Consider the following 56,839-nt stretch of genomic DNA (forward strand, 5'->3'; position numbering starts at 1 on the left):
CCGACACCTCCAGGCCACTGAGCTCGCGCATGTAGTCGTTGACCATGGCCGGCGTCAGCCGTTGCCAGCGCCGGCCCTGGCGGTAGGCGAGGAGCTCCTCGAAGCCGGCGCGGCGGCGGCGCAGCTGCGCGATCGCCTCCACCGAGAGCGGGTCGTCGATGCTGATGGAGTGGTGGACGCCGGACTTCCCGGTGAAGTCGAAGACGTACGCGTCGCCCCGCTTGTGTACGTGGCGACGCTCCAGCGTCGTCAGGCCGAAGCCACCGTTCTCGTCGGCGTAGGCGTCGCTGCCGATCCGGAAGCACCCCAGGTCCAGCATCCGCACCGCGAGTGCTGATGCTCGGGCATCGCTCATCCCGGTGGTGGTGAGATCCCGCTCCGTCCGCTCGCGTACGCGGGGCAGGACGGCCCCGAGCTCCAGCACCCGCTCGAACTTCTCCTGGTCGCGCTTCGCCCGCCAGTCGGGGTGGTAGAGGTACTGGCGGCGGCCGGCCGCATCGGTCCCGACGGCCTGAAGATGCCCGTTCTCGCGAGGGCAGATCCAGACGTCCTCCCAGGCGGGAGGGATGGCCAGGGCACGGATCCGCTCGATCGCGTCGTCCGGCAACCTGTCACCGGAGTCGTCGAGGTACACGAAGCCGCGGCCGGCGCGACGGCGGGTCCACCCCGGCTCCTCCGTCGAGACCCGACGAAGTCGAACCACCAGGGGCTCCTCTCACCGGCTGGGTTCGTCGCTGTCGCGCGCCTTCGCGGCCAGCAGCCGATGCGTACCGTCGCACCAGGGTTTGATCGCGGACCCGCCGCACATGCACACCGCGCTGACCGGGCGCACCGTGTGGTGGACCTCCCCGTCGGCGTCCTGGATCTCGTGCTTTCCGCGCAGCAGCATCGGCCCGGCCGGACACAGCACGATCGAGGGGTGCTCGAAGTCGGTCATGAGGCACCCCACTGGTCGAGCATCGTCCGGGCGTAACGAGCCTCCAGGTCGAGGCAGGTGAACGCACCGAGGAAGACCTGGTCACGCTCGCTCGGGTTCTCCTCCACGAACGAGCCGCACACGTCGCGTACGGCCACCTGCTCGTGCACGGAGTCGGCCTCGACGTGCTCGTCGTAGTAGGCCGCCATCTCGTCGGGGAAATCCAGACGGCGTAGCCCCTGGGCGAGCTGCCGCGAAGGCACCGAGCTGGTCGACTCGAACGCCGCGAAATGGCCGAGCGCCGCTCCGCGGAGCCGACGGTGGAGCCCGAACAGCGACAGTGCGTTGTTCATCTCGAGGATCTCGACCGGCGCCTCGTCGACGTAGCAGGCGTGGTCGGTACGCAGGCCGGCCGCTTCGATGCCGCGGCGGAACAGGTGGTGATGGAGCCGGTTCGGGTCGCCGTCGCCGTACTCGTCGAAGAGGATCTCCATCATCGCGGCCTTGGGCCGGGTGTCGAGCCGGGGGAGGACCCAGCTGGTCGGGTCGGCCTCCTTGAGGTGGTAGAGCGAGCGGTGCTTCAGGATCTCGAGCACCTGCTCCCGGTCGGCCCGGCGCTGCACGAACCGCGCCAGCGACGGTCCGTCGTGCCGGGCAACGAGCCCCGGCAGGTCCAGCTCGCGATCGTCCTGGAAGCCGCTGTGCTCCCAGCGCTCACGCAGCTCGGACTCGAACGACCTCTCCAGACCGCGGCGCAGATGCAGCAGGTCCGCGTCCCACTCGAGGTCCGGATCGACCTCGTCGAAGCCCCGGTAGTGGAGCTCGTAGAGCGCCCATAGAGCGATCTGGGCGTCCTCCGCTGACTCCGGAGTCGGCTCCAGATCAGCGGTGGCGCCGCTCTGGAGCGCGGTGAACACAGCGGCACTCAGGGTGCCACGCGACTTCGGCAGCATCTAGGCCCACCTTTCCCTCACGCCGTCCGGTACCCGACAGCCGGATCCGACATGCTCGGCCGCGGTGCCCGGGCGATGTGCACGAGCACTCCTTCGCCCGGCGAGTCGCGGACCTCCTCGATCGTCAGGTCGCTGCCCTCGACGAGCTCCAGCACGCGATCGGACTGCTCGGTCGTGCCGAGCTGGAGGACGGCCGCGCCGCCGGGGGAGAGGTGCCGGGCGGTCGTCGCCAGGCACCTCTCGGCGACCAGCATCCCGTCGGCGCCGCCGTCGATGGCCATCAGCGGGTCCTCGGGATACCGCTCGACCTGGGCCGTGGGCACCCACGGCGGGTCCGCGATCACCAGCCAGTAACGCTCGTCCGGGTCCAGCGCGTGATCCATGCTGCCCTCGCGTACCTCGACCAGGTGCGCCAGCCCGGCGCGCTCGGCGTTGGCACGGGCGAACTCACATGCGACCGGATCGGCGTCGACGCAGACCAGGCGGCGGCCGGTCAGAGCGGCCGCGAGCAGGCCGATCTGGCCGGCGCCGGAGCACAGCTCGAGCATCGGCCCGTCCGGCAGCTCCGCCGCCAGCTTGGCCGCCCACTCGGACTGACGCACGGTCCAGGTACGCGGGGTGAGCACGCGATCGTCGAAGTCGATGTCGAGATGACCGAAGCGGATCATGACAGCAGGTGCCTCCTGTTCAGGGGTGGGAAAACTCAGGTGAGCTCGGCCAGCCGGACCACTGCTCGGTCGAGGCGACCCTCCTCATCGCGGATCCGTCGCTGGGTCGAGGAGCCGGTGCCGCTGGTGAAGATCCGGCCGATGCCCTTCTCGACGCGCACCAGGTCTCCGCTGTCACGCAACGCCGGGCCGATGTGCTCGAGCAGGCTCTCCACCACCTCACGCGCCGGCCTCGGGCGGTGGGTCCTCGGGTCGAGGAGATCGCCGGTGATCCCGTGCCGGCCGGCCTGCCACATGGCGAGCCGGAGCACGGCCACCGAAACAGGATCGGGCGGCCGGCCCTCGGCCCACTCTCTGGCGCCGGTCTCGACCAGCGCCCGCGCCAGCGCGGCGACGAGCACGGCGTCGCGAGAGTCGAGGCAGACGTCGGCGACCCGTACCTCGAGTGTCGGATAGTGGCGCGACGGCCGGGCATCGAAGTACGCCATGCCCTCGTCGAGCGGCACCCCTGTCTCGAGGAGCCGGCGCAGATGATCGGCGTACGCCTGCGCGCTGCCGTAGATCTCGGTCGGACCGTTCGTCGGCCACCGGGTCATCGCCTGCGACCGGTAGCTCGCGTAGCCGGAGTCGCCGCCCTGCCAGAAGGGCGAGTTGGCGCTCACCGCGAGCAGCACCGGCAGCCAGGTGCGGATCCGGTCGAGCGCCCCGACTGCCTCGTCGTCGGAGTCGACCGAGACGTGCACGTGGCAGCCGCAGGTGAGCTGCTCGGTGGCCGTGAGCCCGAACTGCTCGGTCATCGCCGCATAGCGCTCGTCGGCGAAGGTCCGGGGATGCACCGGCAACGGGGTCGTGCCGCTGGCCAGGATCAGCGCGCCCGCCTCGGCTGCGGCCGCACGCGCCTTGTCGCGCCACCGCCTCAGATCCTGCTCGAGGAGCCCGAGGTACTCCTCCGCCGGAGTATCGGTCTCGACCTGCTGCTCCTGCATCTCCGGCCCCACCGAGCCACCGGCCTCACCGGCTTCGACCTCGGTGTCGCCGTGCTGCCGCGCCACCCGTAGCACCTCGCTGGCCACGGATCGCGGTGCACCGGTCTCGGCGTCGACGAGGAGGAGCTCCTCCTCGACGCCGACTGTCCTGAGCTGGTGATGGGTACTGCTCGAATAGTGGCTCTTCACTGCTCACACCTGCCTCTGGAAGGAGCAACTCGACGATGTGTCGCCTGTTCGGATATGTGACCGAGTCCCCGTGTGCCGTAGCCGACCTTCTCGGGGAGGAGGGCTTGGCCGCGTTCACCTCGCTCACCTCCGTTCACTCCGACGGCTGGGGGATGTCTTGGCACACGCCCGAGGGCACCTGCACGACGAGCTCGCCGCGTTCGGCGGACATCGACGACACCTATCGCAGGCTCGTCGAGGCCCCGCTCTCCCACGCCGGCTTCGTGCACCTTCGCTGGGCGACGGGTGGGCTCGACGTACGTCCGGAGAACACGCACCCGTTCCTGACCGACGGCGCGGCGTTCGCGCACAACGGCCACATCTCGCCGATCGCCGATCTCGAGGCGCTGCTGACCCCGGAGTCCCGGATGCGGCTGCGCGGCGACACCGACAGCGAGCGCTACTTCCACTTCGTGCACCAGAACGTCGAGAAGTACGGCGACGAGGCCGAGGGGGTCACCCGAGCGCTGGCCACGCTGGTCCAGAAGTTCCCGCGATGCAGCTTGAACGCGCTGATGCTCACCCGGACGCACATGTTCGCGATCCACATCAACTCGCGTGCCGACTCGCCCCTGCGCGCGCTGCGCGAGCTCTTCGACGACGAGGGCGACATCCCGCCGCGGCACACCACGGAGTACTTCGCGATGGACTACCGCCGGACCGAATACGGTCTCGAGATCGTCTCCAGCGGTCTGGGGCAGCCGGGCTGGACCACGGTTCCCGCCGACACCGCGGTGATGGTCGACCTGGAGACCCGGGAGGTCACCAGGCTGGATCCGATCGCTCAGCTCGGCGCCGACGCGTTGCGGGCCCGCGACTGATGACGGGATACCGCCGATCTGCTGTGGGGTGCGTTCGGGCATGCCCAGAGGTACCCCATCCGGCACAGCTTCATTCCGAGCGGCGCTGACATTCCCAGCCAGTCCGTGCCTTCCTCACAGGAAGCCCACAGCGGGCGGGCGGAATCTTGAGGCATCAACCGCCTCAAGGAGGACCCGATGTCCCGCTCCCGCCGCATTCGTCGCTCTCTCGTCGCCGCCCTGGCGATCCCGCTCGTCGCGATCCCGCTCGCCACCCCGGCCCTCGCGGTGGCCGCGGTCGGCGCCACCAGGACGTACGCAGCCGAGTCCGGTCCCGGGTACGGCTACGGATACGGCTACGACGGCGCCTACGGCGGCGGGCTCGTGGCCCCCTACCGGCAGAGCCTCGGCACCCCGACGGTCGACTCCGAGCCTGCGACCGAGGCAGAGTCGACCGGGGTCGTGCTGATCAACACCGCGGTCGGCTACGGCAGCGGGCAGGGCGCGGGCACGGGACTCACGCTCACCGGCGACGGGATCGTGGTGACCAACCACCACGTCGTCGAGGGCGCCACCTCGATCACCGTGACGGACCCGAGCACGGGGGAGACGTACGCCGCGACGGTCCTCGGCTACGACGACGTCCATGACGTCGCGGTGCTGCAGCTCGAGGACGCCTCGGGGCTCTCGACGGTCGCGACCGACCGGGACGCCGCCACCCAGGGTGAGGAGGTCACCGCGGTCGGCAACGCCGAGGGCCAGGGCTCGCTCTCGGCCGCCGACGGCACGGTCACCGACCCGAGCACCGCGATCACCGTCAACAACGAGGACGGCACCGCCTCCGACCTCAGCGCCCTGATTCAGACCGACGCCGATGTCGTCTCCGGCGACTCCGGCGGCGCGCTGCTCGACGAGGACGGGGAGGTCATCGGGATGAACGTCGCCGCGACCTCAGGGTCAGCGGAGATCTCGGGCTACGCCATCCCGATCGACACGGTGCTCGACATCGCCGCCCAGATCCTCGCCGGTGAGGAGTCGGGCGACGTCGAGATCGGTGGCTCCGCCGCCGCGCTCGGGGTGCAGGTCGACACGACCAGGTCGACGCTGGTCGTCGGTGTCGTCGAGGACGGTGCCGCCGAGGCTGCCGGCATCGCCGAGGGCAGCACGATCACCTCGGTCGACGGGACCGCCGTCGCGAGCATCGACGACATCACCGCTGTCCTCGGCGGACACGAGCCCGGCGACGAGATCTCTGTCAGCTGGGCCGATGCCGCCGGCGAGGCCCACACCGCCACCGTGACGCTCGGCGAGGGTCCGGTCGCCTGACCAGGATCAGCTGCTCGGTCCGTCCTCGTCGGAGCGCGGACGCTCCGCCCTGATCGGGATCGCGCCGGTGTAGCCCTCGCGTTCGAGGGCGATCTGCTGGACACGGTCGCGGACGAACCGCCAGCCGATCATCAGCGCCGGGATGATGATCACCAGGGTGGCGAGAGTCCAGGTCCCGATCGGGTAGTCGAAGCCCATAAGGACGAGCACGGTCGCGAGGAACACGAGGGTGGCGTAGCCGGTCCACGGAGATCCCCACAGCCGGAACTCGGGCCGGTACATCAGGCCCTTCTTCCACCGCCGGTAGAGCTGGATCTGGCAGATCACGATGGTCGCCCAGGACGCGATGATGCCAAGCGCCGACATGTTCAGCACGATCTCGAACGCCTGGCCGGGCACGATCGCGTTGAGGCCGACGCCGAGGAGCGTGATGCTGCCGGTGAGCAGGATCCCGCCGAACGGCACCCCGTTCTTCGACATCCGCGCGGTGAAGGTCGGGGCGCTCCCGCTCATGGCCATGGACCGCAGGATGCGCCCGGTCGAGTAGAGACCGGCGTTGAGCGAGGAGAGCGCCGCGGTCAGGACCACGAGGTTCATGATCGTGCCGGAGTTCGCGATCCCGAGCTGGTCGAAGAACGTCACGAACGGGCTCTCGTCGGCCCGGTAGGACGTGTAGGGCAGCAGCAGCGCGAGCAGCACCAGCGAGCCCACGTAGAAGACCGCGATCCGGGCGATCACGGAGTTGATCGCCCGGGGCATGATCTTCGCCGGCTCGGCGGTCTCGCCGGCGGCGGTGCCGACGAGCTCGACCGCTGCGTACGCGAAGACGACGCCGGAGATGACGATGACGAGGGGAAGCGCGCCGACCGGGAACAGCCCGCCGTTGTCGATGACCATGCCGATCCCGGTCTCCTGGCCGTTGAGCTCCTCACCGCTGGCGAGCACGATCATCCCGAGCACCAGGAACCCCAGCAGCGCCACCACCTTGATGAGCGCTGCCCAGAACTCCAGCTCGCCGAAGAGCTTGACCGAGATCAGGTTCATCGAGAGCACGACCGCGAGCGCGACGAGCGCGATCACCCATTGCGGGACGACCTCGAAGGTGCCCCAGAAGTGCATGTACGTCGCGATCGCCGTGACGTCGACGATCGAGGTCATCGCCCAGTTCAGGAAGTACATCCAGCCGGCGGCGAACGCGGCCGGCTCGCCCAGGAACTCCCGGGCGTAGGAGACGAACGATCCCGACGACGGCCGGTGCAGCACGAGCTCGCCGAGCGCGCGCAGGATGAGGAAGACGAACACTCCGCAGAGGGCGTAGACGAGGAACAGGCCCGGTCCGGCCTCATGGAGGCGGCCGCCCGCTCCCAGGAACAGTCCGGTGCCGATGGCGCCGCCGATCGCGATCATCTGCAGCTGCCGCGGGCTGAGGCTCTTGTGGTAACCCTCGTCCTCGTCGGTCAGGCCGCTGACCTGATTGTTGGCCGGTCCGCTGGTCTGGTCTTCGGTGTCGGTCATCGGCTCGCTCCCGTTCCGGAGTGAGGTGGCTCGGGCACGTCCTTGAACAGCAGCCAGCCGCCCACAATGGCGACGACCGCCGCCGCGGCGTAGCCGATCAGCGACCACCAGCCCAGATGCAGGTACGCCGTCACCCCGACGATCGCCAACGCGAAGAACACCATCGTCATGCCGATGATCGGCGTCCGTGGCCTGTATGGATCCCGTGCCAATGCGATCACCTCACCCGCAGGGCCCCCGATGGCCCCGCTCCGGGCACCAATTAGAGCGCATCGAGCGGGTTCTCGCGGTGACCGGACGTCGCCCGGCGTTTCCGTTCCGCAGGACGGCAAATAACAGTAAGGTCGCCTTACAGTTAACCCCCATGAAGGAGCGTTTCGATGCGTAGCTCGAGGATCCGCACCATCCGCACCACACTCACGGCGACCGCCGCTCTGGCTCTCGTCCTGGTCGCCCCGCTGGCCGCGCCGGCCGCCGTGCCCGGCCCCGACGCCGCCGGCGCAACCCGCACCGGAGACGTCGAGGCAGCCGCCCTGACCTGGTCCGACGAGTTCGACGGACCCGCCGGCAGCGCCCCGAACGGCGCCAACTGGAACTTCGAGACCGGAGGCGGAGGCTGGGGCAACAACGAGCTGCAGACCTACACCGACTCCCGCGACAACTCCGCCCTCGACGGCAACGGCAACCTGGTCATCACCGCCCGCCAGAGCGGCAGCGGCTACACCTCGGCCCGGCTCACCACCAAGGGCAAGGTCCAGCCGAAGTTCGGCCGCCTCGAGGCGCGGATCCAGATCCCGCGCGGCCAGGGGATCTGGCCGGCCTTCTGGATGCTGGGCGGCCAGTTCCCGAACACGCCGTGGCCGAACGCCGGCGAGATCGACATCATGGAGAACGTCGGCTACGAGCCCCACCTGGTCCACGGCACCCTGCACGGTCCGGGATACTCCGGCGGCAACGGCATCACCGGGCAGTACATGCACCCGCAGGGCTGGTCCTTCGCCGACACCTTCCACACCTTCGCCATCGACTGGCGGCCCGGCTCGATCACCTGGTCCGTCGACGGGGTCGCCTACCAGACCTTCACCACGGCCAACACCGGCGCCAACCCCTGGGTCTTCGACCAGCCGTTCTTCTTCATCCTCAACGTCGCCGTCGGCGGCAACTGGCCCGGCAACCCCGACGGCACGACCCAGTTCCCGCAGAGCATGGTCGTCGACTACGTACGCGTCTACGACTCCCAGCTCTGAGGAGGCTCAGCCCTCGCGGTGGGCGTTCAGCCCGTCCATCCCGGGCGCGACGGAGTCGTGGAGCCTGATCGTGTGGTCGTAGTGTTCCTCGGCCATCGGTCGGTAGTCGATCCGCGGCTCCGTCATCACGCCCTGCAGACGTACGCTCAGATCGGCCTCGATCCGAGCCATGAGCTCGGCGTCGATGGTGTCGGTGTCGGTGATCAGGTGCGGGCGTAGCGGGTCCATCCCGGTGTACCAGAACGTGCCGTGCAGCAGGGGCCACAGGACGTCCTCGATGTCGCCGCTGATCCCGCGCGGACCGAGGGTGGCGGCCCGGTCGCCGGCGGTGACGATGGTCAGCGCGCGCTTGCCGACCAGGCCGCCCTTGCCGTACTTGAGCGGCTTGCCGGTCTCCGGGTCCGGTACGTCGAAGGCGAAGCCCGACTCGAAGACCCGGTCGATCCAGCCCTTGAGGATGGCCGGCACCGAATACCACCACAGCGGGAACTGCACGACCAGCAGATCGGCCTCCCGCAGCCGGTCCTGGTGGCGGCGTACGTCGGCCTCGCCCCGCTCCACCAGAAGTGGATTGAAACCTTCTCGATAGAGGTCGATCTCGTCGACGCTCCAGCCGGCCGCGCCGAGCGCGTTCACGCCGACCTCGCGCAGCCGTCCGTTGAGTGATGACGCGTGCGGATGTGCCCATACCCAGAGTGCGTGCATAGGGCCCTGAACGCCGTCTGACGCGGAGGGATTCCCGCCCGGATGCGGGCCGGCGTCGGCGCGGCCTGATGACAAAGTCTGGATCTCGCTCAAATTAGCGGCCTCAGAGTGTTGACGTATGTGATTGCCATCACTAGCGTAAACCAGGCTTGAAACCTTTCAATTCGAGGAGCTGCCCATGCCGGACACACCCGCCGCACTGGAGCTGCGGGACGTGGCCAAGTCCTTCGGCCCCGTACGCGCCCTCCGGTCCGGAAGCCTCCGGGTCGAGGCCGGATCCATCCACGCGCTCGTGGGGGAGAACGGAGCCGGGAAGTCGACCCTGGTCAAGATCGTCGCCGGCCTCTACCGCCGCGACGCCGGCGACTACCTGCTCTCCGGGGAGCAGGTCGACTTCCGCAACACCGCCGACGCCAAGCAGGCCGGGGTCGCGGTCATCTACCAGGAGCCGACCCTCTTCCCCGACCTCTCGGTCACCGAGAACATCTTCATGGGACGCCAGCCGACCAACCGCTGGGGCAAGATCGACCGCGCCGCGATGCGCACCGAGGTCGTCGAGCTCTTCGCCAGGCTCGGTGTCCCGATCGAGCCCGACCGCCCGACCGAGGGCCTCTCGATCGCCGACCAGCAGCTGATCGAGATCGCCAAGGCGCTCTCGCTCGACGCCAAGGTCCTGATCATGGACGAGCCGACCGCGGCCCTGTCGGGCAACGAGGTCGAGCGACTGATGAGCGTGGCGCGCACGCTGCGCGACCAGGGCTGTGCTGTCGTCTTCATCTCGCATCGCTTCGACGAGGTGTTCGCGCTCTGCGACACGATCACGGTGATGCGCGACGGCGCCTACATCTCGACCGACCCCATCTCGGCGGTCACCGAGGACGAGATCGTCCAGCGGCTCGTCGGGCGCGAGGTCTCCGACCTCTACCCGAAGCTCGAGGCCACCGTCGGCAAGGCCCTCCTCGAGGTCAAGGGCCTCACCCGCACCGGCCTGTTCCAGGACATCAGCCTCACCGTCCGCGAGGGCGAGATCGTCGGCCTGGCCGGACTCGTCGGTGCCGGGCGCAGCGAGGTCGCGCAGGCGATCTTCGGCGTGGACCCCTACGAGAGCGGCGAGGTCGTCCTCGACGGCCGGCCGGTCCCGCCGGGCGACCCGCGACGAGCGATCGAGATGGGGCTGGCCTTCGTCCCCGAGGACCGCCGCCAGCACGGTCTCGTCCTGGACGCGCCGATCTCGCGCAACATCACCCTCCCCACGAGCGGCCGGCTCGCCCGTACCGGGCTGATCAACACCGCCATCGAGAACCGCTCGGCCGCCGACTGGGCCGCCCGGCTCGAGGTCAAGGCCGCGACGCTCGACACCCTGGCCGGCACGCTCTCGGGCGGCAACCAGCAGAAGGTCGTCCTGGCGAAGTGGCTCTCGACGCGGCCGAAGGTGCTGATCATCGACGAGCCCACCCGAGGCATCGATGTCGGCACCAAGTCCGAGGTCCACCGCCTGCTCTCGACCCTCGCGCAGGAGGGTCTCGGGATCCTGATGATCTCCTCCGAGCTCCCCGAGGTGCTCGGTATGGCCGACCGGGTGATCGTCCTCAGCGAGGGCCACCAGACGGCCGAGCTGAGCCGCGCGGAGGCGACCCCTGAGGCCGTCATGCGCGCGGCGACGGCCCACCACTCCACCACCCTGAACATCAGCGAGGCATCATGACCACCACGCTCGACGCGCCTGCCCCGGCCGCGCCGCAGCCACGCCACCGAGCAGCCAACCGGCTGACCTGGCTCCTGAAGCAGCGGGAGACCGGCATCGCCGTCGCCTTCATCGCGCTGCTCGTGGTGACCACTGCGGTGAACCCCAACTTCCTGTTCAGCACGGACGGTTGGCGCGACCTCACCCTGACCCCCGCGATCCTCGTGTGTCTGGCGATCGGCCAGGCGATGGTGATCGTCACCCGCAACGTCGACCTCAGCGTCGGCTCGACCCTCGGCCTCACCGCCTACCTGGCCGGGCGTCTCTTCCTCGACACCGGGCTCCCGGTGATCCTGGTCGTCCTGATCGCCGTCGCCGCGGGTGCCCTGCTCGGTCTGGTCAACGGGGCGCTGGTCGCCTTCGCCAAGGTGCCGGCGCTGGTCATCACCCTCGGCACGCTCTACGTCTACCGCGGGATCATGCTCGAGTGGGCCGGCAGCGACCGGATCAACGCCTCCGACATCCCGCCCGGGCTGCTCGACTTCGGCACCGGATCGTTCCTCTTCATCCCCAACCTCGCCTGGATCTCGTTCGCGCTGCTGGCCGTCGCGATCTACCTGATGCGCTCCACCCGCGTCGGCCGCGAGTTCTACGCGATCGGCTCCGACCCCGACGCCGCCACCCTCTACGGGCTGCGTGACAAGCGCCGGGTCCTGCAGGCGTTCGCCACCTCGGGTGCGCTCGCCGGTCTCGCCGGGATCCTGTACGTCTCCCGCTACGGCACCATCAGCTCCGGCGTCGGCCAGGGCATCGAGCTCGAGGCCGTCGGCGCCGCGGTCGTGGGCGGCGTGGCCATCTTCGGCGGCAGCGGCACCGTCCTCGGGGCAGCCCTGGGGGCGTACCTCCTCACCACCATCAACCGGGCGCTCCCGGTCCTGGGCATCCCCGACTTCTGGCAGCAGGCCGTCGTCGGCGCGCTGATCATCGGCGCGATCGTCCTGGACCGCTACTTCGCCCGCCGTCAGCACGACAAGCTTCTCGCAGAGAGGGAAGAGTCATGACCAGCCTGCTCTCCGAGAAAGCGCCGGCCCGGACGTACGCCGCTCACGCCAAGCCGTGGTGGCAGCGCACCCTGATGACCAGGGACACGGCGATCATCACCCTGCTCGTGGTCGTGTGGCTGTACGCCTCGATCGCGATCCTCAACTTCTCCGACCCGATCACGGTCTACTTCCTGGTCCTCGACATCGCGCCGATTCTGCTGATCGCGCTGCCGATGACGCTGATCATCATCACCGGCGAGATCGACCTGTCGGTCGCAAGCATCGTCGGGCTCTCCAGCGTCCTGTTCGGGGTGCTGCACCGTGAGGGCCTCCCGATGGTCGCCGCGATGGTGATCGCACTGCTCGCCTGTGCGGTCGCCGGAGCGCTCAACGGGGTGCTCGTCACCCGGTTCGGGCTGCCGTCGCTGGCCGTCACGATCGGCACCATGGCGCTCTTCCGCGGCATCGCGGTCGGCGCGCTCGGCACCACCGCGATCACCGACTGGCCCGACGCCTGGGGTGACGCCGTACAGGCCCGGATCGGCGGCTCCCAGATCCCGCTGATGACGATCCCGCTGGTCGTCCTGATCCTGATCTTCGCTGTGATCCTGCACTTCACGCCCTTCGGGCGCGGCATCTTCGCCGCAGGTCTCAGCAAGGACGCGGCGCGCTTCTCCGGCGTCAACGTCGACCGTACGAAGCTGATCCTGTTCACGCTCAGCGGGCTGGTCTCGGGGCTGGCGGGCATCTACTTCACGCTGCGCTACGGCAGCGCGCGTGGCGACAACGCCACCGGCCTGGAGCTCCAGGTCGTGGCGGCGGTGCTGCTCGGCGGCGTCTCCATCTTCGGTGGCCGCGGTGCCATCCCCGGGGTCATCGCCGGCGTCGTCCTGATCGGGACGATCGGCAGCGCGCTGCGCCTGGACGGGCTCAGCGCCAACATCATCCAGATCATCACCGGCGTACTTCTCATCGCAGCGGTCATCGCGGCCAGCGTTCTCGGTTGGACCGGTCGCATCGTCGGCACCTATCGCCGGCAACACAGCTCGGACGAACCATCCTCAAAGCAGTCTTCTCAAAGAAAACGGAGTGAGTGACATGACCAGCAAGTTCCGACGCGCAGGCAGTGCCGTCGCCATCGTTGCGGCCCTCGGCCTCGCCCTGTCCGCCTGCGGCGGCGGGAGCGACAGCGGCAGCGATGGAGAGGGTGGCGGCGACACCAGCAGCATCACCTTCATCCCGAAGAACCTCGGCAACCCCTACTTCGACGCCTCCGACACGGGCGGCAAGAAGGCCGCCGACGAGATCGGCACCAAGTGGGCGCAGGTCGGCCCGACGGAGTCGACCCCCGACTCCCAGGTCAGCTTCATCAACACCGCGACCCAGCAGCGTGCCGGGGCGCTCGTCGTCTCGGCCAACGACCCGACCGCCATCGGTGACGCCCTCGAGGAGGCCCGCAACGCCGGCACCAAGGTCGTCACGATGGACTCCGACACCGAGCCGCAGTTCCGCGACGTCTTCGTCAGCCAGGCCGACGCCGCCGGCATCGCCAAGAGCCAGGTCGACCTGATCGCCGAGCAGATCGGCGGCAAGGGCGAGATCGCGATCCTCTCCGCGGCGGCCAACGCCACCAACCAGAACGAGTGGATCAAGCTGATGGAGGAGGAGTTGGCAGCCAGCCACCCCGACATCAAGCTCGTCCAGACCGTCTACGGTGACGACGACGACCAGAAGTCGTTCGACAAGACCGCCGGCCTGCTGCAGTCCCACCCGAACCTCAAGGGCATCATCAGCCCGACCACGGTCGGCATCGCCGCGGCCGCGCGCTACCTGTCCGACTCGGAGTACAAGGGCAAGGTCGCGCTGACCGGTCTCGGCACCCCGAACCAGATGCGGGAGTACATCAAGGACGGCACCGTCAAGGGCTTCGCGCTGTGGGACCCCGAGCAGCTCGGCTACCTCGCCGCGTACACCGCCGACGCGCTCGCCTCGGGTGACATCGAGGGCAAGGAGGGCGACAAGTTCGAGGCCGGTGACCTCGGCGAGTACACCGTAGGCGCCGACGGCGTAGTCGTCCTGGGCGAGCCGACAGTCTTCGACGAGTCGAACATCGACGACTTCGACTTCTGAGTCTCGCGCCCCGTGTAACACGCTGTTCGTAGGACTACTCGCCCTATGGGAACGACCGGATAGACCTACGAACGACGTGTTACATGAGTTCGCCGCCGAGCTGCGAGAGCAGCTCGGCGGCGTTCGACGTTCGTGTGGATCCCGGCGGAGGATCCGGCATCACAGGTGGGGGAGGACGAGGTCGCGGTAGCGCTTCGCCATGGTGGAGAGCACGTCGTCGGGGTCGCCGGCCCAGACCGCCTCATTGAAGATCTCGACCTCGACGTCGCCGGTGTAGCCGGTCGCGGCGACCATCCGCGTGATCGGCGCGAAGTCGATGACCCCGTCGCCCATCATCCCGCGCGCGAGGAGCGCGTCGGAGGGGATCGGCAGGTTGAAGTCGCAGACCTGGTACGCCGCGAGCCGGCCCTCCGCGCCGGCTCGCTCGATCTGGGCCGCGAGGTCGGGGTCCCAGAAGACGTGGAAGGTGTCCACGACGACCGCGACCGCGTCGACCGGGTGCGGCGCGGCCAGATCGAGCGCCTGGCCCAGGGTCGAGATGACTGCCCGGTCGGCGACGTACATCGGGTGCAGCGCCTCCAGGACCAGCTTCACCCCGTGGTCGCCGGCGTACGGCGCCAGCTCGGCGAGCCGCTCGGCGACCCGTTCCCGGGCGCCGGCCAGGTCCACGTCGCCCTCGGGGAGGCCACCAACAACCATCACCAGCGCGTCGGTGCCCAGTGTCGCGGCCTCGTCGATCGCTCGCTTGTTGTCCTCGAGGGCGCTGGCGATCCCGGCCTCGTCGGATGCCGTCAGGAAGCCGCCGCGGCAGAGCGAGGAGACGCGCAGCCCGGCGTCGCGTACGAGCTTGGCGGCCTTCTCCACCCCGGCCTCGTGCACGCGGTCGCGCCACAGCCCCAGGGCGGGGATGCCGGCGCGGGCCGCTCCGTCGACGGCCTCGGCGAGGGTCCAGGAGTTGGCGGTCTTGGTGTTGAGCGAGAGGCGCTCCAGCCCGGTGCTGCTGTCGGTCACTGGTCGACTCCTTGCACGGTGAGGAAGGCGCGCATGCGTGCGGCCGCGAGGTCGGGGCTGGTCAGCAGGCCGGCCGCGTCGGCCAGCCGGAACACCTCGGCCAGGTGAGGCACCGAGCGGCCGGCGTGCAGGCCGCCGGCCATCGAGAACCCGGGCTGGTGGCCGTTGAGCCAGGAGAGGAACGCGATCCCGGTCTTGTAGTAGTAGGTCGGCGCCTCGAAGATCTTCCGGCCGAGCGCCTGGGTGCTCTCCAGCAGCGCGCGGGCCTCGTCCGGGTCTCCCCGGTCGAGCGCCTGCAGCGCGGCCGAGGCGGCCGGGTAGATCGCGGCGAAGATGCCGAGCAGCGCGTGCGAGAACTCGCCCTCCCCGGTGCCCTCGCCGACGATCAGCTCGGGATAGTTGAAGTCGTCCCCCGTGTAGAGCCGTACGCCGCCGGGCAGCGCCCGGCGCAGCCCGACCTCGTGCTCGGCGTCGAGGAGCGAGACCTTGACTCCGTCGACCTTGCCGGGACGGGCCCGGATCACGTCGAGGAACGTCTCGGTCGCCTCCTCGACCGAGGAGGAGCCCCAGTAGCCCGCGAGCGCCGGGTCGAACATGTCGCCCAGCCAGTGCAGGATCACCGGGCTCTCGGCCTCGTCGAGGAGCGTCGCGTAGACCTCGGCATAGTCGTCGGCATGCCGGGCGACCCGGGCGAGGGCGCGCGAGGCCATCACGATCGTGGTCGCGCCGGTGTCGGCGACGACCTTCATCTGCTCGCGGTAGGCGTCGATGACGGTGGCCAGACCTGCCCGGCCCTCGGGGACGGCCTCGAGCGAGAGCTGGTCGGTGCCGGCACCGCAGGCGATCGACCCGCCCACGGTGGCCGCCTCGGCGGCCGAGCGGCGGATCAGCTCGGCCGCGGCGGTCCAGTCGACACCCATGCCGCGCTGGGCGGTGTCCATCGCCTCGGCGACGCCGAGACCGTAGGACCACAGCTCGTGCCGGTAGGCCAGGGTGCGGTCCCAGTCGATGTCAGCGGGGGCGCCGGGCACGTTCTCGGCGAGCGTGCGGGGGACGACGTGAGCGGCGGCGTACGCGGTGCGGGAGGTGAACGGCGCACTCGGCTTCGTCCACTCCCTGGGAGCCGCGAGCGTGTGGAGCTCGGTGCCGCCGTCGGGCAGCGGGAGGCGTACGGAGGTCACAGCTCGATCTCTCCGAGCTCGATCCGGCGGCCCTCGGCCGACGAGGTGAGTCCGGCCTCGGCGAGCCTCACGCCGCGGACCCCCGCCATGAAGTCGTAGGGGTGCTCGCCGTCGCCCTCGACGTAACGGATGAACTGCTCCCACTGGGCCTTGAAGCCGTTGTCGAAGGGCTGGTTGTCGGGCACCTCGGACCACAGCTCGCGGAACTGGATGCTCTCGACCAGGTCGGGGTTCCAGACCGGCTTCGGGGTCAGGTTGCGGTCCTGGGCGACGCAGTGGTGCAGGCCGGCGACGGCGGAGCCGTGGGTGCCGTCGACGTGGAACTCCACCAGCTCGCCACGGTTGACCCGGGTGGCCCACGAGGAGTTGATCTGCGCGACGATCCCGCCCTCGAGCTCGAAGATGCCGTAGGCGGAGTCGTCGGCGGTGGCGGCGTACGCGTCGCCCTTCTCGTCCCAGCGCTCGGGGATGTGGGTGACGACCTTGGCGGTGACGGCCTCGACCTTGCCGAAGAGGTTCTCCAGGACGTAGTTCCAGTGGGGGAACATGTCGGTGGTGATGCCGCCACCATCCTCCTTGCGGTAGTTCCAGCTCGGCCGCTGGGCGGGCTGCAGGTCGCCCTCGAAGACCCAGTAGCCGAACTCGCCGCGCACGCTGAGGATGCGGCCGAAGAAGCCGGAGTCGACGAGCCGCTTCAGCTTGAGGAGGCCGGGTAGGTAGAGCTTGTCGTGGACGACTCCGCTCTTCACGCCCGCCTCGGCCGCCAGGCGGGCCAGGCGCAGCGAGCCATCGACGTCGTCGGCGATCGGCTTCTCGGTGTAGATGTGCTTGCCGGCCGCGACCGCCTTGGTGATCGCGGTCTCGCGGACGTTGGTCAGCTGGGAGTCGAAGTAGACGGTGTCCTCGGCGTTGGCGAGGGCCTCGTCGAGGTCGGTGGTCCAACGGTCCAGGCCATGCTCCTTGGCGATGTCCTGGAGCTTCTCGGCATTGCGTCCGACCAAAATCGGGTCGGGCAGGATCCGGGTGCCGTCGGAGAGCTCGACACCGCCCTGCTCCTGGATCGCCAGGATGCTGCGCACCAGGTGCTGGCGGTAGCCCATGCGTCCGGTGACGCCGTTCATGATGATGCCGAGCCGTCGTGTGGCCATGTGAGGGTTCCTCGTCTGCTGGAATCGCGGGAAAGCGATGGGGGAAAGCGCTTTCCGTTACGGTATGGCAAATGTGATGGCCGTCGCAAGAGGGTGTTCCGCCAGGCCCGCGTTCGACTCCGGCCGAGTCGGCGCGTCTGTCCCAGCCAGGAACGTCGAGTCGGCGCGTCTGTCCCATGTCGCAGCGCCGACTCGGCGCAGATTCTTGGGACAGTTGCGCCGAGTCGGCGCTGGTGTCAGGAGCGCGGGGGAGTGCTCTCCCGCAGCACTACCTCGCCGTGGACGGACCGCTTGCGCAGCTCCGCCGACGGCTTGCCGAGGACGAGCTCGAGCGCGAGCCGTCCGATGTCGGCCAGGGGGAGACGTACGGTGGTCAGCCCCGGTGTCACGTCGCGCAGCGTGGCGATGTCGTCGAAGCCGGCGACGGCCAGCTCGGGCCCCACCTCGACGCCGGCGTGCCGGCAGGCGGCCAGGGCGCCGACCGCCATCAGGTCGTTGACCGCGAAGACGCAGTCCACCTCTGCGCCGTCGTTCCGGCCGTCCTCGAGCAGCCGGGTCATCGCCCGGCGTCCGCCGTCGCGGCTGAACTCGTCGGAGACGTACGCCGGCTTCGAGCCGGTCGCCTCCAGCCAGCCCTCCGCGAAACCGGCGTGCCGCTCGGCCGAGACCAGCAGGTCCTCGGGGCCGGTGAGCACCGCGGCACGGCGGTAGCCGAGGCCGACCAGCTGCTCGGCGAGCGCCTTGGCGCCGCCGTGGTTGTCGATCACCACGGTGTCGACCGGCAGGCGCGGCTGGCTGATCGCGGCCGCCCGGCCGCCGCCGTCCAGGTAGGACGTCAGCAGGTCGGCGACCTCGCTGGTGTGGCGTACGTCGGCCGTGTCGCTTCCCGCCAGCACGATCGCCCGGCTGCGCTGGCGCCGCAGCGCGGCCAGGAACTTCTGCTCGCGCTCGGGCTGGCCGCCGGTGTTGCACAGCATGACCAGCAGGCCGTGCTTCTCGGCCTCGTCGGCGAGGCCGCCGGCGATGGTGGAGAAGTAGGGGTCGGAGATGTCCTTCACCAGGAGCCCGACCGTCTCGGTCGAGCCGCGCGCCATCGCCTGGGCGTTGGCGTTGGGCGTGTAGCCGAGCTTGTTCGCCGCCGCCAGGACCCGCTCCTGGAGCTCGGGGCGTACCACCCGGTCGCTCCCGTTCAACGCGCGCGACGCGGTGGCCAGCGAGACCCCTGCCTCGCGGGCGACATCGCTCAGCGTCGCTGCGCGTTCTCCGGCCAATTGACTCTCCTTCGGCTTTCGCTCCTGGAGCCTAAGGCATCCGATGAAGACGTACGCCCGCTCCTGCTCCGGCCGGCTCGGCGGTCAGGGGCGTCCGAGGGTGGAGGCGCGGGCGACGAGCTCGGGGGTGAAGACGACCTGCTCGTGCTCGTGGGTGGGGTCGCCGACCTCGTCGAGGAGCAGCTCGGCAGCGCGGCGGCCGAGGTCCTGGCGGGGCTGGCGTACGGAGGTGAGCGGCACGGCCGCGGCGGCGGCGAACTCGATGTCGTCGTAGCCGACGATCGCGAGGTCGCCGGGTACGGTCCGGCCGCCGGAGATCGTCTGCTGGAGCAGGCCGAGCGCCAGCAGGTCGTTGGCACAGAACGCGGCGGTGGGGCGGCGCCGGGCGGGCAGCCCCACGAGCCGCTCGCCGGCGGCGCGGCCACAGGCGACGGTCGGGGCCTCGCAGGAGAGCGTGATCAGGTCCTCGGGCGGAAGCCCCGCCTCGGCCCAGGCCTGCCGGGCGCCCTCGCCGCGGTCGCGAACCTGTCCGATCGACTCCGGCCCACCGACGTACGCCACGCGCTTGTGGCCGGCGTCGATGAGGTGCTCGACGGCCAGCCGCCCGCCCAGGACGTCGTCGACGGCGACGGAGCAGAACGACGATCCGGCCCGGGTGCGGTCGACGATGACGACCGGGGTGCCTCGCTCGATCAGCTGGTCCAGCTGCGGGTCGTCGGGGTCGACCGGGGTGATCAGGATGCCCTGGACCCGCTGCTGCTGCAGGTGGGCCAGGTGGGCGCCCTCGCGGGCCGAGCGGCCGTCGCTGTTGCACAGGAACAGCGAGAGCCCGGCCGACTCGGCGGCCAGCTCGATGCCACGGGCCACGTCGGTGAAGAACGGGTTGCCGGCGTCGAGCATGACGTAGGCCAGCGACTGGGTGCTCCCGGTGCGGAGCGAGCGCGCGGACTCGTTGCGTACGAAGCCGAGGTCGGCCATCGCGCGCTCCACCCGCTCGCGTGTCGTCCGGCTGACCCGGTCGGGGCGGTTGAGCACGTTGGACACCGTGCCGAGGGAGACGCCTGCGGTGGCCGCGACATCCTTGACCGAGGCGCTGCGCGGGGTACCCGCACCTGGGGTGATCGCCACCTGGGCTCCTTCCTGAAACGTTCAATCGCAGCATAGGCCGTGGGCGGCGCTGTGACGAGGAAGGACGCTACCGGGATTGACCGATGTCGGACATGCTCATTAGCGTCCGTGTCTAAATCGTTTCATCGGAGGTCGTCATGGAGCGCGTCTGCTTCCAGCTGCAGGTCAAGCCCGAGCGCATCGAGGAGTACAAGCGACGCCACGCCGCCGTCTGGCCCGACATGCTCCAGGCGCTTGCGGAGACCGGGTGGCACAACTACTCGCTGTTCCTCCGCCCCGACGGCCTGCTCATCGGCTACGTCGAGACCCCCTCCATCGAGGCTGCTCAGGCGGGGATGGCGGCCACCGAGGTCAACGCCCGCTGGCAGGCGGAGATGGCGGAGTTCTTCGAGGACCTCGACGGTGTCGCCCCCGACGAGGGCTTCCTCCGCCTCGAGGAGGTCTTCCACCTCGGGGACCAGCTCGGTAGCTGACGCCGAAGCGTCAATTTTCGACGCCGAGGAGTCGGTTCTTGACGCCGAGGGGTCAGTTTCTGGGCTCGAGGCGTCGATTCCTGTACGCGGGAGTGGGTCAGCGGCCAGGAACTGACGTCTCGCGGTCAGGAACTGACCTCTCGCGGTCAGAGACTGACCTCTCGCGGTCGGCGCTGAAACGCAACGAAGTTCGCGCTGCTCTTGACGCACGTGACGTGCGCCACTAACGTCGGATGCGCGCTTTGAAACCTTTCAACCACACACAGAGAGGCTCTCCGATGACGACGTTCGACCAGATCTCGGGCGACCTGGCCGCCCTCGAGATCGAGGTCCCCTCGTGGGCCTACGGAAACTCGGGGACCCGGTTCAAGGTCTTCGGCACCCCGGGCACACCGCGCACCCCCGAGGAGAAGGTCGCCGACGCGGCCACCGTCCACCGCTTCACCGGCCTGGCGCCGAGCGTCGCGCTGCACATCCCGTGGGACAAGGTCGATGACTACGCGGCCCTGCGCTCCTACGCCGAGGACCAGGGGATCGCGCTCGGCACGATCAACTCCAACACCTTCCAGGACGACGACTACAAGCTCGGCGCGCTCACCCACACCGACGCGAAGATCCGGCAGAAGGCGATCGACCACCACTTCGAGTGCATCGAGGTGATGAACGCGACCGGCTCGCGCGACCTGAAGATCTGGCTCGCCGAGGGGTCCAACTATCCGGGCCAGGCCGACATGCGCGGCCGCCAGGACCGGCTAGCCGAGTCGCTCGCGACCATCTACGAGCGTCTCGGTGAGGAGCAGCGCCTGGTGCTCGAGTACAAGTTCTTCGAGCCGGCGTTCTACCACACCGACGTCCCCGACTGGGGTACCTCGTTCGCGCAGGTCAGCGCGCTCGGCGACCGAGCCGTCGTATGTCTCGACACCGGCCACCACGCGCCCGGCACCAACATCGAGTTCATCGTGATGCAGTTGCTGCGGCTGGGGAGGCTCGGCTCCTTCGACTTCAACAGCCGCTTCTACGCCGACGACGACCTGATCGTCGGTGCGGCCGACCCGTTCCAGCTCTTCCGGATCCTCGTCGAGGTGGTCCGTGGCGGCGGGTTCAAGCCCGTGGCCGAGGGCGGGGTCGCCTTCATGCTCGACCAGTGCCACAACATCGAAAAGAAGATCCCGGGCCAGATCCGGTCCGTGCTCAACGTCCAGGAGATGTCCGCGCGGGCGCTCCTCCTCGACACCGATGCTCTCGCCCAGGCGCAGGAGGACGGCGACGTACTCCTGGCCAACGAGATCTTCATGGACGCCTTCTACACCGACGTACGCGCCGACCTCGGCGGGTGGCGTGAGGACCGTGGCCTGCCCGCGGACCCGATGCGCGCCTACCTCGCCAGCGGCTACCAGGAACAGATCGAAGCCGCCCGTGTCGGCGGCACCCAGGCCGGATGGAACTGACAAAGATGACCACTGCAGAAGACCTGATCGCGCGCTCGAACCGACTCGGCGCGGATCCGAAGAACACCAACTACGCCGGCGGCAACACCTCAGCCAAGGGCACCGCGACCGACCCGGTGACGGGCCAGGACGTCGAGCTGCTCTGGGTGAAGGGCTCCGGCGGCGACCTCGGCACACTGAAGGAGAGCGGCCTCGCCGTGCTCCGGCTCGACCGGATGCGCGCCCTCGTCGACGTCTACCCGGGCGTCGAGCGCGAGGACGAGATGGTCGCCGCGTTCGACTACTGCCTGCACGGCAAGGGCGGCGCGGCGCCGTCGATCGACACCGCGATGCACGGGCTCGTCGACGCCGCCCACGTCGACCACCTCCACCCCGACTCCGGCATCGCGATCGCGACGGCCGCCGACGGCGAGAACCTGACCAAGGAGATCTTCGGCGACCAGGTCGTCTGGGTGCCGTGGCGCCGTCCCGGCTTCCAGCTCGGTCTCGACATCGCCGAGATCAAGGCGAAGAACCCGCAGGCGGTCGGCTGCGTCCTGGGCGGTCACGGCATCACCGCGTGGGGCGACACGTCCGAGGAGGCCGAGACGAACTCGCTCTGGATCATCGACAAGGCCGCCGCCTACATCGAGGAGCACAGCAAGGCGGAGCCGTTCGGTCCCGCGCTCGAGGGCTACGCGGCGATGGCGGAGGAGGAGCGGCGTACGAAGGCGGCTGCTCTGGCCCCCACGATCCGTGGCATCGCCTCGGCGGACCAGCCGATGGTCGGCCACTTCAACGACTCCGAGGTGGTCCTCGACTTCCTCGCCCACGAGGCCCACCCGCGCCTGGCCGAACTCGGCACCTCGTGCCCCGACCACTTCCTGCGCACCAAGGTCAAGCCGCTGGTCCTCGACCTCCCGGCCGGCGCGAGCGTCGAGGAGTCCATCGCCCGCCTCAAGGAGCTCGCGGTCGGCTACCGCGAGGACTACCAGGGCTACTACGACAGGCACGCCGACGAGGACAGCCCCGCGATCCGCGGCAAGGACCCGCTCATCGTCCTGGTCCCCGGCGTCGGCATGTTCTCCTTCGGCAAGAACAAGCAGACCGCCCGGGTGGCGGGGGAGTTCTACGTCAACGCGATCAACGTGATGCGCGGTGCCGAAGGGCTCTCGACGTACGCCCCGATCGACGAGTCGGAGAAGTTCCGGATCGAGTACTGGGCGCTCGAGGAGGCCAAGCTCCAGCGGATGCCGGCGCCCAAGCCTCTCGCGACCAGGGTCGCCCTGGTCACCGGCGCCGCCTCCGGCATCGGCAAGGCCACCGCGAAGCGGCTCGCCGCCGAGGGTGCCTGCGTCGTGATCGCCGACCTCGACCTCGCCAAGGCGCAGGCCGCAGCGGAGGAGATCGGTGGCCCCGACGTCGCCGTTGGCCTCGCCGCCGACGTCTCTGACGAGGCCGCCGTGCAGGCGATGTTCGACGCCGCGGTGCTCGCCTTCGGCGGTGTCGACCTGGTCGTCAACAACGCCGGCCTGTCGCTGTCGAAGTCGCTGCTGGAGACCACCGAGCGCGACTGGGACCTCCAGCACGACGTGATGGCCAAGGGCTCGTTCCTGGTCTCCAAGGCTGCCGCGAAGGTGCTGATCGAGCAGGAGATGGGCGGCGACATCGTCTACATCTCCTCGAAGAACTCGCTCTTCGCCGGGCCCAACAACGTCGCGTACGGCTCGGCCAAGGCCGACCAGGCCCACCAGGTCCGACTGCTGGCCGCCGAGCTCGGTGAGCACGGCATCAAGGTCAACGGGATCAACCCCGACGGCGTGGTCCAGGGCTCCGGCATCTTCGCCGGCGGCTGGGGCGCCAAGCGCGCCGAGGTCTACGGGGTCAAGGAGGAGGAGCTCGGCAAGTTCTACGCCCAGCGCACCCTGCTCAAGCGTGAGGTGCTCCCGGAGAACATCGCCAACGCCGTCTTCGTGCTCTGCGGGCCCGACCTGTCCCACACCACCGGTCTGCACGTGCCCGTCGACGCCGGCGTCGCCGCCGCGTTCTTGCGATGAGCCCACACCTCAGGGTCGCGGCGGTCGACCTGGGCGCCACCTCCGGCCGGGTCATGTCCGGCCGGATCGGTGGCGACCGGGTCGAGATCGACGAGCTGCACCGCTTCCCGAACGGGGCGGTACGTGTCCGCGGCTCGCTCTTCTGGGACGTGCTCGGCATCCATCGCGAGGTGCTTGCCGGCATCCGCGAGGTGGCCGGGACCGGACCGCTGCACGGCATCGGCATCGACTCCTGGGCCATCGACCACGGGCTGCTGGACCACGACGGCCAGCTTCTCGGCCAGGTGTTCAGCCACCGCGACGCCCGGGTCGAGGGGATCGCCGAGAAGGTCGTCGCCCAGATCGGCGCGGCCACGCTCTACGGCACCACCGGCATCCAGCAGCTTCCGTTCAACACGATCTACCAGCTGGTGGCGGCCCGCGGCACGGCCGCCCTCGACGCCGCCGAGACGATGCTGCTGCTGCCGGACCTGCTCGGCTACTGGCTCACCGGTGCGATCGGCGCGGAGCGCACCAACGCCTCGACCACCCAGCTCTACGACGTACGTCAGGGCGTCTGGGCGGTCGACCTGTGCCGGGAGCTCGGGATTCCCGATGGGGTCCTCCCGCCCCTTCGGGACCCGGGCTCTCTCCTCGGCACGCTGCTGCCCGACGTCGCTGACGAGCTGGGTGTCACCACCGACGTACCCGTGGTCGCGGTGGGCTCACACGACACCGCCTCGGCGGTCGTCGGCGTCCCCGCGGCCACGAAGGAATTCGCCTACATCTCCTCGGGCACCTGGTCGCTGGTCGGCCTCGAGCTCGACCAGCCGGTGCTGACCGAGGAGGCCCGGCTCGCCGACTTCACCAACGAGGTCGGCGTCGACGGCACCATCCGCTTCCTCAAGAACGTGATGGGCCTGTGGGTCCTGTCCGAGTCGCTGCGCTCGTGGAGCGAGCGGCGCTACCAGGGCGCCGAGCTTCGCTCGCTGCTCGCGGCCGCGGCGGAGCTCGCGCCGCTGCGTACGGTGGTCGACATCAACGACCCGCGGCTGCTCTTCCCGAGCACGTCGTCCGACCCGATGCCGGAGCGGATCGCCGCGCTCGCATCGGAGGCCGGCGAGGCGATCCCGCACTCGCCGGCAGCGATCACCCGCTGCATCCTCGACAGCCTCGCTGTCGCCTACCGTCGCCACGTCCGAACCGCGGCCGCCCTCGCGGGCACCTCGCCCGAGGTCGTCCACGTCGTCGGCGGCGGCTCGCAGAACGAGCTGCTCTGCCAGCTCACCGCGGACGCCTGCGGCCTGCCGGTCCTCGCCGGCCCGGTCGAGGCGGCCGCACTCGGCAACGTCCTGGTCCAGGGCAGGGCTCTCGGGGCCGACCTGCCCGACCTCCCCGCGATGCGGGATCTGGTCCGCCGCTCCTACGACGTACGCCGCTTCGAGCCGCGCGACGGCCTCGACTGGGCCGCCGCCGAGGCCCGCATCTCCTGACCCTGCTCCCGAAGGCCACCCCCATGACCGACTTCCTCTCCAACGCCCGGCTCAGCCGCCGCGCGCTCTTCGGCACGGCTGCCGCCACCCTCGGTACGGCTGCCGCCGGCGTCTCCGCGACCGCAGCCATGACCCCCGCCGGGGCCGCGACCGCCGCGACTGAGACCGGCACCGCCGGGCTCCCGGACGCCTTCGTCAAGGCGTTCCGCAAGCCGGGCACCGCCACCGCCGCGGGCTTCCGCTGGTGGTGGCCGCACGGCCTCGTCGACCCGGTCGAGATCGCGCGGGAGGTCGACCAGGTCGCCGACGCCGGCTTCGGCGTGCTCGAGGTCGCCGACGTCACCCACAGCCTCCGCGCCCGCAACATCGACGTCGACGTCGCGACCCACGGGTGGGGGACCGCACCGTGGGTGGCCGGCGTCAAGGCCGCGCTCGCGCAGGCGGCGAAGCGGGACGTACGCGTGGACGTGACGGTCGGTCCCTCCTGGCCGGCCGCGGTCCCGACGATCACGCCCGACGACGACGCGGCCTGCACCGAGCTGGTGCACGGGCAGGCGGTCGTCAGCGCCGGCTCGACCTACGACGCCGCCCTCCCCGAGCCCGTCGTGGAGCCGGCGTCGTCGGTGACCCGCGCAGAGCTGGTGACCGTGCAGGCGCACCGCGTCACCGGCTACGTACGCGACCGCAACAACAACATCACCAGCACGATCCTCGACCCGACCTCCTATATCGACCTCAGCGCGAGCGTCGAGGGCGAGCACCTCACCTGGACCGCGCCGGCCGAGCCGGCCGGCGCCACCTGGGTCCTGCTCGCCACCTGGCAGCGGGGCTCGGGACAGGAGCCCGAGGCCGGCCCGCACACCTCGCCGCGCGCCTACGTGGTCGACCACTTCAACCGTCGCGGCGCCCAGAAGGTCATCGACCTATGGCAGGACCGGGTGCTCGATGGCGAGCTGCGCACGCTCCTGCGGGCCGCCGGCGGCTACCTCTTCGAGGACTCCCTCGAGATCGAGACCGAGGCGACCATCTGGACCCGCGACCTCCTCGACGAGTTCGAGGCGAAGCACGGCTACGACCTGCGGGCGTGGCTGCCGTTCGTGCTGGAGAAGGACGAGAAGTACCAGTTCTCGATCGCGGCCACCGACCCCGCCACCGCCGACAATCTGCGCACCAATGAGATCCGCGACGACTACAACATCGTGCTCTCCGACCTCTACCGCGACCACCACCTGCGCCCGATGCAGGAGTTCGCGAAGACGCTCGGCATGGGCATCCGGATCCAGCCCTACGGCCTGGAGACCGACACGATGCAGCACGCGGCCGTGGTCGACGTACCGGAGACCGAGTCCTTGGGGTTCAAGAACCTGGACGACTACCGGGTGATGGCCGCCGGCCGCGACCTCGCCGGACACACGGTCCTCTCCTGCGAGGCGATCTGTTACAACGGCGCGGCCTACAACACGACCTGGGGCGCCAACAGCACCAGCCCGACCGCCCAGAACCAGGCGCTGTTCACGATCAACAGCATCTTCGTCGCCGGCGTGAACCAGCTGATGATCCACGGCTTCCCGTACGCGAAGGCGCCCGACGTCACCTGGCCTGGCTTCGCGGCCTTCTCGCCGTACTACAACAACGCGATCGGCTTCGGGGAGGCCTGGGGTCCGCGCACCCCGCAGTGGCAGCACATCCCCGGCATCGCCGCCTATCTCGCCCGCACCCAGCTGGTGCTGCAGACCGGAGCCCCGAAGTACGACGTCGCGTTCTGGCGCCACAAGGGCTGGGCCTCGACCGGCATCGGCCCGCAGTGGATCACCAACAACGGCACCAAGCTCGGCTGGTCGCACTCCTTCGTCAGCGCCTCGCTGCTCGCGCTCGACGGCGTCGACGTCGCGAACGGCCGCCTGGCCCCTGAAGGTCCGGCCTACAAGGCCGTCGTGGTCGGTGCCGACAACCTGCGCAGCAACGCGTTCACGATGGAGATCGACGGCGCGAAGCGGTTGCTCGCGCTCGGCCGCAAAGGCCTGCCGATCGTGCTCATCGGCGACTGGTCGCAGGTCACCGTCGCCGGGCGCGACGACGAGGCGGCCACCGCCGAGGTGCGTTCGCTGATGGCCCAGATCGGCGCCCTGCCGACCACCCGCACCGTCCCCGAGGCCGAGGTCGGCAGTGCGCTGGCCGCGCTCGGTGTCGTACGCGACGTCGAGCACGCCGACTCGACGGTGATGCACGTCCGACGTGTCACTGGCAAGGTCGACCTCTACTACCTGGCCAACGCCCGGCACGCCGAGAACCGGCGGCTCAACCCGGTGCAGCAGGACGTCTGGCTGACGGCCACCGACCGCGCCGCCGTGCCGTGGCTGCTGGACGCGTGGACCGGTGAAGTGACCCGGATCGCCGCCTATGAGCGTGCCGGCGACCGGGTCCGGGTGCGGGTCGACCTCGTCCCCGGGCAGTCCACCGTGGTCGCTCTCGCGGCCCCGGGCGCGGGCGTCGCCCGCTCTGTTCTCCCCGTCGCCACCGCTGGCCAGGCCGTGGTGGCGCGGGGCGCCAACGTCGCGTTGCGTACGACGACCGCCGGCACCTTCGAGCTCACCAAGGCCGACGGCCGGACGGTGAAGGTGGCCGTCGACCGGGTCCGGGAGCCGGTGACGCCGCAGTCGTGGGCCCTCGCGCTCGAGGACTGGAAGCCGGCGAACCCGGCCGACCCGAAGGACCTGGCCACGACGAAGGAGGTCGTGACCAGCGACCTCGCGGCGCCGCAGTCCTGGTCGAAGGTCGCCGGGCTCGAGGACGTCGCCGGCATCGGCCGCTACCGCACGAGCATCGACCTCGGCACCGACTGGACCGCGGAGGACGGCGCCTACCTGGAGCTCGGCGACGTCAACGACACCTTCCGGGTGCGCGTCAACGGTGAGCTGCTGGCGCCGTGCGACCCGATGGACCCCGTGGTCGACTTGGGCCATGCCCTGGTCGCCGGCTCCAACACGATCGAGATCGAGGTGGCCTCGACGCTGCTCAACCGGCTGCGCACCGTCACCCCGTCTGTCTACGGCGTAGCGACCAGGCAGAGCTACGGGCTCGCCGGCCCGGTTCGTCTGGTGCCCTACGTCGAGAAGGTCGTGGCCGGATGAGCGCGGTGTCCCGGTCGCGAGCCCGTCGATCGGTCAGCGTCATGCTGAGACAGGAGTGAACCGTGGCAGCCTCGGGCGGCGTACGTCCTTCCGCTTCGACCGACCTTCCATCGGACGAGGTGGAGGTGCTGGCGTTGTTCGCCCAGGGCTACACGATCGAGCGGATCGCGCGGGCACTGGGCATCTCCGAGCGCACCGTGCGGCGCCGTCTCCGGGCGGCCGCGGATGCGCTGGGAGCGGGGACGAGTGTTGAGGCGGTCGTGCGGGCCGTACGCACCGGACTCATCTGATGTGATGGACATGAGACAGACGAAGGAGGCCGCCGGATGCGAGTCGCGCTGATGGTCACGTGCATCAACGACGCGCTCTACCCGAGCACAGGTCAGGCCGTCGTACGCCTCCTGCGCCGGCTCGGCGTCGAGGTGGACTTCCCGCAGGCGCAGACGTGCTGCGGGCAGCCGATGGTCAACACCGGCTATCTCGACGAGGCGGTCCCGGTGGTGCGTACGTTCGTGGACGCCTTCGCCGGCTACGACGCCGTCGTGACGCCGTCGGGGTCGTGCGCTGGCTCGGCCCGGCACCAGCACTCGATCGTGGCCCGCCGCTCCGGCGACGAGGCCCTGGAGAGGGCGGTCGCGGAGGTCGCCCCGAAGGTCTACGAGCTCTCCGAGTTCCTCGTCGACGTGCTCGGTGTGACCGACGTCGGCGCCTACTACCCGCACCGGGTGACCTACCACCCGACCTGCCACTCGCTGCGGATGCTGGGCGTGGGAGACCGGCCGCAACGACTGCTGGAATCGGTGCGGGGGATCCGGCTGGTCGACCTGCCCGGCGCCGACCAGTGCTGCGGCTTCGGCGGCACCTTTGCGCTCAAGAACGCCGACACCTCGATCGCGATGGGGGCCGACAAGGCCCGCCACATCCGCGAGACCGGCGCCGAGATCGTGGTCGCCGGCGACAACTCCTGCCTGACCCACATCGGCGGCGTGCTCTCCCGGCAGCGCTCGGGCGTACGCACCGTCCATCTCGCCGAGATCCTCGCCTCGACCGAGGAGGCTGCCCGATGACCGGCACGTTCGTCGGCATGCCGGCATTCCCGGAGGCCGCGCGCGAGGCCCTCGCCGACTCCCAGCTGCGCCACAACCTCGCCCATGCGACCGGCACCATCCGCGCCAAGCGGGCCAAGGTCGTCGCCGAGGTGGAGGACTGGGAGGAGCTGCGCCTGGCCGGTGCCGCGGTCAAGGAGCGCGCGCTGCTCGACCTCGACACCCAGCTCGTACGCCTCGAGGAGACCCTCACCGCCAACGGCGCCACCGTCCACTGGGCTCGTGACGGCGCCGAGGCCAACGCGATCGTTGCTGCGATCGCCAAGGCCCACGACGCGCAGGAGGTCGTGAAGGTCAAGTCGATGGTGACCCAGGAGATCGGCCTCAACGAGGCGCTCGCCGAGGAGGGCATCGCGGCCTGGGAGACCGACCTGGCCGAGCTGATCGTGCAGCTCGGCGACGACCTGCCGAGCCACATCCTGGTGCCGGCGATCCACCGCAACCGGGCAGAGATCCGCGAGATCTTCCGGTCGAAGATGGGAGCCGCGGGCCGTCCGGCGCCCGCCGACCTCACCGACGAGCCGGCCGTGCTCGCGGCCGCCGCGCGGGAGCACCTGCGCGAGAAGTTCCTGCGCGCCAAGGTCGGGATCTCCGGTGCCAACTTCGCCGTCGCCGAGACGGGCACCCTCGTGGTGGTGGAGTCGGAGGGCAATGGCCGGATGTGCCTGACCCTCCCCGAGGTGCTGGTCTCGGTCGTCGGCATCGAGAAGGTCGTCTCCCGCTGGGAGGACCTCGACCCGATGCTCAGGCTCCTGCCGAGGTCCTCGACCGGCGAGCGGATGAACCCCTACACCTCGACCTGGAGCGGGATCAGCCCCGGCGACGGCCCGCAGGAGGTGCACGTGGTGCTGCTCGACAACGGCCGCACCAGGGCGCTCGCCGACGAGGTCGGCCGGCAGGCGCTGCGCTGCATCCGCTGCTCGGCCTGCCTCAACGTCTGCCCGGTCTACGAGCGCACCGGTGGCCATGCGTACGGCTCGGTCTACCCGGGCCCGATCGGCGCCATCCTCAACCCGCTGCTGAAGGGCGTCGGGCACGACGACCAGATCGACTCGCTTCCCTACGCCTCCTCGCTGTGCGGCGCCTGCTTCGAGGTCTGTCCGGTACGCATCGACATCCCCTCCGTCCTGGTCGACCAGCGCGCCCAGGTGGTCGACGCCCACCGAGGTGGGGTGCCGAAGCCGGAGGCCGTGGCGATGAAGGGCGCGGCGTACGTCCTGGGGCGCTCGCGCCGCCTCTCCGCCGTCGAGCGCCTCACCGGTCTCGGCATGCGCTTCGCACGCCGCTTCGGACCCGCCGCCTGGATCGGCGCGCGCGACCTGCCCGACGCGCCGGGGGAGAGCTTCCGCGCCTGGTGGCTGCGCACGGATGGCGGCCGCACCGACGACGGCCGAAAGGGAGATGGCATCGATGACTGACGCCCGCACCGAGATCCTCGCCAAGGTCCGCGAAGCACTGGCCGGCTCGACGATCGACCTCGGCGAGCCCAGCGTTCCTCGGGACCTCGCCCCCGTCGCTACCCCCGAGGTCGTCGACCTCTTCGCTGAACGCGTGGCCGACTACCGCGCCGTGGTCGAGCGCTGCGGAGCCGAGGACCTCGAGGACCGCATCGCGGCCGCCCTGCCCGCCGGCCAGGTGGTCGTACCGCCCGGCCTGTCGGTCCGGGTCCCCGACGCCATCGTCGACGACGGCACCCTCACCGCCGCGGAGCTCGACCGGATCGCAGCCGTCGTCACCGAGGCCCGGGTCGGGATCGCCGAGACCGGGACGATCGTCCTCGACCACGCCCCCGATCAGGGCCGCCGAGCCATCTCGCTCGTCCCCGACACCCACATCTGCGTCGTCCGCGAGGACCAGGTGGTGCCCGACGTCCCCGACGCCATCGGCATCCTGGACCCCGCCCGCCCCCAGACCTGGATCAGCGGTCCGTCGGCCACCAGCGACATCGAGCTCGACCGCGTCGAAGGCGTCCACGGCCCCCGCACCCTCCACGTCCTGGTGGTCGCCAGCAATCGGTGACCGGATCCGGCCAGGACCCTTCCCGCGAGTGTGATGGGCGTCATAGTCTCCAGGCAGCAGTGAAACGTATCAATCACGCTCCGGAGGACCCCCATGAAGCTCCGTCTGGCCGCGATCGTCATCAGCGCGCTCGTCGTCGCGGTACCAGTCCCGGCTGTCGCCGTCGACGGCGCGGCAGCCACCCACCTCACCGTCTCGCAGCTGTCCTCGCCGCGTGACGTGGAGGACCTCGGCTCGCCGCTGTTGGCCTGGCATGTTCCGTTCGCCGAGCAGAGCGCCTACCGCGTGCAGGTCGCCCGGATCAGCGAGGGCATCGGCGCCGCCGGGGTCTGGGACTCCGGTCGCGTCACCTCCTCGGCGAGCACCAACGTGCCCTACGCCGGCCCGGCGCTCGAGCCCGAACAGACCTACCAGTGGCGGGTACGCACGTGGGACCGGCGTGGAAAGAGCTCTGACTGGTCGACCGCCGACACCTTCACCACCGGTCCCGGTCAGGAGTGGGGTCAGGCCCAGCCCATCTGGCTCGCCCCGGCCCGCACGGTCACCTGGGGTGACGTCACCATCGACACCACCTTCCGGATCACCTCTCAGAACGCCACCATCGCCTTCCGCGCCTCGGACGCCAGCAACTACTACATGTGGCAGTTCCGCGGCGACGGGGTGAACACCTTCGCGCCCCACAAGCGGGTGGGCGGGACCTTCACCCAGCTCGACTCGGTGCCGCTGCCCCAGCCCCTCGTCCGTGACACGTCCTACCGGCTGCGCATCCAGGCCGAGGGCACCACCATCCGCACCTGGCTCGACGACACCCTCATCGACACCCGCACCCTCACCGACTTCGCTGCCGGCTCGGTCGGCTTCCGCACGGGCGGGTCCGAGCGCAACGCGTGGGACGACCTAACCGTCACCTCGAACTCCGGCGAGGTCCTCTACACGAACGACTTCTCCGCCAGCAGCGACTTCGCCTGCGGCGCCGCGGTGGGCGGGTGGCTCGAGGTCGGCACGAACGCCAACTGCGTCTACGGTGTCGAGTCGCAGGACTGGGCCTTCCTCCGGCACGAGTTCACGCTGCCCGACAAGCCGATCGCGGCCGCCACCTTCTACGCGACCGCATCCTCGACCGCGCCGGGCCGGCAGTACGTCTACAAGGCGTGGCTCAACGGGAAGTTCGTCGGGCTCGGCCCGACGCAGCCGATCCGCGGGGAGGCCCGTTACGACGGCTTCGACGTGACCGCCGCACTGCGGCCGGGAGCCGAGAATGCGATCGGGGTGCTCGGCTGGACGAGCAGCGACCGGCGCTTCCTCGGGCGGCTTGTCGTGGAGTACGCCGATGGCACCCGTGACGCGATCGTGAGCGGTCCCCAGTGGCGGAGCCGCTCCGGTGGGCTCGCCTTCCCCGCCGCCGGCAGCATCGGAACGTCGTTCTTCTCGGCGCCGAAGGAGAACCTGCAGTCGGCCCACTGGCCCGAGGTTTTCGCCGAGCCGGGCTTCGACGACTCCGGCTGGAGCGACGCCGCGGTGCGCCCGGCTTTCGGCGACCTCCGCGCAGCCCCCACGGCGAAGGTGGAGCAGCAGCTGAGGGACCCGGTCAACGTGGTGGAGAAGGCACCCGGCCACTACTTCATCGACTACGGCCGGACCTGGATCGGCGGTCTCTCCCTGGACGTCGACGGCACCGCGGGCCAGGTGCTCGACCTCCGGTTCGGCGAGGAGTTGTCCGCGCCCCAGACGGTGCGGTACGCCATGCGTACCGGCAACACCTACCAGGACAAGTGGACGCTGCGCGACGGTGAGCAGCACCTGGAGACCTGGGGGATGCGGGTCTTCCGCTACGCCGAGGTCATCGGTGCTCCCACCGGCCTGGGCACGGCCGACTTCCCCGCCCTTGCGCAGATCTATCCCTTCGACACCAACGAGGCGGTCTTCGACTCCGCCGACGACGACCTCGACCGCGTGTGGGCGCTGTCGCGCAACACGATCGAGGCCACCAACCACAACCTCTACGTCGACTCCTGGACCCGGGAGCGCGACGCCTACGAGGCCGACAGCTACCTGCAGATGATGGCCAACTTCTTCGTCTCCAGCGACCCCACGCTGGGGAACTACTCGCTGGAGTACCTGCTCACCGACCGTACGTGGCCGACCGAGTGGCCGATGTACACGATCTTGGCCTTCCGTGACTCCTGGCAGCAGACCGGTGACACGGACGCGCTTGCGCGCAACTACGCCGCGCTGCAGGACAAGCTGCCCCTCGAGTGGGTCGAGCCGTCCACAGGACTCATCCGCAAGAACACCGGATCCAACGGCGCCAACTCCTGTACCGACTGCGACATCGTCGACTGGCCGGCATCGGAGCGCGACGGCTACGTCTTCCGCCCCTACAACACGGTCATCAACGCGATCGGCCACCGGTCGTTCCGCGACATGGCGGAGATCGCGACGGCGCTGGGCCACGACGACGATGCTGCAACGTACACCGCCATCGCCGACCGGCTCCGGGACGCGGCCAACGAGAAGTTGTGGGACTCGGCCAAGGGTGCCTTCCGGGACGGTCTCAACGCCGACGGCACCCCGATCGAGCACTGGGCGATCCAGGCCAGCGTCTTCGCCACGGCGTTCGGGCTCGCACAGGGTGAGGTCGCGCAACGTGCTGCGGACTACATCGGAACCCGGGGCATGGCCTGCAGCGTCTACTGCGCCGCTTTCGTCCTCGAGGCGCTCTACGACGGTGACCGGGGCGACGTCGCGCACCAGCTGCTGACGAGCACGGGGCTCCGCAGCTGGCTCAACATGATCGCGAAGGGAGCCGGCGCAACCGCCGAGGCCTGGGACACCTCGCTGAAGCCCAACATGACCTGGTCGCACCCCTGGGCGGCGTCGCCGGCCTACAACGTGCCCCAAGGCATGTTCGGCATCGAGCCCCTGGAGCCCGGCTACGAGGAGTTCCGCGTCCGGCCACAGCCCGCCGGGGTCCCGTGGGCACACGTCACCCTGCCCACCCTCCGCGGACGCATAGGCGCGGCGTACGCCACGACTGACCGCGGCACCGACGTCGGCGTGAGCGTGCCGGGCAACTCTCGGGCAGAGGTCTTCGTACCGTCGCCGTCCGGGGAGCAGGTGTTCCTCGACGGGCACCCGGTGCCCGCGACGCGTGAGGGCTCCTACCTGGTGATCCAGGACGTGCCCTCCGGCTGCCATGTGATCAGCACGAGCTCCGGGGAGAGCCCGGAGGCCGATCGGCTTCGCGCAGTCTGCTGAACCTGAAGGCTGTGGCCGGATCCGGCCACAGAAAACGTACAACTCGCTCGGAGGACCCCATGAAGCTCCGCCTGGCCGCGATCGTCACCAGCGCCCTGGTCGTCACCAGCCTCGCGGCGGCCGTGACACCGACCGGTGCCGCGTCCGCCAACACCGCGCCCGGCGCACCCGCCGGCCTGAACGTCGACGACCTCACCCGACCGCTCAACACCGACCTGACCCCGCGGTTCGGCTGGCTGCCCCAGGACAGCGACGCCAACGAGGTGCAGACCGCCTACAAGATCGAGGTACGCGACGCCGCCGGTGAGATCGTCTGGGACTCCCGCAAGGTCACCTCAGCGCAGCAGTCCTACGTCGACTACGCCGGCGAGAAGCTCGAACCCGGCAGCCGCTACACCTGGCGGGTCATGACCTGGGACCGCGGCAAGCAGCCGTCGCGGTGGTCGGCGAGGGCTGCCTTCGAGACCGGGCTCGGCGACGGCGACTGGGCCGGCGCGAGCTGGATCAGGCGACCACCCGGCACCGCGACCAACCCCGCCCAGGAGCGCGACGAGTGGACCCTGGCCCGCACCGAGGTCGAGGTCCCGGACGGCAAGATCGTCAGTGCCCGCAGCTACCTGGCCGCCAGCCACACCGCCGAGCTCTATCTCGGCGGCGAGCAGGCCGACCGGATGAGCAACTTCGGCTACCCGAGCGAGGGCTACTACCAGGCCGCGGACGTCACCGACCTGGTCACGCCCGGCGAGCCCCTCGCCCTTGGCGTCAAGCTCCATTGGTTCAGCGGCGGTCAGGGGCGTGCTGCGGGCATTCCCGGCGTACTCCTGAAGCTCGAGCTCACCTACGCCGACGGTGAGACGACCACGATCGTCACCGACGGCTCCTGGAAGGTCCGCCGCGGTCCGTACGTCATGGTCGGCACCCGCAACGGCGAGGGTCTGTGGATCGAGCACCTCGACGGCCAGGCCGCCCAACAGATCGGCGACTGGACCGCGCCCGGCTACGACGACTCCCAGTGGTCCGGCGCGGTGGTCGTCGGCGCGCACCCGGTGGCGCCGTTCACCCACTTGGAGGGCCAGCAGACCCGGCTCGAGGAGACCGTCGTCCACCCCGAGCGCATCCTCCGAGCCGCCGACGGCACTCCCGTCGCCGATTTCGGCAGGATCATGCCGGCAAGGCCCGGCGTGCACTTCGAGGACGGAGTGGCCGGGAGACAGGTCCCGATCCGGGCGGGCTACGAGCTCGCCGACACCGGCCGGGTCTCGACCACAGGCCTCTCGACGCAGAGCACCAACATGTCTTTCCCCTACACCCAGGCCGCGGGCGCGCAGGACTACCTGGCGGTCGGCCACCTCGGCTTCCGCTACCTCGAGGTCCCGGGCGCGGGGGAGGAGATCACCACCGAGGACGTGACCGCGACCGTCGTCCACAGCGCCTACGACGAGGACGGCGCCGCCACCTTCGAGAGCTCCGACGCGACCCTCGACGACGTGTGGGACCTGATGGACCGCTCGCTGCGCTACTCGGTCCAGGAGACCTTCGTCGACACCCCGACGCGCGAGCAGGGCCAGTTCCTGCACGACACCGCCAACATCTCGATCGGCCTGATGTCCTCTCAGCGCGAGCGGGCCGCCTCCCGCCAGGCGATCCGGGAGTTCCTGCTCAGCCAGGAGCGCTACTGGACCACCGGCAACGACGCCGGCCGCTACAACGCGGTCTACCCCAACGGCGACGGCAAGCGGGACATCCCCGACTTCACCGAGGTCGTCCCGGACTGGATCTGGCGCTACTACCTCGAGACCGGCGACAAGGCCGTCCTCGAGGACGCCTACGACAACCTCACCGCCACCGCCGGCTACATCCGCCGCCACATCGCCACCAGCGGCCCGACCCAGGGTCTGGTCACCAACCTGTCCGGCGGCTCCGGCCAGTACCTGTACGGCATCGTCGACTGGCCCGCCCACGGCCGCTTCGGCTACGACATGACCACCGCCGCCAGGACCACGGTCAACGCACTCGGCGTCGACGTGCTCCGCAAGGTCGCGCTGATCGGCGAGGAGCTGGACCGCCCCAGCGCCGAGGTCGCCGCCCTCCGCTCGGACGCCGACGCCCTCGCGACGCGGATGAACCAGACGCTGCGCAAGGCCGACGGGACCTACGTCGACGGTCTCCTCGCCGACGGCACCCAGTCCGCCCACGCCGGCCAGCACGCGACCTCGTACGCCATCGCCTTCGGCGTCGCACCGCAGCAGGACGTGCCTGCACTCGGTGAGCAGATCGCCTCCCAGGGCATGAAGCAGGGCCCGATGACCGCCCACGTGCTGCTCGAGGCTCTCGCCGACGCAGGTGCCGGCGAGAGCGTCCTGAACCTGCTGACCAACGAGGACGACTACGGCTGGGCCGGCTGGCTCGCCGACGGCGGCACCTTCACCCCCGAGGCATGGGAGCTGAGCGGCTCGGCCAACAGCGCCTCCCACGGCTGGGGCTCGCGCGGCATCGTCGACGTCACCGAGTCGGTGCTCGGCATCCGCACCACCGCCCCGGGCGCCGCCGAGGTCGAGCTCAGCGTCCCGGCCACCGGCCTGACCCACGCCAAGGGCTCCGTGGTCACCCAACGCGGCCGCGTCGCCTCGTCCTGGACGCGCACCGCCGACAGTGTCACCCTCCACGCCACCATCCCGGTCAACGTCACCGCGGTCGTACGTCTCCCCGAAGGCTCCTACTTGGCCACCGGCCCCGGCAGGACCGCACCGGAGCGCCTCGGCACCGAGAACGGCATCACCTCCTACCGGATCGGCTCCGGTGCGTGGACCTTCACGAAAGGGGCATGACCAGGTGCCGTGGCTCCGCTAACCTGCGGCAGTGCGCCGAATCGCCGTGCTCGCCGCGGGCCTCCTGGTCGGGTCGACCCTGGCCGCCTGCGGCACGAGCGAGCCGCGCGAGACGGCCTGGCCCGAGGGGCTGACGGCCTACCTCGACCAGACCCGGCTCCAGCGCAACACCGGTGAGGCGTTCGTACGCCTCGTCAACGAGACCGGCACCTCGATCGACGTCTCGCGCGTCGAGGTGAGCAGCGACCGGTTCCGGGCCCGATGGACGGGCTCGGAACCGGTCGACCCCGAGATGGACTTCGACTTCGACATGCCCCGCGGGAAGTGCGGCGAGGGCGGCGACGCCGACCTGACCATCACCTGGCGCGAGACCGGCGACGACGCGGGGGAGTGGCGCACCAGCACCGGCGCGGCCGAGGACAGGTATGCCAACATCGACCGCCTCCTCGACCGCGACTGCGCCGAGCGCACACTGACCGAGGCCGCCGACATCACCGTCGGCGAGCCGCGGGTCGAGGGCGAAGGCAAGCAGAGCGTCTTCGTCCTCCCGGTCACGTTCGCCCCGACCGAGGCGCTCCCGGACGTCACCTTCGACGGCTGGGAGGGCACGGTGCTCTTCCAGCTCGCGGCGAAGACACCCACCTGGCCGCGAGCAACCCCGCAGCCGATGACGGGCGAGCCGACCACGCTGGAGCTGCGGGTCCTGCCCGCCCGGTGCGACCCGCACGCCCTGGCCGACGACAAGGTCGGCAGCCTCTTCCGCGTCCACGTCGGCGGCCCCGACGTCCCCGACGGCGCGAACTATTTCCTCCCGCTCAGCAAGGCACAGAAGACCGCCCTCTACGACTTCCTCCCCGGCTACTGCGGCTGGGAGTGACGCTCAGCCGAAGAGCGGCCCGAGCGCGGCCCGGGCGAGCAGGAACCCGACGATGCCCACGGCCCACGCCGTCGCGCTGGCGGCGTGCTTGACCAGCCAGCCGTCGAGAAGGGCAAGCGGTCGCTCCACCAGGGGAGCGGCGAAGACGCGCGCGGCGGTGAGCAGGAGCGCCGGAGCGATCATCACGGCGCAGTAGCCGAGCACCCACAGTCCCGATACCGGCCAGTCCGGCCCCTGGGTCCCGATCACCCCGATCGCGGCGAGGTAGGGCAGCATCGAGGCGGCCTCGACCAGCCCGGCGAGCACCGCCAGCGCGGCAAGAGCGGAGGCCGAGCCAGACTCGGAGGCGACCGCCCGCTCGCGCCAACGGAGCAGACGGCGCGGCGGCTCTGCGGCATCGGTCCGGCCCTTCACCGACCTGGGCGGGTCCAGCTTGAAGCTCCACGCGAACAGGCCGACGCCGACGAGCAGCTGCCCCCACAGGAACGGTCGCGAGTCGCGCAGCCCGGTGAGCGCGTCGGCCACGGCCGAGCCACCCAGCAGGATCGCGATGCCGAGCAGCGCGTAGAACCCGGCGATCGCGCCCAGGTAGACCAGGATCCGCCCGGGCCGCACCCGGCCGGGCGCCATCAGCAGCCACACCGGGATCAGCAGGGTGCCGAAGCTGGTCGAGTCGATCAGCGCCAGCACGGCCAGCGCGAGGTACGTCGCGGTGCCGCCCAGATCGCCGGTGAGTGGGCCGAGGTCGATGTCCATGCCCCGAGGCTCGCGTGCGCCCGGCCTCGCGCGCGTCGGCCGAACCGGTGATCCTTCCGCGCGGGGATACATCCTTCGGATGACCCCGGAGGGGCGGCGTACGTGCTGAGATGGTGTCGTGGACCGCCCGACCCTGCTGCAGCAGCTGCCCGCGGCGCTTCTCGGCGGTGGCACGAGCCTGCGCGCCGCGGACCGCCGGCTGGCCTGGCTCGACGCCGTGGTCGTCCTCGCCGCCGGTCTCGCGCTGCACGCCCTCGGCCAGGTCGGCGGCGTACGCGGCCTACACCCGTTCGGCATCGACCTGGACAGTGTGCCGACCTGGTGGCACCTCGTCCCGCTAGCCCTCGCGGCCGGGGCGCTCGTGCTCAAGCGGCGCCGGCCGCTCGCGGTGCAGACCGTCGTCGCTCTCTGCTTCGGGGCAGACCTGCTGATCGGGAGCAGCATCGCGATGGTGGTGGTGCTCTGGGACGCCCTCTTCGCCGGCCAGCTGCACGGATCGCCGCTGGCGCGACGCATCGCCGCCGGGGCCGTCGGGTTGGCCATCGCGGCCGCGGTCGTCGCCTCCGCCGCGGCCACCTCCGACCCACGCACCCCGCTCGTGCTCGCGCTCACCCTCTTCGCGATCGTCGTCACCCCGATGTGGTGGGGCAGCAACGTACGTCAGGGCAGCGAGCTCGCCGACGCCGCCGACGACCGGGCCCGGCTCGAGCGGGAACGCAGCTCCGCGCTGCTGCGCCTGGCCGACGCGGAACGGCACGACGCGGTACGCGCCGAGCGCTCCGCAGTGGCGCGCGACCTGCACGATGTCGTCGCCTCCCACCTGTCCGCCATCGCGCTGACCTCGGGGGCGGCGCTGGCCGGTGAGCACGATCCGGAACGGGACCGAGCAGCGCTGCGGTCGGTGCGTGCGGAGAGCCTGGCCTCGCTGGAAGACATGCGCGCGATGATCCGCGTCCTGCGCTCCGACGGCGATCCCGGCGACGCCGAGGACCTCACCGCCGCCTCCCGCGCCGCCAACCTCGGCCCTGTCCTGGAGCAGGTGCGCCTGGCCGGTCTGCCGCTGCGGATCGACGACCCCGGCGGGCTTCTCGACGGCGCCGACCTCTCGCTGCCGGTCGCGGTCGACCATGCGGTCTACCGGATCGTGCGCGAGTCGCTGACCAATGTGCTCAAGCACGGCGGTGGCCAGACCCACCTGCGCCTGGTCTCCGGAGACGCCCTCGAGATCGAGGTGACCGATGCCGGCGCCGCGAAGGAGCCCGAGGCCGGGACCGGCACCGGACTGGTGTCGATGCGCGAACGCGCCGAAGCCCTCGGCGGAGCTTTCGAGGCAGGCCCCGACGGCCCCGGCTGGCGGGTCCGGGCGATCCTGCCGCTACCGGGAGCGAGCGCATGATCCGCGTCCTGCTCGCCGACGACCACGCCGCCATCCGCGCCGGCCTGCGCATGCTGCTGGCCACCGCCGGCGACATCGAGGTGGTGGGGGAGGCCGCCGACGGCGCGACCGCCGTCGCCAACGCGAGGGCTCTGCGCCCCGACGTCGTGCTGATGGACGTACGCATGCCCGGCACCGACGGCGTGACCGCGACCCGCCAGGTCGTGGAGGAGGGGCTCGCCGACGTACTCGTGCTCACCACCTTCGACCTGGACGAGTACGTCTTCGGTGCCCTCCGCGCCGGCGCCGCCGGGTTCCTGCTCAAGTCGGCGGAGGCGAACGACCTGGTCGACGCGGTCAGACACGTCGCCGCGGGCGACGGCGTGGTCGCCCCGGAGGTGACCCGCCGGGTGCTCGCCGAGCTCGCCGGGGCGCCGGACCGATCGGCCCCGGCGGCCACGTCCGAGGCGTCCCTTCCCGCAGACCTCACACCCCGGGAGAGGGACGTGCTCGCGGCCCTGGGGCAGGGGCTGTCCAACGCCGACATCGCCCAGCGGCTGGTGATCTCCGAGGCGACCACGAAGACCCACGTCTCCCGCGTACTGGCCAAGCTCGGGGTCGCCTCCCGGGTCCAGGCGGCGATCGTCGCCCGCGAGGCAGGCATCGTCTGAGCTGCGTTTCCAAGACGCGCTCACACCCCAGAGTTCACCGGTTCGTGACCTTCGGAGCCCCCATCCGGACGCCCCAGGTAGCAGAATTACCAACCGTCCGTAACGCACACACTGGAGGATTCATGTCCGGGAAGAACCGCTCCGTGCTCACGATGATCAAGCTGCTCCTCGCAGGTCTCGTCGCCACCACCAGCCTGCTCGGGGGAAGCGTCGCGCTCGCCCCCGCCGCCCAGGCCGACTGGATCGAGAGCTGCACCCACAAGGGCTGCGCCGAGGCCCTCGACTCCAACGAGGTCTGGGCCTCGCTGGGCTACCCGTCCAACCGTGGCTGGCACGACTGGCCGCCGACCGGCACCTGCAACTTCTCCGGTGGCACCTACAACAACTACGAGGGCGAGCTGCCCTCGGGCCACTCCTACCTCGAGTTCGACGTGACCCCGCGTGAATGCGGTGCGCAGCGCCAGTCCTACCGGCTCGTGGTCGACACCACAACGGGTGATGTCTACTTCACCCCCGACCACTACAGCACCTTCTACTTCCTGGTCTGAGCGTTCCCGCAACGGGCCTCTGACCTGGGCAGACACGGCATCGCCGGCCCAGGTCAGAGGCCCGTCGCCATCTCAGAAGCAACCTGAGACCCCGCTGAAACGTCCTGGACACGGAGCCGACGATCGCGTCGGCCCTGGGAGGCCGCCGTACTCTAGGAACGTTTGTGACCGCGGGAGGGGACAACTTGAGCTGGCAGGGCAATCCGCCTTACACACCCACGCCGAAGCCGAAGAAGAAGCGGGGAAGGAAGGTCCTGAAGGCCTTCTTCATCGTGATTCTGGTGGGCGCGCTGATCGGCACCATGGGTGTGATCGTGGCCTACAACGCCATCCCGATCCCCAACGCCAACGCCGCGTACGAGAAGGAGACCTCCTTCGTCTACTACCGCGGCGGCAAGGAGGAGCTCGGGCGTTACATCGCCGACTCCCAGGACCGCGACTCGCTGCCCTACGACGAGATCCCGCAGCTGATGAAGGACGCCGCGGTCGCCGCGGAGGACCGCACCTTCTGGACCAACAGCGGCATCGACATCAAGGGCATCGTGCGCGCGGTGGTCAACAACAACACCGGCGGCGCCCAGTCCGGGGCCTCGACGATCACCCAGCAGTACGTCAAGAACCTCTACCTCACCCAGGAGCGCACCTACACCCGCAAGGTGAAGGAAGCGGTCATCTCGCTGAAGATCAGCCGGCAGAAGTCCAAGGAGGACATCCTCGCCGGCTACCTCAACACCATCTACTTCGGCCGTGGCGCCTACGGCGTCGAGGCCGCCTCGAACGCCTACTTCGACAAGCCGGCCGCGAAGCTCACCCTCCAGGAGGCGGCCGCACTCGCCGCGATCCTCAACGACCCCAACGACCTCGACCCGAGCAACGGCGAGGAGTCGGTCACCGAGCTCGAGGGCCGCTACCGCTACGTCATCAACTCCATGGTCAAGATGGACATGGTCGACGCCGCCGAGGGGGAGAAGGCCAAGGAGTCGCTGCCGAAGTTCAAGAAGCCGCGCTCCGACAGCCGCTACGGCGGCCAGAAGGGGCACGCGCTCAAGCTGGTCCGCGACGAGCTCCTCAAGCTCAAGGACGAGCAGGGCAACCCGCTCGTCACCGAGGACGAGATCAACGGCGGCGGGCTCCGGATCACCACCACGCTGACCAAGAAGACGATGAGGACCGTCGAGGAGGCGGTCAACGACGTACGTCCTGAGGACAAGAAGGCCTACGACGAGGGCAACGAGAAGGACGAGCTCCACGTGGGCGCGGCGACGGTCGATGTGAAGACCGGTGCGCTGCGCGGCTTCTACGGCGGCCAGGACTACCTCGAGTCGCAGATCAACTGGGCCGCCAGCAGCGCCACCATGGCCGGGTCGACGATGAAGCCGTTCACCCTCGCCGCCGCGCTGAAGGCGGGCTACTCCCTCAAGGACACCTGGAACGGCAACTCGCCGATGGAGTTCCCCGGTGGCGTGAACGTACGCAACTCCGGCCAGAGCGCCGCCGACCCGTACGGCCACAGCTACGGCTCCAACGTCAGCAGCCTCCAGGCGATGGAGGACTCGATCAACACCGCCTTCGTCGAGATGTCCGACTCGCTGCCCAACGGCAGCAAGGACGTCTACGACATGGCCGTACGCTCCGGCATCCCGCGTGGCGACCGCATCGACCCCGCCTATCCCGGGATCCCGGTGAAGTCGGGCGGCGACATGCAGCCCGAGAACTTCCTGCTGACGCTGGGCAACTCGACCGTCAGCCCGATCAACATGGCCAACTCCTACGCCACGATCGCCAACCGAGGAATGCACAACGACGTCTTCGTCGTCTCCAAGGTGGTCAACGCCGACGGCACCGTCATCTACGAGCACGACGACACCGCGAGCAGCAAGCGGGCGATGGACGAGGAGATCGCCGACGACACCTCCTACGCCCTGCAGCAGGTCGTCTCCAGCGGCACCGGCCAGGCCGCCAGCGCGGTGGTCCAGCCGGCCGCCGGCAAGACCGGCACCGCGACCAACGACAAGGACGAGGTCTCCTCGGCCTGGTTCGTCGGCTACACCCCGCAGCTCTCCACCGCCGTCTCCTACAGCCGCGGCAAGGGCAGCGGCGCCCTCGACGGCTGGCTCGACACTTTCTTCGGTGCCGACTACCCGGCCGACACCTGGGTCGAGATCATGGGTGAGCTGACCGACGAGCTCGACTACGAGGAGTTCCCGCCGCCAGCCTGGCTCGACGGCGACGCCCCTGAGGAGGGTCACGCGCCGTACGTCCCGCCGAGCCCCGACCCCGAGCCGACGGAGGAGCCGGAGCCGTCGAACACGCCGTCGCCCTCCCAGGAGCCGACACCGACGCCCACGCCGACACCCACCCCGACTCCGACGCCGACCCCGACGCCGACCAAGACGCCCGGTCCTCCGGACCCCGACCCGGACGACCCCTCGACCGAGCCCGGGCCCATCTGAGCCGGATCCGGTCCGAACAGATGACGTGTCAACGCTTGGTGGGGGGCCTCAGTTCCCACGACCTTGCCCGACACGGTTAGATAGTGCCCGTGTCTGTGATCGCCCCTGTCGACGTCCACGATGACACCGCTCTGAAGGCTTGGTACGCCGTGGAGGCGGCATCGATGGCCTTCGATCGACCCTACGCGTCGCATCGCACCTTCGAGGCGCTCGCGAACTCCGTGCGCACCCCGCACGACCACGGCCGCCGCGTCCTCCTCGCCGCGAAGGAGCAGGGCGAGACGATCGGCATCGCCGAGCTCGACCTCCCGGAAGAGGAGCGGAGCCACATCGTCGAGCTGGGCATCCACGTCCTCCCGGTGCACCGCTGGCGCGGGGTCGGCACCGAGCTGTGGCGAGCCGCCGATGACGTACGCCGCACCAGCGGCCGCACTCTGACGACCGCCGAGGTGACCATCCCCCCGAAGTCGTCCCTGGCCTTCGCGCGGGCCCTCGGCTTCAAGTCCGTACGCCGCGAGGACCACCTCGCCGCCGACCTGCCGCTGCGGCACAAGCCCTTCAACGTGCTCGGCTACGAGATCCTGATGTGGGAGGACCGAACCCCCGAGAACCTGCTCGCCCAGTTCGTCGGCCTGCGCAACCAGATGGGCAAGGAGATGCCGGGCAAGTCCCAGGAGGACTCGGTCGCCCACACCGCCGACCGGATCCGCTCGGCCGAGAAGAGCACCGCCCGCTCCTACGACCGCATCACCGCCGCTGCCCGCGAGATCCTGACCGGCGAGCTGGTCGGCTACTCGGTCATCTTCCTGGCCCACGGCAGCGACGAGGCCATCCAGGACGACACCTTCGTCAAGTCCGCCCACCGCGGCCACAAGCTGGGCCTCGCCCTCAAGGTCGCCACCCTCGCCGCCGTCCAGCGCGACCACCCCGAACGCACCAGCATCCACACCTGGACCGACCCGTCCAACGACGTGATGCAGCGCATCAACAAGCAGTTCGGCTTCCGCAAGATCGAGCTCATGCACGAGGTCCAGCGCACCGATCGTTGGTAGAGCGTCGCGCTTGTGGTTGCGTCGGTACGACAGCCGCGGTCACGACGGCGCGTTGTCTCGATCGAGCCACTCGCCAAGAGAGATCTCGTACGTCAGAGCGCTCGGTGCCGGTTCATCGACGCACACAAACCCGAGGCTCGCGAGCGTAGCCCTGGACGCCGCGTTTGCCGTCACGGTTCCCGCCCAGATATGCGTGAGTCGGGCACCGAGGAAGCCGTGGCGTAACAGAAGGCGGGCTCCCTCGACACCGAGACCCTGGCGCCATCGTTCTTGGGCAATTCGGAATCCAAGCTCACCTGCCTCCGGGCGCGTTCCGTCGTATCCGAGGCCCCACCAGCCGATGGGACGCCCGTCAAGGAAGCCAGTCCAGTAGCCATGACCCCGGTCCGTGTTCGACCGTCGGCCCAACCGTCGCGACCACTCCGCGTCGGTCTCGGACCGCGAGTACGGTCGGCCAGACACGTGCCGCATCACCTGCTCGTCCGTATTGAGTCGACGAAAGAACTCAAGATGCTCAGGGCCTGCAGGAACTAGTCGTAGCCTCTGTCCGATGAGGACGGGTAGAACCATCCGCATACGTTGACACAGACCAGGTTCTGGTTTCCTCTGTTGCGCGTATGCCCGTGCCGACAGTGGCGTGACCTGCGGTTATGAATGGTAGGCCGTGCGGGGCTCGAACCCGCGACCCAAGGATTATGAGTCCTCTGCTCTAACCGACTGAGCTAACGGCCCGGGCAGATCCTAGCGGCAGCGTACGGACGATCGGTCACCCGGCGATGATCGAGCCGTTCCCGCCGACCGGCGGATCACCACTCAGTCGTCGTAGTCGACGGTGACGGACGGTGTGGTCGGGCGGGACTGGCAGGTGAGCACGTGGCCGGTCTCGACCTCGGCCGAGGACAGGGCGAAGTTCTGCTCCATGGCGACCGACCCCTGCTCGACCTTCGCCTTGCAGGTGCCGCAGGCTCCGCCGAGGCAGGCGTACGGCGCCTCGAGCCCGGCCTTCAACGCGGCCTCGAGCACGGTGTCGCCGGCGGCCAGAGGGACCTCGTGCTGGCGGCCGCGCAGGCCGACGGTGACCGTGGCCGGGGCGAAGCCGTCGGCGACCCGGGGCTTGGGGTAGCCGTGGAAGAGCTCGACGTGGACGCGGTCATGCTCGGCGCCGCGTTCGAGGAGCAGGTCGCGTAGGTCGGTCACCATCTCGACGGGTCCGCACAGGAACCACTCGTCCACCGAGGCCGCGGCCAGCTCGGAGCCGAGCCACCGTTCGAGCTTGGCCCGGTCGATGTGACCGCGCAGATGCTCGGGGTGCCGCGGGTCGCGGGAGCGTACGTGGATGATCCGGAGGCGGTCGGCGTAGCGCGCCTCGAGGTCGTCGAGCTCGTCGCGGAACATCGTGCTGTCCGCGTCCTGGTTGCCGTAGATCAGCGTGAAGCGGCTCTCGGTCTCGACGGCAAGGGTGGTCTGCAGGATCGAGAGGACCGGGGTGATGCCGCTGCCGGCGGCAATCGCCACATAGCTCTTCGTGGCCAACGGGTCGACCGCTGTCCCGAACGAGCCGGTCGGTGTCATCAGCTCGAGGGTGTCGCCGGCTCGGAGCTGTTCCATCGCGAACGTGGAGAAGGCTCCGCCCGGGATGTGCTTGACGGCGATCGCCAGGGTGTCGGAGGTTGCCGAGGAGCAGATGGAGTAGTTGCGGCGTACGCCCTCTCCGCCGAGGTCGGTGCGGACTGCGAGGTGCTGCCCGGGCTCGAAGGAGAACTTCTCGCGCAGCTCGTCGGGCACGGCGAAGCGGATCAGCACGCTGTCATCGGTCAGCCGGTCGACGCCGGCGACCGGGACCGGGTGGAACTCCGCGGCGCGGGCCGAGGATCGCTTCGGCATCCGCACCGGGAGGACCCGGGCCATCTTGCCGTTCAGCGTCTTCCACTCGCGGTACTCGTCCGCGTCGAGCTGATGACCGAAGACGGTGCCGATCGCCGCATCGCGCTCCAGGTAAGCCTCCTCGTTGCGTTTCCAGGCCGCGACGTAGCGGTAGAACGGGATCGAGGGATGCAGGTGGTGGACGAGGTGATAGTTCTGCGAGAGGAGCAGGGGAGTGAGGACCCACTCTGAGCCGACCCGGTTGCGGGTGGCGCGGTAGCGGTTCTCCTGCTGGGTGTCCTCGAGGTCGTGGTGCGGCAACCAGTCGAACCACCAGGCCAGCACGAACATCGCGAGCCGCTCGGGGATCAGGTAGAGCACGGCCAGCGTCCACAGATGTCCGGTGAGGCCCGCGGCGACGATCACGGCGATCGTCATGCCCATCAGGAAGACCGTCTCGAGCACCTCTGCTCGAGGGCGACGCTTCACGTTGCGCACCAGGAAGGACAGGTACGGCACGTCCATCAGCGGGAATCGGAACGGGACCTGCCACCACGGAGCGCCACTGACGAAGTGATCAGGGTCGTTGTCGTCGTCGTTGGTGTTGCGGTGGTGCTCGATGTGGATGAACGCGAACGACCTGAACGAGATCAGCGGCGAGACGAAGAGCATCGCCACCCGGCCGAAGGCGACGTTGACCCAGCGATGGGTGCTGATCGAGTAGTGCGCGGCATCGTGCAGCACGGTGAACAGCACGAAGATCGCCGCCGCACTGAGCAGGACGGTCACCGGGACCGGAAGGCGCTCGGCCAACGCCGCCCAGGTCGAGACCGCGAAGAGCGCGAGCGCGCCGGAGAAGATGCCGACGATGGGCCAGGAGATCGTCGGGACCTTCTCGCCCGGGTCGGGGAGCGCGTGGCGGGTGGCTGCGGGTTGCTCCGTCGTAGTTGCCATGCTCGAAACGTACGAACCGCGAGCCGCACCCCGCGAGAGGTGCCGAGCCCATCTCAATGTGCGCGCAGCACATCCGAGTCAGATCCCGGTCAGGCCTGGTCGTGCTCCGGCGAGAGCACGAGTGGGCCGAGCACACCCACCAGGCGCAGCGCGGCATGCAGCTCGGCAACCCGCTCGGTCGCAGGACGCCCACGCCGTTCCTCGGCTCGCCGAACGCGCTGAAGCACGGTGTTCCGATGTACACCGAGCTCGTCGGCCGCAGCCGCCAGACCACCTTGTGCGTCGAGCACCGCGAGCAGCGCCCGCCGCTCTTCCTCCTCCCGACGCCCGGCGACCGCCAGCCCACCGAGCTCGGTCGCGACGAAGGCGCGGGTGAGGTCGAGGTCGCCGCTCATCGTGTCCACCAGCGCCACCTCGGCGTACGTCGTGACCACTGCTCCGCGACCCGCGAGCTCGATGATCCGACGACCCCGCTGCGCCTCGACATGGGAGTTCCGGAAGCCAGCAGCACCTTGCGCCGGCGTGCCGAGGGTGACCCGGACCGTTTCCGGGATCCTCCCGGCCAGTGGCCTGATGTCCGTCGGTGCGATGCCAGGAGCGCCCGTCGTGGAGACCCAGCCCCACAGCGCCCGAGCGCCGTCCGGGACGAGCAGGGGATGAGGTGAGCCGAGGTGGGTCCCTACCGCCTCACCCACGCGCGCCAGGTCGACGTCGTCGCTGTCGGTCCAGCAGACGAAGGCCGTCTGCCAGCCGGTGAGCCGGTGGGACAGCGTGCGCTCCGCGCGGCGCAGGTCGATGCGTCCGCCGGCGATCAGGGTGCGGACCGCATCCGTCCGCGCGGCACGGGCCTGGGTCTGGATCCGGTCGAGCTCGGCGACGTACTCGGCGGCGACCTCGCTGGAGATGCGATCGACGTAGGCGAAGGCGTAGTGCTGCAGGTGTGCGACCACCGCGAGGGCAAGAGCCGGATCTCTCACCGATTCGGTGAGCCCGGTCAGGATTCGTTCGCTGAAGTACGCATGGCCCATCCGGTAGAAGCGCAGCATCACATCGACGCTGTAGCCGCGGCCGGCCATGGCACGCGCGTGCTCGAGCGCGGTGACGGGCGCCGACGCGGCGCCCACGTCGATACCGTGCCGCACCATCGACAGCGCGGCCTCGAGGTTCGACGAGCACGACCCCAGCGTCAGCCCGCGGAGCTCGTCGTCAGCGCTCGCCTCCGGGATCCGCTCGAGGATGTAGGCGAGCATGTCGTCGGCGTACGACGCCACGTGCCCCAACAGCTCGGCAGCGGTGCGGCGCAGCTCGATCACCACCGACTCGGGCAGGTCTTCCTGTTGTCCCGCGCTGACACTCATGTTCGGAGACTATCCAGCGCTATGCGCCGGTGGGTGGCACGAATTCAGACGTGCAAGGTATGTCCGGTGGCTCGGCGGGTACCACCGGGGGTACGTGGGTGGTTGGAGGGCCGCCCGAGGAGGGAGCACCAACATGTCTGTCACCACACGCGTGGGAACCGCTGTCGCGGCGGGGTACGTGCTCGGGCGATTCAAGAAGCTTCGACTCGCCGTGATTGTCGGGTCCGCGCTCAGCAACAGCGCCGTTCGCGACCGCAGCCTCGAGATGCTGAAGGTCGGTACTCAGAGCCTTGGCGGCTCGCCGGACATTCAGAAGCTCGGACAGCAGGTCAGCGGAAAGCTCGTTACGGCCGGTAAGGCGGCCGCGGTCGCCGCGGCCGCGGGCCAGATCGACAAGCTCAGCGATCGCCTGCACGAGCGGAGCGCGCTCTGGGGCGCGTCGTCATCCGATGAGGACGCCGACCAGGACACCGACGAGGACACCGACGAGGTTCCGGAGGACGAGGAGCCCGAGGACGAGTACGAAGACGAGGACGAAGCCGAAGACGAGGCCGAGGGTGAGGAGCCTGAGGACGAGTACGAGGAAGAGCCTGAGGACGAGGCTGAAGACGAGCCTGAGGACGAGGCTGCGGAAGAGCCCGAGGACGAGGCTGACGAAGAGCCCGAGGACGAGGACGACGAAGAGGCGGAGGAAGAGCCCGAGGACGAGTACGAAGACGAGGACGCGCCCGAGGACGAGGCGGACCAGCAGGACGAGGACGACGAAGAGGAGAAGCCGCGCCGGGGCGCGCGGAGCTCCCGTCGTCGGCGCGCAGGCGCGCCGACAGGAGGTGCCTGAGTCATGACTGAACAGACCCGCAAGAAAGCGGCTGCCGACACGGAGGATTCGGGCCTTCTGTCGCAGCTCCCCGTCGATCGGCTGCGTAAGGAGGCCCTGGGCCTCAGCCGCGCCTTCGGGAAGCGGAGCCTGAGCAAGCTGGGCAGCGGCGTCGAGGGGCTCACTGACCGACTGACCGGAATCGCCGACGGTGTCCCCACGATGAAGGGGTCCAAGGGGTCCAAGGGGTCCAAGGGTGGCTCGACCGTGAAGGCGGGGGCGAAGGCGGCCGTCGACAAGGTCACGGCTCCGGTCGGCAAGGTGAAGAACACCGCCGCCCAGGTAAAGGACACGGCGAGCCAGGTCAAGGACACCGTTGACAAGGTCTCGGGCGGTCTCAACAAGAGCGAGCATGCCACCGGCAAGAAGCTCAAGGTGACCAACATCGTCGAGACGGTCGACGTACCCGTCAGCCGGGACGTCGCCTACGAGCAGTGGACCCAGTTCGAGGAATTCCCGTCGTTCATGAAGAAGGTCGAGAACGTCAAGCAGGAGGACGACGAGGTCGTCACGTGGCAGGCCCAGGTGTTCTGGTCCCACCGCACGTGGAAGGCAACCATCCTCGACCAGGTCCCGAACGAGCACGTCGTGTGGAAGAGCGAGAGCGAGAAGGGACGCGTCGACGGCGCCGTCACCTTCCACGAGCTCGCGCCGAACCTGACCCGGATCCTCGTCTCGCTCGAGTACCACCCGAAGGGCCTCTTCGAGCACACCGGGAACCTTTGGCGGGCCCAGGGGCGTCGAGTTCGCCTGGAGCTGAAGCACTTCCGGCGTCATGTCGCCAACCACACGCTTCTCCACCGCGACGAGATCGAGGGGTGGACGGGCGAGATCCACGACAAGGAGGTCGTGGACGACGGTTCCGGCGAGGGCTCGGAGAACGGGCAGAAGAACAGCTCGGAGAAGTCGTCGTCGGGCAGCAAGCCGGGCAACGGGTCTTCCAACAACAGGTCTTCCGGGAACGGGTCATCCGGCGACAAACCGCAGGCGAAGAGGACGACCGCCAAGAAGACCGCGGCCAGGAAGCCGGCAGCCAAGAAGACGGCAGCCAGGAAGCCGGCAGCCAGGAAGCCGGCAGCCAAGAAGACCGCTGCCAAGAAGCCGGCGGCCAAGAAGACCACGAGCACGCAGCGCCCGACGAAGCAGAGCGCGAGCAAGCAGAGCGCAAGCAAGCAGAGCGCAAGCAAGCAGAGCGCAAGCAAGCGGAGCCCGAGGAAGCAGAGCGCAAGCAAGCAGAGCACCAGCAGGCGTACGTCCTCCAGCTCCTCCACGAAGGCATCCTGACCATGGCCGAGGACGACGAACGCCGTATTCAGGAGCTCGAGCGCGACGTCGAGGAGCTCATGGTGGAGGTCGATCGCTATCGGACCGCCACCGAGGACGCCTTGCAGCAGCTCGACTGGTGCATCGGCTACTTCGTGGGGTCCGGGAAATCCGGCCTGGCGAAGTCGCTCGGCGCCAACCGGGCCTACATCCGCAGGCACGTACTGAAGCGGGCCGAGCAGCCCGTGCCCGCCGGCACCCCGACAGAAAGCGACTGAGTCATGACCATCACCCAGCAGAACCGGTATCTCGACCGCCCGGCCCCGAGCAGCCTCGCCGACGTCATCGACACGATCCTCGACAAGGGTCTGGTGATCGACATCTACGTGCGCGTCTCGCTCGTCGGCATCGAGTTGCTGACGATCGACGCACGCATCGTGATCGCCAGCGTCGACACCTACCTACGCTTCGCCGAGGCGGTGAATCGGCTGGACCTCACCGACACCCAGACGCACGGCATCCCGGAGCTGATCGAGGGGGTGACCGAGTCCGGGGCCAAGGGGAAGACCTCCGGCGCGATCGAAGGCGCCAAGGAGAAGCTGGGGAACATTCTCGGCAGCGACGATGAGGACTCCGACAAGAACGCCGACAAGGACGACGACAAGCACGAAGGTGAGGGTCGCAAGCAGCCTGCTCGGCGCACTCGGAAGACCACCTCCAGACAGACCAAGGAGAAGGAGGACTGACCGTGCCTGTCCACATCTACGGAGTCACGGACACCTCGGTCACGATCCCCGCGGACCGAAAGGGGCGAGCCGAACGTCCGCTGCGCCACGTCGACGGCGACGGCCTTCGGGTGCTCGTCAGCGACGTGGACGCCGACTCGCGCGTGCTGCGCGAGGACCTGATGGCCCACGCCCATACGCTCGAGGCGGTGGCCGCGCTCGGGACGGTGCTGCCCATGCAGTTCGGCGTCGAGATGCCGGACGACGACACCGTGCGCCACGAGCTGATCGAGAGCCGCGGGGACGAGATCCGCCCGCTCCTGGAACGGTTCGAGGGCCTGCTGCAGCTCACCGTCGCGGTCGACCTGATCGAGCAGGAAGCGCTCAAAGAGGTGCTGCGGCGGGACCCCGATCTCGTCGCGCTGCGCGACCACGTACAGCGGGCGAGTCCGCAGGAGCGTCACTCGGCGGAGGTACGCCTGGGCGAGGCCATCGCGGCCGCGCTCGACGCGCTGCGGGCCGGGGTCGGCGACGGCGTCGTCGACCGGATCGCCCCGACCGCCCGCGCAGTCTCCCTCGGCGAGGTCCGCGGAGCTCTGCAGGCCGCCGAGGTGTTCCTGCTGGTCGAGCGCGACCGGCAGAGCGAGCTCGACGCCGCGGTCACCACGCTGCGCGAGGACCTGGCGCCGCTGGCGTCGCTTCGCTACGTCGGCCCGCAGCCGCCGTACGCATTTCTCGACGCCGCCTCATCGGAAGAGCTCTCATGGGCTTGATCAAGCAGCTGCTGACCCTGCCCATCGCGCCCGTGCGCGGTGTGGTCTGGGTGGCAGAGCAGATCCGGGACGAGGCCGAGAGCCAGTACTTCGACCCGGCCACCATCCAAGCCGCGCTCGAGGACGTCGACGCTCGTCGGGAGGCGGGCCTGTTGACCGAGGAGCAGGCCGCCGATCTCGAGGAGGTTCTCGTGCAGCGCCTGATGGCCGGAGGATGGCATGAATGAGCCGAGCAAACCGACCTTGTCCTCGATCGCCGAGCATGTGCTCGAAGAGCTCGAGGCGCTCGTGGGATGTCCCGCCGAGGGCGTCACGGCAATCCGTCGCGACGACGACGGCTGGGTCGTCAACGCGGACATCCTCGAGTTGGAACGAGTCCCGGAGACGACCGATGTCCTCGCCTCCTACGAGGTGACCGTCGACCCGGACGGCGAAATCACGGGCTATCGCCGTGTCCACCGCTACGTCCGAGCCCAAGTGGAGGATCGATGACCGAGACACAGCGCTCACCGATGTTCGTGAGCAACCGGCCCCAGTCCTCACCCGAGAGCCTCGCCGACGTGCTCGAGCGTGTCCTCGACAAGGGCATCGTCATCGTCGGTGACATCCAGGTCCGGCTGCTCGACATCGAGCTGCTCACCATCAAGGTGCGACTCATGGTGGCCTCCGTCGACAAGGCCCGCGAGATGGGTATCAACTGGTGGGAGGGCGACCCGTTCGTCAGCAACCTCGAGGACCAGCAGAAGCAGGACGAGGAGCTCGACCTCCGCCGGCGGCTCGAGGCGCTCGAGCGCAGCGTCGGCGGTGAACAGACCGAGATCGTGGAAAGTGAGACGAGTCGTGAACGTCGCTGACCCGACCACAGTGGTCCACGCGTACGGACTGGTGCCGGGCGGTGGGCCGCCATTCCTGCCCGACCGCGGCATCGCGGATACGAAGGTACGCACCGTCGCGTTCCACGACCTCGAGATCGTCGTCAGCGATCTGCCCGCGGAGTCCTTCGGTGAGACCGCCTGGGCAGAGCACGGGGAGGACACGGGCTGGCTCACTCCCGTCGCCTCGGCCCATCACGACGTCCTCCAGCAACTGGTCGAGCAAGGGGACCTACTGCCCCTGCCTCTCCCGGGGATCTACCCGAGCGACGAGGCGCTGATCGCCGCGCTGGAGACAAGTCGAGACCACCTCGAACATGCCTGGCGTCTCGTGGCCGGTCGCGTCGAGTGGTCGCTCCAGATCTTCCCGACCTCGTCTCCCGCCGCGGCGGAGAAGCCCGCGCCCCGCAGCGGCCGTGAGTACCTCGAGCAGCGCCGGTCGCAACAGGACGCGCGCAACACCGAACGCGGACGGCGCGAGGTCGCCGTGACGCAGACCCACGAGGCGCTGGCTCGCGGCACGGCCGCGAGCGTCGTACGTGCGCCGCTCGACCCTGCTGTCACCGGCCGCGACGAGCCGATGCTGCTCAACAGCGCCTACCTCGTGGCGCGGGACGAGGAGCAGCGATTCCTTGGCCTTGCCGAAGAGCTACACGACCATCTGGTCGCCACCGCCGGCATGCGTGTCGAGGTGACCGGGCCGTGGCCGCCCTACAGCTTCGTCGGTGCGGAAGAGCCGCACGACGACGACCTGACGGGGATGGTGTCGTGACGCTCGAGCGCTCCCCCGCCCTCGACGAGACCTCGCTCGTCGATCTCGTCGACCGTCTGATCGACGGCGGCGTCGTCGTGGGCGGCGACATCGTCCTCTCGCTCGCCGGAGTAGATCTGGTCTACCTCGGCCTGCGCCTGGTTCTCGCCCCTGCCCACAAGATTTCGCTACCTGGGTCCGGGAAGCAGCCATGATGCTCCTCTACGCCGTGGCAGCCACGGACAGCACAGGCGACACGGTCGACACCCCGCTACAAGCACACCGCTCCCGCGGGCTCACCGTCTTCGTCGAACCGAGAACCCAGCCACCCGAGCGGTCGATGCACGAGCTGCTCGGGTTCGGGCGAGCCCTCCACCAGCTCTGGTCGAACGTCCCCGTGCTCCCGATGCGCTTCGGGACGGTCGTGAGCGACAGCGATGAGCTGGATGAGCTCGTCGCGGAGCGCGAGAGCGAGTGGACCGACCGGATCGCCGCCGTCACCGGATGCAGCGAGTGCATCGTCCACCTTCCCCTGCCAGAAGATGTCCCTGAACGTGTCAGGGACGAGCAGACGGGTACGGACTATCTCCGCCGGCGCGCGAAGGAGCTGAAGCAGCATGACGCCGAGATCGCGGAGCTGAGGGCGCTGCTCGCTCCGTACGCCTCCGAGATCACGAAGCTCTCGTCCATCCGTCCGCAAGAGGCGCGGCTGTCGGTCCTGCTTCCCGACGAGCACGTGGAAGCGGCCCGGACAGCCATTCGAGACTGGGGCGAGAACCGGCCCGGAGTGACGGTCACCGGTCCGTGGCCACCGTTCAGCTTCTGTCAGGAGGAGAGCCCGTGACGCGGCCCGACGACGGGGCTCCCTGGCCCCTGGACATCGACGCCCTCGAAGCGGACGACGACCTGCCGTCCGCCTTGAGCAGGCGGATCGATGCGGATCCGGAATCCGTCGAGAAGGGGCTCGTACAGCTCGTGCTCACCCTGGTGGAGCTGCTCCGGCAGCTGATGGAACGCCAGGCGATCCGCCGGATGGATGCGGGAGGCCTGAGCGAGGAGGACATCGAGCGGCTGGGGCAGACCCTGATGCTGCTGGACGAGAAGATGACCGAGCTGCGCGACCACTTCGGACTCGCCCCGGAGGATCTCAACATCGATCTGGGCCCGTTGGGAAAGCTCCTCTGAGGAGCTGGGCGCTCAGCCCTCGCTGTTGATGAGGTACTTCCCGTCGGCGTAGACGAGCCCCAACGTCACCGTGCTGCCCTCCTGGCGGCCGTCCTTCATCGTGTAGTTGTAGGTGTAGGTCACCTTGAGCGGGTCGACGCTGGGGGAGACCGAGCCGACGCTGGTGCTCGCTACGGACCTCCACCAGGCGCGGTACCCGTCGATCCCGCCGCTGCTGGCCTGGAACGCCGGGGTCAGCATCGAGCTGAAGGCGGCGTCGGGGTTCGCGGGCGCGGTGGCGAGATAGCTGCGGATGAAGGCGTCGATCCCCTCAGCGCTCGGGCCGGCGGTCTCGCTGGCCGAGGGGCTCTCGCTCGGAGACTCGCTGGCCGTCTCGCTGGGCGACGGCTCCTCGGAGGCCTCCTCCGACTTCTCGTCGTCTGCTTCCTCGGTGGCCTTGTCGGTCGCTTCCGACAGCGGCGATCCGGACGCGACCGGCTTCGGCTTCGCACTCGGCTCCTCGCCGCGGTTGGCCCACAGCGCTCCGCCGACCACCAGCATCAACGCCGCGGCGGCGACGAGCGCGATCGGCCACCAGCGACGCCGCGTCGGGGTGCTGGTCGACTGTGCCAGTCCCGAAGGCGCGGCCGGAGCCGGCGCCGCGACCGCGGCGAGCGTCTGCGTACGCGGCGCCACCGGCTCCAGCTTCTCGGCCGCCAACCGCCCGGCCAGGAAGTCGACGACATCCGCGGCCGACCACCGCTCGGCGGGGTCGTAGGCCATCGTGTGCTCCATC

54 protein-coding genes and 1 tRNA gene (2 of these 55 running past the window's edge) are annotated in these 56,839 nt (G+C 69.7%); 36 read left to right on the forward strand and 19 right to left on the reverse strand.

What is annotated here, in order from left to right:
- The 5 genes in view from ABTW65_RS23900 to ABTW65_RS23920 are tightly spaced (at most 35 nt apart) and all read right to left on the reverse strand, a layout consistent with a single transcriptional unit that may run on beyond the window.
- On the reverse strand, positions 1–703 hold the 5' portion of the coding sequence (locus ABTW65_RS23900; RefSeq protein WP_350664784.1) for a DNA topoisomerase IB. It extends 314 nt beyond the left edge of the window; the window shows 703 of its 1,017 coding nt (coding positions 1–703); its start codon is at positions 701–703; its stop codon lies beyond the left edge, outside the window.
- 12 nt (positions 704–715) lie between these two features.
- Positions 716–937 carry a CDGSH iron-sulfur domain-containing protein gene (locus ABTW65_RS23905; protein ID WP_350664786.1) on the reverse strand — a complete coding sequence of 74 codons (222 nt, stop codon included), beginning with the start codon at positions 935–937 and terminating at the stop codon, positions 716–718.
- On the reverse strand, positions 934–1,869 hold the full coding sequence (locus ABTW65_RS23910; RefSeq protein ID WP_350664788.1) for an iron-containing redox enzyme family protein: 936 nt from the start codon (positions 1,867–1,869) through the stop codon (positions 934–936). The genes ABTW65_RS23905 and ABTW65_RS23910 overlap by 4 nt, the downstream gene beginning before the upstream one ends.
- 17 nt (positions 1,870–1,886) lie before the next feature.
- Positions 1,887–2,537 (reverse strand): methyltransferase, encoded by a 651-nt coding sequence (locus ABTW65_RS23915; RefSeq protein WP_350664791.1) that lies wholly within the window; start codon positions 2,535–2,537, stop codon positions 1,887–1,889.
- Between the two features lie 35 nt (positions 2,538–2,572).
- The gene (locus tag ABTW65_RS23920; protein ID WP_350664792.1) at positions 2,573–3,712 is read right to left on the reverse strand and encodes a glutamate--cysteine ligase; all 1,140 of its coding nucleotides are present in this window, start codon (positions 3,710–3,712) and stop codon (positions 2,573–2,575) included.
- Positions 3,713–3,747: 35 nt separating this feature from the next.
- Between ABTW65_RS23920 and ABTW65_RS23925 the strand changes: the two genes are divergently transcribed.
- Together ABTW65_RS23925 and ABTW65_RS23930 are read left to right on the forward strand one after the other, a co-directional pair.
- The gene (locus ABTW65_RS23925; protein WP_350664794.1) at positions 3,748–4,572 is read left to right on the forward strand and encodes a class II glutamine amidotransferase; all 825 of its coding nucleotides are present in this window, start codon (positions 3,748–3,750) and stop codon (positions 4,570–4,572) included.
- Positions 4,573–4,749: 177 nt separating this feature from the next.
- Positions 4,750–5,877, forward strand: coding sequence for a S1C family serine protease (locus tag ABTW65_RS23930; RefSeq protein ID WP_350664796.1), 1,128 nt, complete (start codon positions 4,750–4,752; stop codon positions 5,875–5,877).
- Positions 5,878–5,883: 6 nt separating this feature from the next.
- On the opposite strand, the gene ABTW65_RS23935 is transcribed toward ABTW65_RS23930, so the two are convergent.
- Both ABTW65_RS23935 and ABTW65_RS23940 read right to left on the reverse strand, forming a co-directional pair.
- The gene (locus tag ABTW65_RS23935; RefSeq protein WP_350664798.1) at positions 5,884–7,392 is read right to left on the reverse strand and encodes an amino acid permease; all 1,509 of its coding nucleotides are present in this window, start codon (positions 7,390–7,392) and stop codon (positions 5,884–5,886) included.
- A complete protein-coding gene (locus ABTW65_RS23940) occupies positions 7,389–7,613 on the reverse strand; it encodes a hypothetical protein (RefSeq protein WP_350664801.1) in 225 nt (74 codons plus the stop codon). Before ABTW65_RS23940 ends, ABTW65_RS23935 begins: the two co-directional genes overlap by 4 nt.
- 159 nt (positions 7,614–7,772) lie before the next feature.
- Here ABTW65_RS23940 and ABTW65_RS23945 point away from each other — a divergent pair, with 159 nt between their 5' ends.
- Entirely contained in the window at positions 7,773–8,639 is an 867-nt protein-coding gene (locus tag ABTW65_RS23945) for a glycoside hydrolase family 16 protein (RefSeq protein WP_350664802.1), read from the forward strand.
- Between the two features lie 6 nt (positions 8,640–8,645).
- On the opposite strand, the gene ABTW65_RS23950 is transcribed toward ABTW65_RS23945, so the two are convergent.
- Positions 8,646–9,344 carry an NAD(P)H-dependent oxidoreductase gene (locus ABTW65_RS23950; RefSeq protein WP_350664804.1) on the reverse strand — a complete coding sequence of 233 codons (699 nt, stop codon included), beginning with the start codon at positions 9,342–9,344 and terminating at the stop codon, positions 8,646–8,648.
- A gap of 178 nt (positions 9,345–9,522) precedes the next feature.
- On the opposite strand from ABTW65_RS23950, the gene ABTW65_RS23955 reads away from it, so the two are divergent.
- From ABTW65_RS23955 to rhaS, 4 genes are read left to right on the forward strand one after another with little or no spacing between them, the layout of a single operon-like run.
- Positions 9,523–11,049 (forward strand): sugar ABC transporter ATP-binding protein, encoded by a 1,527-nt coding sequence (locus ABTW65_RS23955; protein ID WP_350664806.1) that lies wholly within the window; start codon positions 9,523–9,525, stop codon positions 11,047–11,049.
- The gene (locus ABTW65_RS23960) at positions 11,046–12,089 is read left to right on the forward strand and encodes an ABC transporter permease (protein ID WP_350664807.1); all 1,044 of its coding nucleotides are present in this window, start codon (positions 11,046–11,048) and stop codon (positions 12,087–12,089) included. Before ABTW65_RS23955 ends, ABTW65_RS23960 begins: the two co-directional genes overlap by 4 nt.
- Entirely contained in the window at positions 12,086–13,168 is a 1,083-nt protein-coding gene (locus ABTW65_RS23965) for an ABC transporter permease (RefSeq protein WP_350664809.1), read from the forward strand. Before ABTW65_RS23960 ends, ABTW65_RS23965 begins: the two co-directional genes overlap by 4 nt.
- A 1-nt stretch (position 13,169) precedes the next feature.
- Complete coding sequence (gene rhaS, locus ABTW65_RS23970) at positions 13,170–14,201, forward strand: rhamnose ABC transporter substrate-binding protein (RefSeq protein WP_350664811.1); 1,032 nt, start codon at positions 13,170–13,172, stop codon at positions 14,199–14,201.
- A 159-nt stretch (positions 14,202–14,360) separates the two neighbouring features.
- Here the strand turns inward: rhaS and ABTW65_RS23975 are convergent, their stop codons facing one another.
- The 5 genes from ABTW65_RS23975 to ABTW65_RS23995 form a co-directional block, all read right to left on the reverse strand.
- Positions 14,361–15,212: a sugar phosphate isomerase/epimerase family protein gene (locus ABTW65_RS23975; protein ID WP_350664813.1), complete on the reverse strand. Its 852-nt coding sequence runs from the start codon at positions 15,210–15,212 to the stop codon at positions 14,361–14,363.
- Positions 15,209–16,393, reverse strand: coding sequence for a dihydrodipicolinate synthase family protein (locus ABTW65_RS23980; RefSeq protein ID WP_350664815.1), 1,185 nt, complete (start codon positions 16,391–16,393; stop codon positions 15,209–15,211). Before ABTW65_RS23980 ends, ABTW65_RS23975 begins: the two co-directional genes overlap by 4 nt.
- The gene (locus ABTW65_RS23985) at positions 16,390–17,541 is read right to left on the reverse strand and encodes a Gfo/Idh/MocA family protein (RefSeq protein ID WP_350664817.1); all 1,152 of its coding nucleotides are present in this window, start codon (positions 17,539–17,541) and stop codon (positions 16,390–16,392) included. Before ABTW65_RS23985 ends, ABTW65_RS23980 begins: the two co-directional genes overlap by 4 nt.
- 236 nt (positions 17,542–17,777) lie before the next feature.
- The gene (locus ABTW65_RS23990) at positions 17,778–18,812 is read right to left on the reverse strand and encodes a LacI family DNA-binding transcriptional regulator (RefSeq protein WP_350664819.1); all 1,035 of its coding nucleotides are present in this window, start codon (positions 18,810–18,812) and stop codon (positions 17,778–17,780) included.
- 84 nt (positions 18,813–18,896) lie between these two features.
- Complete coding sequence (locus ABTW65_RS23995; protein WP_350664821.1) at positions 18,897–19,940, reverse strand: LacI family DNA-binding transcriptional regulator; 1,044 nt, start codon at positions 19,938–19,940, stop codon at positions 18,897–18,899.
- 137 nt (positions 19,941–20,077) lie between these two features.
- Here ABTW65_RS23995 and ABTW65_RS24000 point away from each other — a divergent pair, with 137 nt between their 5' ends.
- The 12 genes from ABTW65_RS24000 (at position 20,078) to ABTW65_RS24055 (ending at position 38,588) form a co-directional block, all read left to right on the forward strand.
- Entirely contained in the window at positions 20,078–20,413 is a 336-nt protein-coding gene (locus tag ABTW65_RS24000) for an L-rhamnose mutarotase (protein WP_350664822.1), read from the forward strand.
- Between the two features lie 278 nt (positions 20,414–20,691).
- Entirely contained in the window at positions 20,692–21,861 is a 1,170-nt protein-coding gene (rhaI, locus tag ABTW65_RS24005) for an L-rhamnose isomerase (protein ID WP_350664824.1), read from the forward strand.
- 5 nt (positions 21,862–21,866) lie between these two features.
- Positions 21,867–23,897 carry a bifunctional aldolase/short-chain dehydrogenase gene (locus tag ABTW65_RS24010; RefSeq protein WP_350664827.1) on the forward strand — a complete coding sequence of 677 codons (2,031 nt, stop codon included), beginning with the start codon at positions 21,867–21,869 and terminating at the stop codon, positions 23,895–23,897.
- Positions 23,894–25,369: a rhamnulokinase gene (locus ABTW65_RS24015; protein WP_350664829.1), complete on the forward strand. Its 1,476-nt coding sequence runs from the start codon at positions 23,894–23,896 to the stop codon at positions 25,367–25,369. The genes ABTW65_RS24010 and ABTW65_RS24015 overlap by 4 nt, the downstream gene beginning before the upstream one ends.
- Positions 25,370–25,392: 23 nt before the next feature.
- Positions 25,393–28,500 (forward strand): glycosyl hydrolase, encoded by a 3,108-nt coding sequence (locus ABTW65_RS24020; RefSeq protein WP_350664831.1) that lies wholly within the window; start codon positions 25,393–25,395, stop codon positions 28,498–28,500.
- A gap of 62 nt (positions 28,501–28,562) precedes the next feature.
- Positions 28,563–28,790, forward strand: coding sequence for a helix-turn-helix domain-containing protein (locus ABTW65_RS24025; RefSeq protein WP_350664833.1), 228 nt, complete (start codon positions 28,563–28,565; stop codon positions 28,788–28,790).
- Between the two features lie 36 nt (positions 28,791–28,826).
- Complete coding sequence (locus ABTW65_RS24030) at positions 28,827–29,567, forward strand: (Fe-S)-binding protein (RefSeq protein ID WP_350664835.1); 741 nt, start codon at positions 28,827–28,829, stop codon at positions 29,565–29,567.
- Positions 29,564–31,024 carry a lactate utilization protein B gene (locus ABTW65_RS24035; protein ID WP_350664837.1) on the forward strand — a complete coding sequence of 487 codons (1,461 nt, stop codon included), beginning with the start codon at positions 29,564–29,566 and terminating at the stop codon, positions 31,022–31,024. Before ABTW65_RS24030 ends, ABTW65_RS24035 begins: the two co-directional genes overlap by 4 nt.
- Positions 31,017–31,625 (forward strand): LutC/YkgG family protein, encoded by a 609-nt coding sequence (locus ABTW65_RS24040; RefSeq protein ID WP_502890661.1) that lies wholly within the window; start codon positions 31,017–31,019, stop codon positions 31,623–31,625. Before ABTW65_RS24035 ends, ABTW65_RS24040 begins: the two co-directional genes overlap by 8 nt.
- A 93-nt stretch (positions 31,626–31,718) precedes the next feature.
- A complete protein-coding gene (locus tag ABTW65_RS24045) occupies positions 31,719–34,883 on the forward strand; it encodes a family 78 glycoside hydrolase catalytic domain (RefSeq protein WP_350664840.1) in 3,165 nt (1,054 codons plus the stop codon).
- A 59-nt stretch (positions 34,884–34,942) separates the two neighbouring features.
- The gene (locus tag ABTW65_RS24050) at positions 34,943–37,711 is read left to right on the forward strand and encodes a family 78 glycoside hydrolase catalytic domain (RefSeq protein WP_350664842.1); all 2,769 of its coding nucleotides are present in this window, start codon (positions 34,943–34,945) and stop codon (positions 37,709–37,711) included.
- A gap of 31 nt (positions 37,712–37,742) precedes the next feature.
- Positions 37,743–38,588: a hypothetical protein gene (locus ABTW65_RS24055; protein WP_350664844.1), complete on the forward strand. Its 846-nt coding sequence runs from the start codon at positions 37,743–37,745 to the stop codon at positions 38,586–38,588.
- A 3-nt stretch (positions 38,589–38,591) separates the two neighbouring features.
- On the opposite strand, the gene ABTW65_RS24060 is transcribed toward ABTW65_RS24055, so the two are convergent.
- On the reverse strand, positions 38,592–39,344 hold the full coding sequence (locus ABTW65_RS24060; RefSeq protein WP_350664847.1) for a GAP family protein: 753 nt from the start codon (positions 39,342–39,344) through the stop codon (positions 38,592–38,594).
- 118 nt (positions 39,345–39,462) lie between these two features.
- On the opposite strand from ABTW65_RS24060, the gene ABTW65_RS24065 reads away from it, so the two are divergent.
- The 5 genes from ABTW65_RS24065 to ABTW65_RS24085 all read left to right on the forward strand — a co-directional run bounded on the left by ABTW65_RS24065 (position 39,463) and on the right by ABTW65_RS24085 (position 45,443).
- The gene (locus ABTW65_RS24065) at positions 39,463–40,740 is read left to right on the forward strand and encodes a sensor histidine kinase (RefSeq protein WP_350664849.1); all 1,278 of its coding nucleotides are present in this window, start codon (positions 39,463–39,465) and stop codon (positions 40,738–40,740) included.
- Positions 40,737–41,390, forward strand: coding sequence for a response regulator (locus tag ABTW65_RS24070; RefSeq protein WP_350664850.1), 654 nt, complete (start codon positions 40,737–40,739; stop codon positions 41,388–41,390). The genes ABTW65_RS24065 and ABTW65_RS24070 overlap by 4 nt, the downstream gene beginning before the upstream one ends.
- Before the next feature lie 122 nt (positions 41,391–41,512).
- Positions 41,513–41,938, forward strand: a complete 426-nt coding sequence (locus tag ABTW65_RS24075; protein WP_160028510.1) for a ribonuclease domain-containing protein — start codon at positions 41,513–41,515, stop codon at positions 41,936–41,938.
- 185 nt (positions 41,939–42,123) lie between these two features.
- Positions 42,124–44,391 (forward strand): transglycosylase domain-containing protein, encoded by a 2,268-nt coding sequence (locus tag ABTW65_RS24080; protein ID WP_350664852.1) that lies wholly within the window; start codon positions 42,124–42,126, stop codon positions 44,389–44,391.
- A gap of 89 nt (positions 44,392–44,480) precedes the next feature.
- A complete protein-coding gene (locus tag ABTW65_RS24085) occupies positions 44,481–45,443 on the forward strand; it encodes a GNAT family N-acetyltransferase (protein ID WP_350664854.1) in 963 nt (320 codons plus the stop codon).
- A 39-nt stretch (positions 45,444–45,482) separates the two neighbouring features.
- Here ABTW65_RS24085 and ABTW65_RS24090 read toward each other — a convergent pair whose 3' ends face one another.
- From ABTW65_RS24090 to ABTW65_RS24105, 4 genes are all read right to left on the reverse strand, one after another.
- Complete coding sequence (locus tag ABTW65_RS24090) at positions 45,483–46,019, reverse strand: GNAT family N-acetyltransferase (protein WP_350664857.1); 537 nt, start codon at positions 46,017–46,019, stop codon at positions 45,483–45,485.
- Positions 46,020–46,098: 79 nt separating this feature from the next.
- Positions 46,099–46,175 (reverse strand) — tRNA-Ile (locus ABTW65_RS24095).
- Between the two features lie 81 nt (positions 46,176–46,256).
- Positions 46,257–48,260 carry a fatty acid desaturase gene (locus ABTW65_RS24100; protein WP_350664859.1) on the reverse strand — a complete coding sequence of 668 codons (2,004 nt, stop codon included), beginning with the start codon at positions 48,258–48,260 and terminating at the stop codon, positions 46,257–46,259.
- Between the two features lie 89 nt (positions 48,261–48,349).
- Positions 48,350–49,618 carry an RsbRD N-terminal domain-containing protein gene (locus ABTW65_RS24105; RefSeq protein WP_350664860.1) on the reverse strand — a complete coding sequence of 423 codons (1,269 nt, stop codon included), beginning with the start codon at positions 49,616–49,618 and terminating at the stop codon, positions 48,350–48,352.
- A gap of 133 nt (positions 49,619–49,751) precedes the next feature.
- Between ABTW65_RS24105 and ABTW65_RS24110 the strand changes: the two genes are divergently transcribed.
- From ABTW65_RS24110 to ABTW65_RS24165, 12 genes are read left to right on the forward strand one after another with little or no spacing between them, the layout of a single operon-like run.
- Complete coding sequence (locus tag ABTW65_RS24110) at positions 49,752–50,456, forward strand: hypothetical protein (RefSeq protein WP_350664862.1); 705 nt, start codon at positions 49,752–49,754, stop codon at positions 50,454–50,456.
- A 3-nt stretch (positions 50,457–50,459) separates the two neighbouring features.
- Positions 50,460–51,779, forward strand: a complete 1,320-nt coding sequence (locus tag ABTW65_RS24115) for an SRPBCC family protein (protein WP_350664864.1) — start codon at positions 50,460–50,462, stop codon at positions 51,777–51,779.
- Between the two features lie 2 nt (positions 51,780–51,781).
- On the forward strand, positions 51,782–52,036 hold the full coding sequence (locus tag ABTW65_RS24120) for a hypothetical protein (RefSeq protein ID WP_350664866.1): 255 nt from the start codon (positions 51,782–51,784) through the stop codon (positions 52,034–52,036).
- Positions 52,037–52,039: 3 nt separating this feature from the next.
- Positions 52,040–52,504 (forward strand): gas vesicle protein GvpJ, encoded by a 465-nt coding sequence (gene gvpJ / locus ABTW65_RS24125; protein ID WP_350664869.1) that lies wholly within the window; start codon positions 52,040–52,042, stop codon positions 52,502–52,504.
- A 2-nt stretch (positions 52,505–52,506) separates the two neighbouring features.
- Positions 52,507–53,256, forward strand: a complete 750-nt coding sequence (locus tag ABTW65_RS24130) for a GvpL/GvpF family gas vesicle protein (RefSeq protein ID WP_350664870.1) — start codon at positions 52,507–52,509, stop codon at positions 53,254–53,256.
- Positions 53,247–53,483 carry a gas vesicle protein GvpG gene (locus tag ABTW65_RS24135; RefSeq protein ID WP_350664871.1) on the forward strand — a complete coding sequence of 79 codons (237 nt, stop codon included), beginning with the start codon at positions 53,247–53,249 and terminating at the stop codon, positions 53,481–53,483. The genes ABTW65_RS24130 and ABTW65_RS24135 overlap by 10 nt, the downstream gene beginning before the upstream one ends.
- On the forward strand, positions 53,476–53,748 hold the full coding sequence (locus ABTW65_RS24140; RefSeq protein WP_350664872.1) for a gas vesicle protein GvpO: 273 nt from the start codon (positions 53,476–53,478) through the stop codon (positions 53,746–53,748). Before ABTW65_RS24135 ends, ABTW65_RS24140 begins: the two co-directional genes overlap by 8 nt.
- On the forward strand, positions 53,745–54,110 hold the full coding sequence (locus tag ABTW65_RS24145) for a gas vesicle protein (RefSeq protein ID WP_350664875.1): 366 nt from the start codon (positions 53,745–53,747) through the stop codon (positions 54,108–54,110). Before ABTW65_RS24140 ends, ABTW65_RS24145 begins: the two co-directional genes overlap by 4 nt.
- A complete protein-coding gene (locus ABTW65_RS24150; RefSeq protein WP_350664876.1) occupies positions 54,097–54,900 on the forward strand; it encodes a GvpL/GvpF family gas vesicle protein in 804 nt (267 codons plus the stop codon). The genes ABTW65_RS24145 and ABTW65_RS24150 overlap by 14 nt, the downstream gene beginning before the upstream one ends.
- Positions 54,897–55,094, forward strand: a complete 198-nt coding sequence (gene gvpJ / locus ABTW65_RS24155; protein WP_350664878.1) for a gas vesicle protein GvpJ — start codon at positions 54,897–54,899, stop codon at positions 55,092–55,094. The genes ABTW65_RS24150 and gvpJ (ABTW65_RS24155) overlap by 4 nt, the downstream gene beginning before the upstream one ends.
- Positions 55,091–55,723 (forward strand): GvpL/GvpF family gas vesicle protein, encoded by a 633-nt coding sequence (locus ABTW65_RS24160; RefSeq protein ID WP_350664880.1) that lies wholly within the window; start codon positions 55,091–55,093, stop codon positions 55,721–55,723. The genes gvpJ (ABTW65_RS24155) and ABTW65_RS24160 overlap by 4 nt, the downstream gene beginning before the upstream one ends.
- Positions 55,720–56,064, forward strand: a complete 345-nt coding sequence (locus ABTW65_RS24165) for a gas vesicle protein K (RefSeq protein WP_350664881.1) — start codon at positions 55,720–55,722, stop codon at positions 56,062–56,064. Before ABTW65_RS24160 ends, ABTW65_RS24165 begins: the two co-directional genes overlap by 4 nt.
- A 12-nt stretch (positions 56,065–56,076) precedes the next feature.
- Here ABTW65_RS24165 and ABTW65_RS24170 read toward each other — a convergent pair whose 3' ends face one another.
- Positions 56,077–56,839 carry the 3' portion of a serine/threonine-protein kinase gene (locus ABTW65_RS24170; protein WP_350664884.1) on the reverse strand. It continues 692 nt past the right edge of the window, so the window shows 763 of its 1,455 coding nt (coding positions 693–1,455); its start codon lies beyond the right edge, outside the window — the gene reads right to left on this strand; the stop codon is at positions 56,077–56,079.

This window comes from Nocardioides sp. NPDC127503 (assembly GCF_040302165.1).
GTDB lineage: Bacteria > Actinomycetota > Actinomycetes > Propionibacteriales > Nocardioidaceae > Nocardioides.

Bases quoted from the DNA above. Each gene is read 5' to 3' on its own strand.
- ABTW65_RS23905 (WP_350664786.1), bottom strand. From the start codon at position 937: ATGACCGACTTCGAGCACCCCTCGATCGTGCTGTGTCCGGCCGGGCCG.
- ABTW65_RS23910 (WP_350664788.1), bottom strand. From the start codon at position 1,869: ATGCTGCCGAAGTCGCGTGGCACCCTGAGTGCCGCTGTGTTCACCGCG.
- ABTW65_RS23915 (WP_350664791.1), bottom strand. From the start codon at position 2,537: ATGATCCGCTTCGGTCATCTCGACATCGACTTCGACGATCGCGTGCTC.
- ABTW65_RS23925 (WP_350664794.1), top strand. From the start codon at position 3,748: ATGTGTCGCCTGTTCGGATATGTGACCGAGTCCCCGTGTGCCGTAGCC.
- ABTW65_RS23930 (WP_350664796.1), top strand. From the start codon at position 4,750: ATGTCCCGCTCCCGCCGCATTCGTCGCTCTCTCGTCGCCGCCCTGGCG.
- ABTW65_RS23935 (WP_350664798.1), bottom strand. From the start codon at position 7,392: ATGACCGACACCGAAGACCAGACCAGCGGACCGGCCAACAATCAGGTC.
- ABTW65_RS23945 (WP_350664802.1), top strand. From the start codon at position 7,773: ATGCGTAGCTCGAGGATCCGCACCATCCGCACCACACTCACGGCGACC.
- ABTW65_RS23950 (WP_350664804.1), bottom strand. From the start codon at position 9,344: ATGCACGCACTCTGGGTATGGGCACATCCGCACGCGTCATCACTCAAC.
- ABTW65_RS23955 (WP_350664806.1), top strand. From the start codon at position 9,523: ATGCCGGACACACCCGCCGCACTGGAGCTGCGGGACGTGGCCAAGTCC.
- ABTW65_RS23960 (WP_350664807.1), top strand. From the start codon at position 11,046: ATGACCACCACGCTCGACGCGCCTGCCCCGGCCGCGCCGCAGCCACGC.
- ABTW65_RS23965 (WP_350664809.1), top strand. From the start codon at position 12,086: ATGACCAGCCTGCTCTCCGAGAAAGCGCCGGCCCGGACGTACGCCGCT.
- rhaS (WP_350664811.1), top strand. From the start codon at position 13,170: ATGACCAGCAAGTTCCGACGCGCAGGCAGTGCCGTCGCCATCGTTGCG.
- ABTW65_RS23985 (WP_350664817.1), bottom strand. From the start codon at position 17,541: ATGGCCACACGACGGCTCGGCATCATCATGAACGGCGTCACCGGACGC.
- ABTW65_RS24000 (WP_350664822.1), top strand. From the start codon at position 20,078: ATGGAGCGCGTCTGCTTCCAGCTGCAGGTCAAGCCCGAGCGCATCGAG.
- rhaI (WP_350664824.1), top strand. From the start codon at position 20,692: ATGACGACGTTCGACCAGATCTCGGGCGACCTGGCCGCCCTCGAGATC.
- ABTW65_RS24010 (WP_350664827.1), top strand. From the start codon at position 21,867: ATGACCACTGCAGAAGACCTGATCGCGCGCTCGAACCGACTCGGCGCG.
- ABTW65_RS24015 (WP_350664829.1), top strand. From the start codon at position 23,894: ATGAGCCCACACCTCAGGGTCGCGGCGGTCGACCTGGGCGCCACCTCC.
- ABTW65_RS24020 (WP_350664831.1), top strand. From the start codon at position 25,393: ATGACCGACTTCCTCTCCAACGCCCGGCTCAGCCGCCGCGCGCTCTTC.
- ABTW65_RS24030 (WP_350664835.1), top strand. From the start codon at position 28,827: ATGCGAGTCGCGCTGATGGTCACGTGCATCAACGACGCGCTCTACCCG.
- ABTW65_RS24035 (WP_350664837.1), top strand. From the start codon at position 29,564: ATGACCGGCACGTTCGTCGGCATGCCGGCATTCCCGGAGGCCGCGCGC.
- ABTW65_RS24040 (WP_502890661.1), top strand. From the start codon at position 31,017: ATGACTGACGCCCGCACCGAGATCCTCGCCAAGGTCCGCGAAGCACTG.
- ABTW65_RS24045 (WP_350664840.1), top strand. From the start codon at position 31,719: ATGAAGCTCCGTCTGGCCGCGATCGTCATCAGCGCGCTCGTCGTCGCG.
- ABTW65_RS24050 (WP_350664842.1), top strand. From the start codon at position 34,943: ATGAAGCTCCGCCTGGCCGCGATCGTCACCAGCGCCCTGGTCGTCACC.
- ABTW65_RS24060 (WP_350664847.1), bottom strand. From the start codon at position 39,344: ATGGACATCGACCTCGGCCCACTCACCGGCGATCTGGGCGGCACCGCG.
- ABTW65_RS24070 (WP_350664850.1), top strand. From the start codon at position 40,737: ATGATCCGCGTCCTGCTCGCCGACGACCACGCCGCCATCCGCGCCGGC.
- ABTW65_RS24075 (WP_160028510.1), top strand. From the start codon at position 41,513: ATGTCCGGGAAGAACCGCTCCGTGCTCACGATGATCAAGCTGCTCCTC.
- ABTW65_RS24090 (WP_350664857.1), bottom strand. From the start codon at position 46,019: ATGCGGATGGTTCTACCCGTCCTCATCGGACAGAGGCTACGACTAGTT.
- ABTW65_RS24100 (WP_350664859.1), bottom strand. From the start codon at position 48,260: ATGGCAACTACGACGGAGCAACCCGCAGCCACCCGCCACGCGCTCCCC.
- ABTW65_RS24105 (WP_350664860.1), bottom strand. From the start codon at position 49,618: ATGAGTGTCAGCGCGGGACAACAGGAAGACCTGCCCGAGTCGGTGGTG.
- ABTW65_RS24110 (WP_350664862.1), top strand. From the start codon at position 49,752: ATGTCTGTCACCACACGCGTGGGAACCGCTGTCGCGGCGGGGTACGTG.
- ABTW65_RS24115 (WP_350664864.1), top strand. From the start codon at position 50,460: ATGACTGAACAGACCCGCAAGAAAGCGGCTGCCGACACGGAGGATTCG.
- ABTW65_RS24120 (WP_350664866.1), top strand. From the start codon at position 51,782: ATGGCCGAGGACGACGAACGCCGTATTCAGGAGCTCGAGCGCGACGTC.
- gvpJ (WP_350664869.1), top strand. From the start codon at position 52,040: ATGACCATCACCCAGCAGAACCGGTATCTCGACCGCCCGGCCCCGAGC.
- ABTW65_RS24135 (WP_350664871.1), top strand. From the start codon at position 53,247: ATGGGCTTGATCAAGCAGCTGCTGACCCTGCCCATCGCGCCCGTGCGC.
- ABTW65_RS24140 (WP_350664872.1), top strand. From the start codon at position 53,476: ATGAATGAGCCGAGCAAACCGACCTTGTCCTCGATCGCCGAGCATGTG.
- ABTW65_RS24145 (WP_350664875.1), top strand. From the start codon at position 53,745: ATGACCGAGACACAGCGCTCACCGATGTTCGTGAGCAACCGGCCCCAG.
- ABTW65_RS24160 (WP_350664880.1), top strand. From the start codon at position 55,091: ATGATGCTCCTCTACGCCGTGGCAGCCACGGACAGCACAGGCGACACG.